The sequence below is a fragment of the Lactobacillus johnsonii genome (assembly GCF_014058685.1).
Classification (GTDB): domain Bacteria; phylum Bacillota; class Bacilli; order Lactobacillales; family Lactobacillaceae; genus Lactobacillus.
In genome coordinates, this window is sequence record NZ_CP059055.1 from 1,903,159 (window position 1) to 1,951,416 (window position 48,258).

The following is a 48,258-nucleotide window of genomic DNA, read 5'->3' on the forward strand; positions in this document are numbered from 1 at the left end:
ACCGACACTTGGTAGTGCAGCCTTTTTCTCATATAACGTTGTTATCGGAATGCATATTAATTGGCAAACTGCCCTAGCTAGTGTGTTAGTAGCTTCAATTTTATTCATTTTGATTACCGTTTTAAAGCTTCGTGAAAAAGTTGTTGATGCAATTCCTCAAGATTTAAAATATGCAATTTCTGCTGGTATTGGTTTGTTCATTGCCTTTATTGGATTGCAAAATGGTAAATTGATTGTCGACAATAAATCATCTCTTGTCGGTCTTGGTTCATTTAACAATCCAGCCGTTTGGATCACATTATTTGGTTTAATCTTAACTGTCATCTTAATGGCAGCTAAAGTACCAGGCTCAATTTTCATCGGAATGATTGTAACTGCTATTTTCGGAATGATTATTGGTCAAATTCCAATGCCACATGGTATTGTTTCAGGTGCTCCAAGTATTGCTCCAACCTTTGGTCAAGCAGTTTTTCATTTAAAAGATATCAATACACCACAACTATTTATGGTTGTTTTAACATTCTTACTTGTTACATTCTTTGATACTGCTGGTACCTTAATTGGTATGACACAACAAGCTGGAATGGTTGATAAAAACGGTAAAATTCCACGAATTGGGAAAGCTTTCTTGTCAGACTCACTAGCTATGGTTGAAGGGTCTGTGTTAGGTACCGCTCCACTTGGTACCTCTGTTGAATCAAGTGCCGGTATCGCAATGGGTGGTAGAACTGGTTTAACTGCTATTTTCGTTGGTATTCTATTCTTAATCTCAATGATCTTCAGTCCACTTTTAGCAGTAATCCCAACCACTGTAACGGCTCCTGCTTTAATCATAGTCGGAGTTCTGATGGCAGGTAATCTTAAATACATCCATTGGAATAACTTTGAAATTGCCTTTCCATCTTTCCTAGTAGTAGTTGGTATGCCGTTAACTTACTCCATCTCTGATGGTTTAGCCTTAGGAATGATCGCTTATCCAATTACCATGATTGCTTCTAAGCGCTATAAAGAAGTATCTCCAATGATGTACATTTTATTTGTAATCTTTGTTATCTTCTTCTTAATTACTAATATGGGCTAATTAATAATCTTTTTTCAAGCTAGTAACGCTATTTCTTAAGATGCAAGCATTACTAGCTTGTTTTTTTGACTCAATTTTCATTAAATTAAACTGCGAGGTGAAACAAAATGGACTTTAACGAACAAATAAAACGCCTTCGAAAAGAAAATAACTTAACTCAGGAAGAGATGGCCAAGAAATTAAATGTAACTAGACAGGCAATTTCTAACTGGGAAAATAATCGTAACCTTCCAGATTTTGAAATGATTATTTTGATTGCAGAAACATTTGGTGTTTCCCTTGATGAATTAATTTTAGGAGATAAAAAGATGAATAAAATTGAGCAAACTTTGATTAATGATGGTAAAAGATCACGTGCAGCAAAATTTAATATGGTCACTACTATCATCGGGAGTGCATTCATTATTTTAGGAATTATTTTCTTCTTAATCAGCGGTGCCTCTGTTTCTTATATTGATAGTAATGGTTTTTTACACGAAAACTTTTTCTTAATTCCATTAGGCTATCTTTCATTATTTGTAGGGATATTGATCATTATTGCCCGGGTAATAAATTCGATTCATCTTGCAATTAAAGAAAGAAAAAATAATTAAACTTAAATTTTACGTGAGTAATATGCGATAATTAGGATAAAAATAACAATGGAGAATTATTTTTATGGCAGTCAAACCTATTATTCATGATGAACTTTCTTTAAAATTTAAGTCTCTACCAGCAACTAAACAAGATTTAGGAGCAGCCACTGATTTAAAGGACACTTTACTGGCTAATAAGGATAGAGCAGCTGGCCTCGCCGCAAATATGATTGGTGTTCAAAAACGAATTATTGCTTTATTTGTTGGACCACTCCCAATTGTGATGCTTAACCCAATCATTGTGACCCAAGATGATAAATATTTAGCTTATGAGGGATGCCTTTCTTTAACTGGCGAACGTCCAACCGAAAGATACAAGAACATCACAGTTAAATATCAAAATGAGAATTTAGAAACTCGGCAGCAAAGTTTCTCTGATTTTACTGCTGAGGTAATTCAACATGAAGTTGATCACTGTAATGGAATTTTGCTTTAATTAAAAAATTTTTACGTATAATATTTTTCACAAAAAAAGGTAGAGTACTCGACCTGAAAATCGAATACTCTACCTTTTTATTTTAGAATTGGCGATTCGTTGGACCACGTTCAACTTTAATTCTAACTATCAAATGGATTAAATTATACAGCAAAGTTAATGCTAATAAAATTATCCAAAAAGCAATAAATGCATAAATAATTAGTAAAATAGCTGGAAAAACACCTAAAAAAGTTGCTACTAAACTATCAGCTAACTTCAATTTCTTATTCAGAATTCCTTCTCTAATCATCTGATAGGTCTTAAATCCTAAATAGCCTGAGCCCGCAATTCCAAATAGTCTTAGTAAAAGATCAACGTTTACAAAAGCCAAAATCATACTAAATACAATGTAAAAAACATCAATTACAACCATAAAAATTCGCACTATTTTCGTAATCACATGCTCTTCTTCTAATTTTTGTTCCATATCAATAAGGTAATAAATAATTGCACATACGCCCACTAATCGATACAACCAACTTAAATTTTTTAAGGCTAAAAAGATTATGATTATACTCAGAATGATCCCAATCACGCCGATTATATGGTTTAACTTTCTATTTTTAATAATTAAGTCTGGGCGCATCTACTCATCCCTTTCTTTTTTCTATAGTTCTCGGTTAGTTCCGTCATGTTCAACCTTAATTCTGACAATTAGGTGAATCAGATTATAGGCTAAAGTAAAAATCAAAAGGAAGAGCCAAAGAATGTCTTTAGGAGTAAGTAATATAAGCAAGATTGCAGCTCCGAGTCCAAGACAAATTGCGACTATACTCTCCCCAAATTTCAGTTTTTTATTCTTCAAATCTTTACGAAATACCGCGTTCGTCTTAAAGCCTAAATATCCTGCACTTATAATGCCAAAAGCTAGTAATAAATAATTTAAATTAATGAAAGCAAAAACAATACTAGTCAGCTCATAAACTATTCCAAGGATAATAAAAATAATCTTCTGCGTCCTATTAATTGCCTTACTGTCTTCAAGCATCTGTTCCACATCAATCCAGTAGTAGAGAATAACTGCTACGACAATGAAAGTAAGTAGCCAACCAATATTTTTCAATGTAAAGAAAACCATCATCAAAGCAATCAATAAGCTGATAATGCCAAAATACTTATCTTGCTTTCGTCTTTTAGCTAGTTCAATCCATCTTTTATCGTCCATCTACTCACCTTCTTAACTTATTTGTCTAGATTTTACTATGAAATGAGTATTTTAACAATAATTTAATTATATTTTTATTAAGTGCATCAATCTTTATTGTTGACAAATGTAAACATAAAATTATATGATTACATTCGTAAACGAAAGGAATATATAAATGAATGAAAAGAATTTATCTTCAATTTCAGACAGTGAATGGGAAGTAATGCGCATTGTCTGGACATTAGGTGAAACAAATACGAAACAAATTTTAAACGAGCTTCAGACTAAAAAAGATTGGACAGATTCTACTATCAAAACTTTAATTAGACGTCTCGTTCAAAAAGGATGGTTAAATGCTAAGCAAGATGGACGCCGGTACATCTACACGGCTACGGTTAATCAAACCGAAATGATGTACAACGAAGCTAAAACCTTACTAAATAGAATGTGTGACATGCACAAGGGAGAGGTAATTTTGAAACTTTTAGAAGACTCTCCCGTTTCTAAAGGTGATTTAATGAAGATGAAAAAAGAGATAAGTCAAAAAGAAAAAACGGCACCTAAGATGGTTCCCTGCAATTGCTTAAAAACAGGTTCTACTATTTGTTAGGAGGAAATAAGAATGAGCGTTAGTCAGATCGTCGCCTTAATCGTAGGAGTAATTTTAATCGGCTTTATTATTTGGTGGTTCTTTGGCAAACATAAGGAAGCTGCCGGTACGAGCACAATTGTTAATGATGAACAAACTGCAACAATTGTTGTAAATGGTGGTTATTCACCTTCAACAGTAATTCTTAAAAAAGGGGTGCCGGCGCAAGTTAACTTTGACATGCGGGACACAACAGCGTGTTTATCCCATGTTGTTTTCGAACAATTAGGAGTTAATGAGGACTTAACCAAACAAAAAATTACTACTGTCAATATTCCGACAGACAAGGCCGGAACTTATAACTTTGCTTGCGGAATGGATATGTTCCACGGAAAAGTCATCGTTAAATAAAGAAAGGATCTATTAAAATGAGCATTTTTTCAAAAAATCAAACCAAAAAAGTTGTTGTCAATGCAGAAAATCATGGCTATAAACCAGATACCATTACTTTTAAGCAAGGTAAACCTGCCCAATTAAAATTTATTCCATCTGACAATATGGGCTGTATGAACGAAGTAGTTTTTAAAGACTTGAATATAGATGACAAACTTGATGGTAAAAAAGAAGTTATTGTCAATATCCCTACAGACAAGCCTGCTACTTATAATTGGAGTTGCGGAATGGACATGTTTCATGGGAAGGTTGTTGTTAAATAATGAAGTTATCAAACATTAAAAGATTTTGGATATCTTTTATCCTCTCTATCCCAATGCTTATTCAAATGTTTGCAATGCCATTTCATTGGATGATGCCAGGATATAATTGGATTGCTCTTATCACAACCACAATCATTATGGCAATCTCTGCACTTCCTTACTGGAAAAGTGCTATTGCCGCTTTCAAAAAGCATAGTGCTAATATGAATACCTTAGTAGCTACTGGTACAGCTGTTGCGTATTTCTATAGTATCTTTGCTATGATTACTAACCGTCCAGTTTACTTTGAAAGTGCAGCATTTGTTACTGTCTTCGTCTTACTAGGTGACGCTATGGAAGAAAAGATGCATGATAACGCGTCAAATGCCTTAGGTAAATTAATGGGTTTACAAGCAAAAGATGCGGAAGTTCAAAGAGATGGTAAATTTGTAAAAATTCCACTTGATCAAGTTCAAGCTGGCGACATTATTCGCGTTAAGCCAGGTGAAAAAATTCCAGTTGATGGTGAGATTCTAGAAGGTGTTACTACACTGGATGAATCAATGGTTACCGGTGAAAGTATGCCGGTAGTTAAAAAAGTTGGTGACACCGTTGTAGGGTCAACTATTAATAGTAACGGTACAATCACTTTCAAGGCTACTAAAGTTGGTTCTGACACCATGCTTGCTCAAATTGTTGATTTAGTTAAAAAAGCTCAGACTAGTCATGCTCCAATTCAAAACTTAACGGATAAAATTTCTAATATTTTTGTCCCTGCTGTTATGATTATTGCCATTTTAACTTTTATCATTTGGTACTCATTCCTTGGAGCAACCGCTGTTGAAGCAATGCTTTTTGCAGTTAGCGTGATCGTTATTGCCTGCCCATGTGCTTTAGGACTTGCTACTCCAACCGCTTTAATGGTTGGTACTGCTCGTAGCGCTAAAATGGGAGTTTTGATCAAGAACGGTGAAGTTCTTCAAGACGTTAGTGACTTAAATACTGTTGTCTTTGATAAAACAGGTACTATCACTGTTGGTAAACCTGAAGTTACTGATATTGTCGGTGACAAAAAACAAGTTTTAAGAATTGCTGCAAGTCTTGAAGAGTCGTCTGAACACCCGCTTGCTACAGCGATAGTTAAAAAAGCAGATTCTGAAAAATTACAAATCGAAAAAGTTAGCGACTTTGAAGCAATTGAAGGTAAAGGCGTTAAAGCTAATTACCATGATCAAACAGCTTTTGTTGGAAGCAATCGATTACTAGCCGACGTCAACATTTCCCAGGAAATGAACCAGCAAGCTACAAAATTACAAGAAGAAGCTAAAACAGTTGTTTATGTCGGCTTAAATGGTGAAATTATTGGCTTAATTGCTATTCAAGATATTCCTAAATCAAGCTCTAAAGAAGCTATCAGTGAACTTAAGAAACGTGGATTAAAGACAGTAATGCTTACCGGTGATAATGAAAAAGTTGCTCAAGCCATTGCTAATGAAGTTGGCATTGACCAAGTTATTGCCGGCGTTTTACCAAATGAAAAAGCTGAACATATTCAAGAGCTTCAACAAAATGGCGATAAGGTAGCCTTTGTTGGGGATGGTATCAATGATGCTCCTGCTCTTTCAACAGCTGATGTAGGAATTGCTATGGGATCTGGTACAGATATTGCTATTGACTCGGGTGGTATCGTCTTAGTTCAAAATGATTTAAGAGGTGTTGTTCGCGCTCTTGATATTTCAAAGAAGACCTTTAATCGTATTAAATTAAACCTCTTCTGGGCTCTTATCTACAATACAATTGGTATCCCAATTGCAGCTGGCTTATTCGTTGGTTTAGGTTTTACGCTAAGTCCTGAACTAGCCGGTTTAGCTATGGCATTTTCATCTGTTTCAGTTGTTGGCAGTTCCCTACTTTTGAATAAAACAAAAATTGCTGGAACTAATTAATGTAATTTATTTTTATAGTGATAACTAGTTTTTCTCAAGTAAAAAATCAGTTCTATCTTAACGATATGAGCTGATTTTTTATTTTCTTAATTTTTGCTCCAATTTGTTATTCATCTCATTTTTTGCAACCCTTTTCATTTTATGAGTGGTTTTATTTAAAGTTTGGATACCCTTCTCCTATAATGAAGCTGGTAGTCAAAATCAATGGATGTTAAAAAGGAGAATAATATGTTGTCAAAAAACAATTTTAAAGAACGTCTCCGTAAAATGGAGGATCGACAAGATAGATTTTCAATTAGAAAATTTTCTATAGGAGCAGTCTCTGTGTTAATTGGCTCATTTATTTTTGGTGTCCAATCCACACAAGTTGCTCATGCGGATACTTTGGCTGAAAAAGATAGCACTGTAGTATCTACTAAAGACAGTTCAAAAGTAGTTGCCAAAAGTAATAGTGACACTTCTAATCCGTCTTCAAATAATCACTTACAATCTGCTAATCAGACAATCGATACTAATACAGCCAGCTACAACCAGTGAACTTAAACCAGTTAGCTCTAATACAATCTCAGCTGTTAAGCAAGCCACTCCAGACATAGAGAGCGGCTCAAATAATCAAACTCTATTAACAAAAAGCAATGCTATAAACCAATCTCAACCTAATACTCAAGAAAGCTCAAATAATCAAGAAAATAGTGTTTCCACAATAAATAACCCTAGTGTTAATGATAAGGAAAATACTGAAAAAGCTGATACTCTTAACACAGATACAACTATTAGTGACGCACCTAATTATCCTGATACTCATGGAGTAGTACCTACAAGCCAATACATATTTGACCAGTTTACTCTAACTAATGGTCAATTAACAAATGATGCATATACTCCTTTAAATATGGTAATTACTTTAACTACTGATAGAAGTAATCCAGGAAGTATATTAAACTATTACATCACTAATAATGATTATTCCAAAGTATATGCTAACGATGCAATTAATGTAGACCAATACGTAAACTATACTGGAGTCGGTCCATATCCATCTTCAAATTTAGTAATCTATAATTTTGGACAGAATGGAATTAGTGTAAATGAAAATAACAATAATTTTGGATTAGCATTTACATTTGGTTATGGAAAATATGATTCAATGATTAAGTCAAATGATCCTAATCCATTTTCATCCTCAAATGTTTCAAATGCCTGGGGAGACACGACACCAACCAATGTTACCCAAACTATCACTTACGTTGATGCTCAAACTGGACAACCTATGCCAAATACGCCAACCATTGAGTCAAATGGATTAACAGGACAAATATATCAAGTTGATCCTGCAGCCGAAAAAATTATAAAAGGCTATTACTTAGTTAATAAAGAAAGAGATCACGGTGTTATTTCTCAATATAAAAATGGTGGAACTTACACTAATGAATGGGTTTCTCAAAGTGGACAACTAATAAAAGAAGTATGGCATCAAATAAATTCTAATGGTGTTATGCAAGTTGATGTTTATATCAATAATGTACAAAAATATGATCCAAATAATTTAAAGGGTATTGTCTACCCTTCCACAATGTCTAAAGATGGCCCTACACAATTAAATATCGACAATGGATCCTATGTCTTTCCTAATCCATATGTAGAACAAACAAGTAATATTGAACTTAAATATGATCCATTAGGTCATATAATTCCTGTAACACCTGATGGTAATCCAATTCCAAACGCACCTACTCCGCAATATACTAATAGTCCTACTAATCCTAGTGCAGTAGAGCCAAATGAACCAGTTCCAAATATCCCAGGATATACGCCGAAAGTTTCAATAGTAACACCAACTGATCCTGGTACAGATACAAAAGTAATCTATGTTCCAATCGAACAAGGTTCAATAACTGTTACCGTTCATGATGTAACAGATAATGTAAACTTACCTCAATATGGTAAGAGCAGTGGTGAGCAAGATGTAGGTACTAGATTCACTTATGATAAGAATACTGTAATTACAGATCTTGAAAACAAAGGTTATAAAGTTCTTAATCCAGATGTAGTAATTCCAACCACTATTAGTAAAGGTGCTCAAAATATTGTTATTAATGTTGAACATGAGCTTGTTCCTGTAACACCAGAAAATCCAGGAACTCCAGGCCAACCTATTAATCCTAATAATCCAGACGGTCCAAAGTGGCCAGACGGAACTGCTAAGAATAATTTAGAAGCAACCGGTACTCAAACAATTCATTATGAAGGTGCTGGCAATAAGACACCAGCTGATAATATTCAACATTTCACTTTCACTAAGAGCGCTACAGTTGATAAGGTAACTGGCAAAGTTGTTAGTGAAACTGGTTGGAATGTTTCTAGTCATACATTTGGTAACGTTGATACACCAGTAGTAGCGGGCTATCATGCAGATAAGTCTGTTGATGGTGGGGCTACAATTACTCCTGATGACTTGAATAAGACAATTGTGGTAACTTATGCACCAAATGGTCATGTAATTCCTGTTGGCCCTAATGGTCAACCAATTCCTGATGCTCCACAGCCTCAGTTCCCAACCAACCCTGATAACCCAACAGGAACAACACCAAGTGAAGTTCCAGTAGTACCAGGATATCACCCTGAAAATGGTAAACCCGGTGATCCTGTAGATCCTGTTCCGGGTAAACCTGGTGAGAATGTTCCTGTGAAATATGTTCCAGACACTCCAACTCCTGAAACTTACACTGGTTCTCAAACCATTAAGTTTGTTGATGGAAATGGAACTGAACTTCATACTCCTGATACTCAGACCGTAACTAACTTAACTGGAGATCACACATTTGGCAAGATCAATACTCCTGTTATTAAGGGCTACACTACTACTGAAACCACTGCCGGTGGAGCAACAGTAACTAAGGAAAATCCTAATGCTGTAATTACTGTTACTTACACTCCAAATGGCCACATTATCCCTGTCGGTCCTGATGGTAAGCCAATTCCTGATGCTCCACAGCCACAATTCCCTACTAATCCTGATAATCCAAGTGAAACTACTCCGGGTCAAGTTCCTGACGTTCCAGGCTATCACCCAGAATCTGGTAAGCCTGGTGAACCAGTAAATCCTGTTCCGGGCAAACCAGGCGAGAACGTTCCTGTGAAGTATGTTCCAGATACTCCAACTCCTGAAACTTACACTGGTTCTCAAACCATTAAGTTCGTTGATGGAACTACTGGCAAAGAGATTGAAAGTCCTAATGTTCAAACAGCCACTAACTTAACTGGAGACCACACATTTGGCAAGATCAACACGCCTGTTATTAAGGGTTACACTACAACTGAAACAACAGCTGGTGGCGCTACTGTAACTAAGAACAATCCTAATGCCACAATTACTGTGACCTACACTCCAAATGGCCACATTATTCCTGTCGGTCCGGATGGCAAGCCAATTCCAGATGCACCACAGCCACAATTCCCAACTAACCCTAATAACCCTAGTGAAACTACTCCGAGTCAAGTCCCAGATGTTCCTGGTTACCATCCTGAAAACGGAAAGCCTGGCGAACCTGTAAACCCTGTTCCAGGTAAACCTGGTGAGAATGTTCCTGTTAAATACGTTCCAAACACCCCAACCCCTGAAACTTATAATGGTTCTCAAACCATTAAGTTCGTTGATGGCACTACTGGCAAGGAGATTGAAAGTCCTAATGTTCAAAAAGCTACTAACTTAACTGGAGATCACACATTTGGCAAGATCAATACTCCTGTTATTAAGGGCTACACTACTACAGAAACTACCGCTGGTGGAGCTACTGTAACTAAGAACAACCCTAACGCCACAATTACTGTTACCTACACACCAAATGGCCACATTATCCCTGTCGGTCCTGATGGTAAGCCAATTCCTGATGCACCACAGCCACAATTCCCAACTAACCCTGATAACCCTAGTGAAACTACTCCTGGGCAAGTTCCTGATGTTCCTGGTTACCACCCTGAAAGCGGAAAGCCTGGCGAACCTGTAAACCCTGTTCCGGGTAAACCTGGTGAGAATGTTCCTGTTAAATACGTTCCAAACACCCCAACTCCTGAAACTTACACTGGTTCTCAAACCATTAAGTTTGTTGATGGAACTACTGGCAAAGAGATTGAAAGTCCTAATGTTCAAAAAGCTACTAACTTAACTGGTGAGCACACATTTGGCAAGATCAATACTCCAGTTATTAAAGGCTACACTACTACAGAAACTACCGCCGGTGGAGCAACAGTAACGAAGGAAAATCCTAACGCTGTAATTACTGTGACCTACACACCAAACGGTCATATCATTCCTGTCGGTCCTGATGGTAAGCCAATTCCTGATGCACCACAGCCACAATTCCCAACTAACCCTGATAACCCTAGTGAAACTACTCCTGGGCAAGTTCCTGATGTTCCTGGTTACCACCCTGAAAGCGGAAAGCCTGGCGAACCTGTAAACCCTGTTCCGGGTAAACCTGGTGAGAATGTTCCTGTTAAATACGTTCCAAACACCCCAACTCCTGAAACTTACACTGGTTCTCAAACCATTAAGTTCGTTGACGGAAATGGAACTGAACTTCATACTCCTGATACCCAGACCGCAACTAACTTAACTGGCGACCACACATTTGGTAAGATCAACACTCCTGTTATTAAGGGCTACACTACTACTGAAACCACTGCCGGTGGAGCAACAGTAACGAAGAACAACCCTAACGCCACAATTACTGTTACCTACACTCCAAATGGTCATATCATTCCAGTAGGCCCAGATGGTAAGCCTATTCCTGATGCTCCACAGCCACAATTTCCAACCAATCCTGATAACCCTAGTGAAACTACTCCTGGGCAAGTTCCTGATGTTCCTGGTTACCACCCTGAATCTGGTAAACCTGGCGAACCTGTAGATCCTGTTCCGGGTAAACCTGGTGAGAATGTTCCTGTGAAATATGTTCCAGACACTCCAACTCCTGAAACTTACACTGGTTCTCAAACCATTAAGTTTGTTGATGGAAATGGAACTGAACTTCATACTCCTGATACTCAGACCGTAACTAACTTAACTGGAGATCACACATTTGGCAAGATCAATACTCCTGTTATTAAGGGCTACACTACTACTGAAACCACTGCTGGTGGAGCAACAGTAACGAAGGAAAATCCTAATGCTGTAATTACTGTTACTTACACTCCAAATGGTCATATCATTCCAGTAGGCCCAGATGGCAAGCCTATTCCTGATGCTCCACAGCCACAATTTCCAACTAACCCTGATAACCCTAGTGAAACTACTCCGGGTCAAGTCCCAGATGTTCCAGGTTATCACCCAGAATCTGGTAAGCCTGGTGAACCGGTAAATTCTGTTCCTGGCAAACCTGGCGAAGACATTCCTGTTAGGTATGTTCCTGATACCCCAGAAACCTACACTGGTAGTCAAACTATTAAATTTGTTGACGGTAAGACTGGGAAGGAGATTGAATCTCCAAATGTTCAAACTGCTACTAACTTAACTGGTAGCCACACATTTGGTAAGATCAACACTCCAGTAATCAAGGGCTACACTACTACGCAAATTACTGCTGGTGGTGCTACAGTAACTAGAGATAATCCAAATGCTGTTGTTACTGTAACTTATATTCCAAATGGTCACATCATCCCTGTTGGACCAAACGGCAAGCCTATTCCTAGTGCTGATCAACCTCAATTCCCTACTAACCCAGAGAACCCTACAGAAACTACTCCTGGTCAACTCCCTGTAGTTCCTGGTTATCATCCTGAAGTAGGTAAGCCAGGTGAAAATGTAAATCCTGTCCCAGGCAAACCTGGCGAAGACGTTCCTGTTAAGTACGTTCCTGACACTCCAGTCAAACCAAGCACACCATTTACACCTACTACTCCTGAAACACCTAGAAATAATCCAACTCGTCCTTCAGAAACTCCAATTGCAAATAACGTTGAAAGTAACAAGAAGAAGGAAGAGCTTCCACAAACTGGAAGAAAAGAAAACCAAGCTCAACTAATCGGATTAGCAGTAGCTGGTATTATCTTCTTACTTGGATTAATCGGTGATCGGAAGAAGAAAGAATAGCTTAACTTTAAGCGAATAAAAAATGCGCTAAGATTAAATATCTTAACGCATTTTTCTTTGCTCATAGAAAATGGATTTTAATTAAAAACATATTCCTTAAATAACTACTTTTTATTCTTTATTCTCAGTACTGTTCCTAAACTAGCAAATAAGGCAGTTATTCCTGTAACTAGTAATCCAAAGAATGTTTCTCTTTCTCCAGTCTTAGGTAATTCTTTATTATTGCTACTCTTAGTACTTCGAGTTGAACTATTTGTAGTATTTTGAGCTTTATTGCTATTTTTATGAGTTGGCACCTTATTATCAGCATTCTTCTTTGAAGATTCTTGAGCACTTCTTGCAACTTGATGCTTTTTCCCTACTAATGTGCTGCTCTCTTTATCAGATACAGATTCAGCATCTTGTTTCTTTTCTTCTGGTTCTTTCACTTCATCTTTAGACGTTGATGCAGAATGAGATTCAGATTTTTTAGCTCTTTGTTCATTCTTAGACAATTCTGCCTGATGTTCCACTTGGGATGGAGCATCTGCAGGCATTTGCCCCTTCTTTTCTACTGAAGTTCCAGTTCCTTTATCAGATACAGAGTGAGCATCTTGTTTCTTTTCTTCCGCTTCTTTCACTTCATCTTTAGATGCCGATACAGAATGAGATTCAGATTTTTTAGCTTCTTCTTGTTCATTCTTAGATAATTCTGCCTGATGTTCTACTTGTGATAGAGCATCTGCAGGCGTTTGCCCCTTCTTCTCTACTGAAGTTCCAGTTCCTTTATCAGATACAGAGTGAGCATCTTGTTTCTTTTCTTCTGGTTCTTTCACTTCATCTTTAGACGTTGATACAGAACTAGATTCAGATTTTTTAGCTTCTTCTTGTTCAGTCTGCTTCTTCTCAGGAGTTACAACTGGTTGTTCAACCTTAGGCAATTCCACTTGATGTTCTACCTGTGTTAAAACACCTGTAGCAGTTTCAAGTACTTTTTCTGCTTTTTCTAAGCTGCTTGCAGATGCATTTTTATCATTTAAAACATCCCGGACACCATTCAATATTTCTTTGAATTTATCTTGCGATTCTGGCGTATATCCGTCTAAGTTTACATTGGCATTCTTATTAACCTCTTGTTCTAATGCCTCTCTAGCTTTATCAACTTCTTGAGCATCAGATTCAGCAGGCTTATTTTCTTCTTTCTTAACTAAGCCTTTTTCTGCTTCAACAAGACTATCTTTTGCTTTATTAACCTCGTCTGCTTGTGCATCTTTTGAATCGAGTACTCCTTCTGCAGTCTTTTCAGCATTATCCTTCACTTTAGCAGAATCATCAGTATACTGAGATTTATCTTCATCTTTATGCTTATTAAGTTCTTCTCTTAATTGTTCTTTAGCTGTTTCAACATCTTTATTTGATTCTGTTTTTTCAACTAAATCTTTCTCAGCTTGAGATAAACTATCAAGTGCTTCTTGAACTTGAGCTTTATTAGCATCTTTATTAGTCAAAACCTGATTTACTTTCTTCAGTGCATTACTCAAGTTTTCTGCACTCTCAGAAGTATACTTCGTGGTATCCAAATGACTAAGTTTGTCTGCCTTTTCTTTTAAAGCATTCTTTGCAGCAAGGACTTCCTGGGTATCTTTATTTTCCTTTGGTGTATCTTCTTGCTGAGTTGTTTTTTCTGGAGATACTTGCTTTTCCTTAAGAGATTTCGTTGCATTAACGATAGAATCTATCGCATCTTGAACATCAGTTGAATTTGCATCTTTATTAGCTAAAACTACTTTAGCTTCATCAAGAGCTTTAGTTACTTTTTCTACTGAATCATCAGTATATTTATCCTTATCGAATTTTTCACCAGCCTTAACTGTCTCTTCCAATTTTTCTTTAAGTGCGTTTACTTGTGAGTCTTTATCTTCTACTTTGTCTTTATCTTTATTTTGATCTACAGGCTTTTCAACCAAATTCTTAATTGCTTCTTCTAGTTGTTCGCTTGCCTGCTTCAATTCTTGGAGAGTAGCATTCTTATCTTTCAACGCTTTACTTGCTTCTTGGCGAGCTTGAGCTAATTTTTTAGCTGATTCATGTGTGTACTTACCTGTATTTCCTAAAGCACGTGCTTGATCAAGCTCCTTTCTTAAATCTTTTCTTGCTTGTGCAACGCTTTTATCTACAGTACTCTCTTCTTTTCCAATAGTTTTGACATCATACTCAACTACTTCGGATTCATTACCGTATTTATCTACAGTCTTAAATAGAAGCTTGCCATTATTTTTGACAGTTACACCATCTTCTGGAAGAACATTGTATTTATTTCCATTATCAGTACTGTATAAAACGTTGCCATCTTTAGCCTTTCCAGTTACAGTTACTGATTTTTTATCTGACGCTGTTGTAGCAGTAATTTGCGGTGAGGCCAATTTCTGAGCTTTCTTATAGTACACAACTAAAGTTTGGACTTCACTGCGGTTATCATTGTTGTCGACTACTACAACATTAAAAGTATTTTTGCCTTCTTTAAGTTTAACAGAATGGCTAAAGCTCTTCTTCAGATTCTTATTACCGTTGTAATCAACATCATCCCAATTTGCATCAACATTATTATCATTTATGAGCAAACTATAATATGGATAATCATCACTAATTGTACCTTGAAGCTTAAATTCTTCTTTATTTGTATAAACAGGTACATAACCTGATTGATCCTTCTCTTGGTTAAGGGTTAATTCTGGATTATTTGAATCTACGTAGAATGTTAAGCGTTCTTGAACAGTATCATTAACAGTAGTATCACCAATTAAAACTGGGAAAACTTTAGCTCCATGCTTACCAAGATCAAGTACTAGTTTAAATGTTCCATCTGCTTTAACTTTAACTGTATGATCACCAATTCTAACAGTAGTAGTTGGGCGATTTACTTTTCCAGTTAAAGTTAACTTACCAGTCTTAGGATCGTAGTTTTCGGTCTCGGTATTAACGCTAGTTGTTCCAAACTTAATTCCATTATCAAAGGTAACATCCTTTGCGGAAACAACAGTCTTACCACGATCACTTGACTTAACAATTTGCTTAACAGATGAACTATTCCCATCTTTGTCAGTAAGAACAATATTCATTGTATTTTCGCCGTAGCTTACTGGAACTTTAACTTTAAAGGTGTGTTCCTTAGTTGGTTTAGCACTATAAGTCTTACCTGCAACTTTTACAGCAACTTTATCAGTATCATCACTAACTTTTCCTGATACTTCTACTGTGTCTTCAGAAGTTTGACTTAGTTTAGCTTCTTCATTTCCAGTATATGTTTCTTGATCATCTACTTTAAGACTTTCAAGTTTTGGTGGAACAAGACTAACATTAATACGTTTTTGAGTAATTAGTGTTTCATGTTCTTCATCAGCATAGAATTTAACATTGGTGTCATAGTCACTTACTGATAATGGCAACTTAGTAACAAACCGTTCACTAGCTTCATCATAACTTATGTTAAGATCGTGTTCTTTTCCATCTTTATCTGTATATGTACCATATACTTTCTCGGGATATGTACCTGAAATAGTATATGAATCATCAGTCATATCATAACCATCGCTTACCGTTGTGATCTTTTGCGGCAAGTTATTATCAATAATTAGTCCAAAGTTAATTTCACCTGGTTTATTTGATGTCCCTGAATTAGTACCAGCGTTAGTAGCATTATCAAATACAGCAATAGCTAAATCATTTTTTCCAGCCCTAAGAGTTTTAACTTGCTCATCGCTAAGTGGAACTTCAATCTTTTGATAACCATCACTAGATGAACCAACAATATCATATGCGACACTTCTATTAAGTTCTCCATTTACATAAGTATTTGCTTGTCCATTTAATCCACTGAAGTTATCTTTCGCTTCTGCTTTAAGAACATACGATACTTTTCCAGTTTGATCCTTATGTGATCCTAATTTCAAGTTTTTAACTTCTGGTTTCACACTATCAACTTTAACTTTAATATCATAATGTTGCTGCTTCTTAGTACCATCAACCGTACCAGTCACGCGATAAGTATAAGTTCCATCTGGTACTTTTTCGGTCTTATTTGTTTGTTGATTGAAATATGTACCATCCCAAGCAGGTGCATAATTAAACTTAGCATATCTTTGACTACTTGCTGCCCAATATGACTTAGTAACATGTGCCAATGAAACTAGCGTATTAATTACTTCACCATCTTGATTTAAGATTTCAGTCTTAACATCATTAGCATTTCTAAACAAGAAGTATTGTGGTCTCACCCACGATACAGATGCTCCATCTGCTGTAGATAAAGCAATTGCATCTGGATCAACTCTATAATTTCCATCTTCATCTTGGTTTAAGCCGGCATAACCAACTGCTCCATTTTTATTTCCTGCAGTCACAATAGTTCCGAGGTTATTATTTCCTGGGTTAAATGCTAATCCGTTTAAACCATCAAAAATAGCAGGTGCAGCCCAATCACCAAAGAATCCCATGTATGGAATCTTTAAATGTGAGTTATCGGACCCAGTAAATGCCATAAATCCTTCTACATATTGATTTTCTTTAAAGTTATCAGGTAATGATAAGTTAATAGTTACTTCTTTAGTAGAGTTTGCTGGAACAACTATCTTTTCACTTGGTGTAAGTGAAGCACCATCAATCTTCTTTTCGAATAAGACACCTGTTTTTGGATCTGTTTCTGAAGTATATACATCAGAAAACTTACCGTTCTCATTTAAACCATATTCAATGTCTTTATTGGTCCGATTTGTAAATTTAATAGTAAATTGATGTTGGCGATCCTGGAAATCTTTCAATTCAACACCAGGATAACCATTACTTCCACTAACAGTTGAAGGATTATGCAAAATAGCATTAATTGCAGCCTCTACATTGACTAAGCCGGCTCCCTGTCTACGAGGTGATTCAATAACTGAGCCATGATCAACGTCAACTTCAATATTAGCAGTATTCATCTGAATATTTTTTATTAAAGCTGCACGTTCACTTCCAGACATCTTTTGGTATGTTTCATAAAACTTACCTGTCTTATCATTCATAGCTTGTACAAGTAAAGCTTGTGATCCAGCAATAAATGGTGAAGCCATTGATGTACCTGACATATTGATATAACCATTATTATTTTGGAGAGACCAAATATTTCCTCCGGGAGCTGTAATATCAGGCTTAAATGATAGATCAGATACTGGTCCATAAGACGTAAAGCTAGACATTAAATCTTCTTCACGAATAACATTGTTTAATGGTTGAACTTCAACGTTTACTCGTAATAATTCATCTGGATGAGCTTCAACATAAGCAACAAGCTTATTACCATCGTCAGTTGATAAACCAGCTGTAGGAAAACCTTCATTGTATAAAACTGACGTTAATGGCGTATTTCCTCCAGCATTATTTACAATAATAAGTCCTGCGGCGCCAGCTGCTTGGGCATATTTTTGTTTATCAGTGAATGTAATTTCACCTCGCGAAACAACTGCAATTTTTCCTTTTACATCAGCTGTATATTGACTAGGAGTTCCCATTCCTAGTTTTCCAGATGCATCTTTTACAATATAGAATTTTTTACTATCGAAAGCATCGTGAGATGTATTTGGAGAAAGTTGCGTTACACTTGGTCCAAATATCTTTTTGCCATCAGCAGTAGAAACAGTCATCCCATCGGTAGTAACCTTAGTATTTTCAGCAGATGCAACAGTTGTAGCACTTCTACTAGTACCAGGGCTTCCGATAGTTTCCATATCAGGATTACCATAAAAGTCTTTATTAACTCCCTCTTGATTAGAGGTTGAAGTTCCAGAGTTTCCGGCTGAAATTACGGCTGCTGTTCCATGCTTAACAGCTTTTTCTACAGCCGCGATTTCTGGATCATCCTCAGTTTGTTCACCAGATACAGATCCTAATGACATATTAAGGACGTCTGCTCCCAATTTAGCTGAGTCATCAACTGCTCCGATTACGCTTGTTGAATCGGTTGTGGAGGAACTATCTGAATTAGAAAAAGCCTTCATCGCAAGTAATTGTGCTTCAGGCGCAACTCCAACTACTGAGCTTGCTGAATTCTTCCCAGTACCATTAGCAGCAACAATTCCCGCAACGTGCATCCCATGTTGTTCCTTTGGATCATCATCCGTAATAATATCGTTATTATCTGAATAATTATGTCCAAATGGAACTTTACTGGTAAAGTAGCGTCCATATCCACTATTTTCAGTAAATCCATCAATATCCTTAGCAGTCAATTTAACCTTAGATTCATCACTTAATCGTAAATCTTTATGGTTTGGATCAATTCCCGTATCAATAATTGAAACAACTGTTCCTTCACCCTTATATTGATAGTTTGACCAAACCGTCGAAACATTAGCCATGTTATTTGCTGAGGTATCGGCTGCAAAATATACCTTAGCTAAAGTAACTGATTTTACACCTTTAATCTCTCTTAATTTTTTAATATCTCCAACTTTTGCTTTTGTTGCAAAACCATTAACTACATACCCATAACTTTTATCAATGGCTTGATTCGTAATTTTTTGAACTTCATCCTTAATTCCAGATTGAGCAGCAATTACTTTATTCGATGCTTGCTCAATTTCGGCTCTACTTGCTGTTTGTGAATCAATTGATCCATTTTCAGAAGCTGGTAGAGCCTCGAGTTGGACAATCACATCTACATAGACCTCTTGCTGTTCCTCGGGTGTTAATCGTTCAAAATTAACACCTTGAGCGGCAAGTTGGGCCTCAACAGCTTGTCTCGAGAGAGCTGTCGTAGAATGTTCTACAGCTGTCTTAGATTTTTTAACGCTGTTAGTTTGGCTTTCTACACTTGCCTTTACAATTTGTTCTCCTCCACCTAGTATTTGACCACTAGTTATAAGAGCTGTACTGAGTAATAACCAAGTATATTTTTCTCTTTTCTTTTTCATTTAAATCCTCCTTAAAGAATTGATTAACTGACCCTTGTAACTAACTTATAATAAAATAAGAATATATTTAATTTGATATATTTTTATTTTAATATTATATCCAATTTATATTAAAGTTCAATGCTTTTTTATACAAAAAATAACTATCAAATGTACAGCATTTACTACTTTCTTCCAAATCGTACTAATAATGTAGCAAAAAATTAACATTGATTTACAAATAAATAACTGTTTAAATTATTAAATAAATATTAGTATAATGAAAGTTTTTCCATTGGAGGTTTATATGAAAAGAATAATTAAAGTTGGTGCTTTAGCAGCAAGTAGCTTTTCTTTATTATTTTTAGCTGGTTGCTCTTCAAATAATAAAGAAGTTGCACAATATGGCGATAAAAAAATATCGCAGGAGCAATTTTATCAGGAACTAAAGAGCTCTCCGACTAGCAAAACAATTCTAGCTAATATGTTGATCTACAGAGCTCTTAAAGAAGCGTACGGCAGTAAGCTTAACAAAGATCAGGTAGAAGCCGACTATAATAGTTACAAAAAAAGATATGGTTCTCAATTTGATTCTTTTTTAAAAGAAAACTCCTATACAAAAAAATCTTTTAAACAAATGATTGAATTAAATCATCTAAGTAAAATCGCTTTAAAAAAACAGATGAAGCCAACGACTTCCCAATTAAAAGAAGAATGGAAAGATTATCAACCAAAGATCACAGTTCAGCATATTTCAACTACTAGCCGCGATACAGCAAATATAGTTATTGAGAAACTTAATAATGGTGAAAGCTTTGCTAGTTTAGCTAGCAAGTATTCTGTCGATAGTCTAACCAGTTCCAATGGTGGAAAATTGCCTGCTTTTGATATGCAAAATAGACGATACGACTCTACTTTCAAAAAGGGCGCCTATAAATTAAAAAATGATGAATATACCAAAGAACCTATCAAAGTTACAAATGGTTATGAAGTCATTAAAATGATTAATCATCCTAAAAAGGGTAATTTTGCTGATAAGCAAAAAGAATTAACTGAAGCAATTTATAATAAATGGGCTAGCAACTCTAGAATTATGAATAATGTTATCAGTCAAGTATTAAAAGAACAGCACGTATCAATTAAAGACAAAGATTTAAAATCAGCTCTTGATATGTATAAAGGTTCCAATAAAGCAAATTTTTAAATACTAAGAATTAATAATATATAGAAAAAACTCTATTAAATTTTGGTGTTAATAAGCCTCGATTTAATAGAGTTTTTAATTTGAATTAAGATTTTTAAAGGATTAGGCGCTAAATTGCTGAAATGCAATTTTAGTAGAACCAGTAAATGAGTTATTCCCGTAATCAACGGAAATTATTGGTAAGCCCTTATAGAAAGTCTTTTCACATTTCGCTCTCAAATTAAGCAAGATTTTGTGTATTTTAAATTCAATCATTAATTAAGGCAAACTCTATATCCTATGAAATGAGTCAACTATAGATCCAATTAAAGGCTTCCCTTTACCAATTGTCTATTAGACTTTTTCTACTTCAATCTTATTAATAGAGTATAGTTTCAAACTCATCGGTACGTTAATTTTAGGAAATTTCATCTTACTGCATTTTTATTTAAGTTATTTTTGTTATATAGGCAGCCTTAGACTATAGTTATTTTAATTACTACTTTGCTGCTTTAAAGTACAAAAAACCGAGACCCATTTCTGAATCTCGGAAGTAATAGTTTATTTTAAATATCTAATTTATTCTTTAATCTCAACCATCATTTCTTCTTCACGTTTTTGTTCAATCTTACGAAGCCATGGTAAAACGAAACCTAAACCAAATAATACGACAACTGTAATAATGTTCATCCATAATTGGTGAGTAAATGCCTTAGTACCAACAGCTACGTTTTGAGGAATAAATCCTAAAGTAGCACAGACAAAGGTAAATAGTAAACACCAAGAACCAACTGTTAACGCACCAGCCTTATTCTTAATGAAGACATAGCTTGAGTGGTATTTTTCTTGGTGCATTCTCATTGCAACAAAGGCAAAGAATACCCAACAAGTCTTGTATGGTGAGATAATTCCGTTTACGTTTAATAGCCAGTTATAAATGGTATTGATATTAGGTAAAGTTCCAGTTAATAAGAGCAAGAACAAACTAAGTCCAACAGTAAAGGTGTAACTGTGAATTGGACGGCCATTCTTGTTCTTCTTGGTCAACCATTTTGGCATGAATTTTTCGCCAACATCTCCGGCAAATACACGACTTGACGCATCTAATAATACGGCAAGTTGAGCCATCATAAAGATTGCTTGTACAACGGCGAAAATATACATCAATACCTTACCCATTCCTAAACTTTCACCTAAAAGTTGGAAAGCATAGTAAGGACCGTTCATCTTAAAGTCGTGTGGAATCTTGTGAGCGTTGAAGAACATTGCTAAAGCTAAGGTTCCAAAAATAGTCAAGAATCCTGTCATAATTGCAAGCATCCACATTGCTTTAGGAAAATCGCGCTTAGAATTCTTCATTTGTTGAACATATGGTGCAGCTAATTCTGCACCTGACATTGCAAAGATTAAAAGACCAGTAGTTGAGAAGTAGTTCAAACTAAATGATGGTTTAAATGCTCCCCAGTTAAATGGTTGAGTTGCAATATGGTGACCATGCATTACTGACCATGCAGCTAAGAGCACGAATAACATGGACATAATAAACATTGCTCCCCCACCAATTAAGGAAAGGATTTCTAACGAGTTACGTAATTTATTTTCTAATAAAATAAAGACCAAAATGATTACAAAAGTCAAAATTCCGAACCAGAAAGTTGACATCTTCTTGTCTAAGCTGTTGTTACCAAAGATTATCCAACTGAAAGAAACGATAACTGAGTTTGACACGTCAACGATATATGGCACACTCTGAACCCAATACATCCATGAAGTCCAATATCCTAAAGTATCATTTGTACTTCTTCTTACCCAGGAAGCAAGTCCTCCATCTTGATTATCAAAAGTCAAACTCATTTGACTACTGATTAATGCGTAAGGAATAACATAAGTAAATAGCAGAAAAATCCAAGAAATTACAACTGAAAGACCTTGGTTTTGAAATGGATAGAAGATATTTTCAAAACTAATAATCGTTACAAAGTCAATCAGCGCAATAACTGGCCAACTCATATAATGTTTTTTATTCGGTTCTAAATCATTAAAGACATCTAGTTTATCCAATTTTTAAATTCCCCCAAAATTAAAATATTTATCTAAATCCTATCTTCTAAGTTTGGAGGTTTCAAAACTATCATTAAAGTATTTGAATTCACTTGTAGAAATCCTTTATAAATCGCTATAATTTATGCCGTAGTAGTCTTGCAAATAAAATTTTGTACAAAAACGTCCGCACAAAATTATAAAGATTTCTAAAATTTTTGCAAGTCTATTTTAGAAAATATAGTAGGAAAACAAGGTGATTAAATGAATTTTCTAAAAATTGCATTAAGCAATCAACTTAAAAATAATGATTTTAATTCATGGCAAACTACTAATTTGAACGATGAAACTCAAGCTAGTGAACTTGCCGCTATTGTTGTAGCAGAGACTGATAAAAGTAGTCTTAAAACTGCTCAAGATTTACAAAAAAAATCAGGGCTTGGAATTCCTATTATTAAAGTTTCACATGAAACAATTTCTAATAATGAAAAAAATCAAATAATTGATGCCGCAAATCAATACACAGCAGAAATGGTTCCTGGCTTTTTAACTGATTTGGTCAATTTTGCAGAAGATCGTCCAGTTAGTTTTACTACACCAGGTCATCATAATGGCTTATATTACGAAAAACATCCGGCTGGAGTAGTATTTAATCGCTTCTTTGGTAAAAACCTCATGTTTGCTGATACCAGTGATACAGTACCAGAATTAGGCGATACCATGACCCACGAAGGAACGCCTTTAACTGCTGAGCAAAAAGCCGCCGAAACTTACCACGCCGACAAAGTTTATTTCTGTACTAATGGAACAACGAGTGCAAATTCAATTTGTGCAAATGCACTATTAACTAAAGATGACTTAGTTCTTTTTGACCGCAATAATCACAAATCCCTCTATAACAGCGCCTTAGTAATGACTGGTGCCAAACCAGTATATATTCCAACTGATCGCAATGCTCTTGGATTAATTGGAGAAATGGATCCTAACTTCCTAAGTGAAGAAAAAATTCGCACTGAAATTGCTAAAGTTGACCCTGAAAAAGCTAAAGCTAAACGTCCATTTAGACTGGCTATCATTCAATCAGAGACATATGATGGACTCTTTTATGACGCAAGGTGGATGATTGATAAAATCGGTAAACTATGCGATTACATTCTTTTTGATTGTGCTTGGGGTGGATTCGAACAGTTTGTTCCAATTATGAATCACCTGTCTCCTCTCAACTTAGACTTTGGGCCAGAAGATCCGGGTATTTTAGTAACTCAATCACTTCATAAACAACAAGCTGGGATGGGCCAAGCCTCACAAATTTTGAAAAAGGATGCTCATATTAAAGGCCAGAAACGTTACGTTGATCATAAGCACTTTAACCATGCTTATCTTAAATTTGTTACCTCAAGTTACTCTTATCCCCTCTATGCCTCACTCACTGTTAACTCATATTTAACTAGTGGTGAAGGTAATAAAAAATGGTGGGATCAAATCTTACGCTTAGGAATTGAATGGCGGAAAGAATTAATTAGAAAATCAAAATTATTTAAGCCACTAGTAATTGATAATTTTGAAAATATTAGTACTGATGAATTAGCTACAAATGAAAAGTACTGTAATTTAGATTCTACTAATCTTTGGCATGGATTTAGCAAAATTGCGTCTGGTCAGGCCATGATTGATCCACTAAAAATTACTGTTGTAACGCCTGGAATTGATGTTAAAAATGCAAAATATGAAGAAACAGGAATTCCTGGACCAGTTGTCGCAGAATTTCTAATGGAGAAGCGGATTATTCGCGCAAAAGATGACCTATATTCTCTTCTTTTCTTATTAACGCCGGGAGATACGAAAGCTGAATTAGCTATCTTACTAAATGCATTCTTAGAATTTGAGCAGTACTATAACGAGGATGCACCTCTAGAAAAAGTGCTCCCTAAGCTAACTAAGGTATATGGTGCTCGCTACAAAGGTTATACCTTAAAACAGCTCTGCCAAGAAATGCATGAATATTACCGGGGAAATAATACCTTTACCCTCCAGCAAGAATTATTTGCGAAACCAGATATGCAAAATTATCAAATGACTCCCGAGCATGCTGACTATCTCTTTATGAAAAATAAAAGTGAACTAGTTAACTTAGAAGATGTTAAAGGTCGCATTGCTGCTGAAGGTGCCTTACCTTACCCACCAGGCGTGTTCATTGTTGCACCCGGCGAAAAATGGAGTGACATTGATCAAAAGTATTTTGAAGTTTTAGTAGGTGCTATCGAGCGTTTTCCAGGCTTTGTACCTGAAATTCAGGGAGTCTACTGGGATCAAAAATCAGATGGTAAAATAAGAGTACAAGCAGAAGTATTAAAGGAGAAATAAGTAATGGTTTTATCTTGGAAAGAAAACTTACCAACCGAATTAAAGGAAAAAGTCGATAAAGTCGATAAAATGATTGAACCTCGTCTAGAAGAAATTGATGAGCAAGTATTCTATAACCAACAACGTGTTTTGGATATATTTAGAAAGCATCGTGTTGGAGAAGAAGATTTAGTGCCTTCTACTGGTTACGGTTATGATGATGTTGGCCGTGATAAACTAGAAGCAATGTATGCCGACTATTTCAAAACCGATGATGCATTAGTACGCCCTCAATTCTCTTCAGCAACTCATGCTATTGCTGTTGGTCTATTTAGTATGCTCCGCCCTGGCGATACGCTCTACTACTTAACTGGTATGCCATATGACACTATTCAAGAAGTTATTGGCTTAGCTGGTGACAAACCAGGCAACATGAAAGAATGGGGTATTGACTTTAAGCACACTGATTTACTTGATAACGGTGAAGTTGACTATGAACAAGCTAGAAAAGACTTGCAAGATCCAAAAATTAAAGTTGTAACTATTCAACGTTCTCTTGGTTACGCTGTTCGTGCAAGCTTTACAATGGAAAAAATCAAGAAGATGCTTAAGTTTATTAAAGAAGTTCGTCCAGACGTAAAAATCTTCGTTGATAATTGTTACGGCGAATTTTCTGAATCAGAAGAACCAACTTTCTATGGTGCTGATATGATGGCGGGTTCTCTATTTAAGAATGCAGGTGCCGGAATCGTTAAAGCGGGTGCCTTCCTTGTTGGTAAAAAAGATCTCATTGAAGGAGCAGGCTCACGCCTTAACGTCCCTGGTGCTGGTAAAGGAGAAGGCGCTACATGGGGCTATTTAAGAGACATGTATCAAGGATTCTTTATGGCAGCTCACACTACTGGGGAAGCCTTAAAGGGTATGATTTATACTGCTGCTCTCTGTGAAGAAATGGGAATGAAAGTTGCACCTAAGTGGAATGATCCAAGAACTGATATCGTTCAAACTGTAACCTTCGGCGAACCAGATCCAATGGTTAAGTTCTGTGCTGCTATTCAACACTATTCACCGATGAACTCATTTGTTGATCCTATTCCATATCACCAAGATGGTTACGAAGATGACGTTGTTATGGCCTCAGGAAGCTTTACTGAAGGTTCTACGATCGAATTATCTTCAGACGGTCCAATGCGTCCGCCATACCGTCTTTACGTGCAAGGTGGTCTTTCTTATGCCCATGACAAGATTGCGATCACTCATGCTGTAGAAGAAACTTTCTATAAAAAAGATTAGTACATATTAGTATCCTTAAAAACGGTCAGTGAACATCATCCACTGACCGTTTTTTGGTCTCTTTATTAAGTTAATGCAAAATCATTTTTTCTTTAGTCTCTTCTACAAATCCACGACTCCGATATAATCTTTTCGCCTTGATATTTGTGGAAAAGACCTCTAAAAAAGCGGGACGTTCTAAGCAAGGAATTACAGTGTCCAGTAATTTACCACCAATTCCTCTTCCTTGAAATCCATTTAACACATAAATATAGCCTAGTTCGTTTTCTCTAAAAGCCACAAAACCTACTATTTTGCTATCAATCACAGCCACATAAATTGTTTCCGAAAACAGTTCCTCTTTATACACTGCCACTTCAAGTGGAGCATACAGATCAACCGCATTACCTACAATTAATTCTTGCATTCTGGCTTGATCATGTACTTTGCATAATTGAACATAGTCTATATTTTTATATTTCGCTGATTGTAAAATTAAATTGAACACTTGATAAAAAATAAAAAGTCCATTCGGACCTGTTTGATAGAATGTTAATAACCACAAAAACTTTCTATTGGAGGTCAAAATGGACTCTTTACATTCTACCATGAACCAGCACGTTAAAGGCAAGCATTTATCATTTGAAGAGCGAGTTATTATTCAATTGCGTTTGAAAGATGGCTATTCTTTGCGTGCAATTGCCCGTGAACTTAACTGTTCTCCTTCTACTATCAGCTATGAGGTTAAGCGTGGCACTGTAAAACTGTATCATGGTAAAGTCAAAAAATATAAGGCTACTCAAGGGCATGATGCATATAAAGCTCATCGTAAAAATTGTGGGCGCAAATCAGACTTTCTCAGGAAAGCTCAATTCATGCGCTATGTCCACAAGCATTTTTTTAAAGATGGCTGGTCGCTTGATGTGTGCAGTAATCGTGCTACTGCTGTTGGCGAATTCGCTAGCAGCGATGTTGTCTGCACCAAAACTCTTTATAATTACGTTGATCAAGGCTTATTAGGAATTTATAATTACGACTTGCCAGAGAAGCTTAAACGCAATACTAAGCTTCATCGTATTCGCAAAAATAAGAAAAAACTTGGCAGAAGCATTGAAGAACGTCCTAAAGAGATCAATAAACGTAATGAATTCGGTCATTGGGAATGCGATTTAGTTCTCGGACATAAGAGCAAAGATGATGAGGTACTGCTAACCTTATCTGAGCGTATGAGTCGTGAGTTTTTAATTCTTCGTATTCCTGACAAGACTTCTGTCAGTGTCATGCAGGCCTTTAAAGAACTCCAAAGGCAATACAGCGAACATTGGAATGATATTTTTAAAACCATTACCACTGATAATGGCTCAGAGTTTGCAGATCTTTCCAACCTAGAAAAAGTATCCAATACACTGGTTTACTATGCCCATCCTTACACTTCTTGTGATAAGGGAACAGTTGAAAGACACAATGGTCTTATTCGCAGATTCATTCCTAAGGGAGAAGCAATAGCTAACTATTCTTTACAAGACATCATTAATATTGAAACCTGGTGCAATTCTTTGCCAAGAAAGATACTGGCCTATCATACACCAGATGAAATCTTTGAAAGAGAATTAGATCTAATCTATCAAGCAGCTTAACTAAAAGTGTTCAATTTATTATTGCAATTTGCGTATTTTTATATTTTCTAATAATTACTTCTTCTGACATAACTAACCTAATTTCTATTTAAAACATCAGGAGAAATAAACTCCTGATTAATGGCCAAATTGGCTAGCTTTTCTACGTAATCTCATTATCTTACCTGCTTTCTTATTTTTAACAATATTAATATATTATTAATATCATTGTCAATATTTAATTTAAAATTAATATATTTTTGCATCCATTAAAGTTTTTTGTTAGGGTGGAAGATATACTTATATTTTTTAAGGAGGACTTTTTCGAGTTAATCTAAGTGCTTTAACTCATATTATGCAAAAAGAAAATTTGAACAATACAAATACTATCAAAGAAAAAAAGAACTATAAAAAGGCTCCGCTGATGCCCATTCATCTACGGGTATTTACTGCTGTATTATTAGGGCAAATTGCCTGTGGTTTTTCCCTAGGTATTTCTGGGACTGCTCTTTCTAGCGCAAGTAAATATATTACAATCAGTGATCTATGGACTGGATTAATTGGTGCCGGATCTTTAATAGGTTTAGCGGGAAGCATCTTAATTGGACGCCTATCTGATAAAATTGGCAGACGAAAATTATTAATGCTAAATATGTATATCCTAGGATTTCTATCATTAACCCAATTGTTAACTAATAACTTAATACTTATTTTTATTATTAGAATTCTGATTGGTTTAATGATTGCTGTCGACTATACAGTGGGAAATGCTCTCTTAACAGAATGGCTGCCTAAAGGCGAAGATAGTAAAAGACAAAGCCATCTTCTTATTTATTGGACCATTGGATTCATTGCTTCATATTTAACAGGAACCTTTATTACTGGCTTTGGTTCTTATAATTGGCAAATCGTTTTATTTACCGGTACAATTCCAGCGTTTATTGCCGCTATATTTAGATCCATTTTCCCCTTACCTGCTTCACCAAGTTGGCTTGCTAGTCGTGGTAAAGTGAAAAAAGCTAACAAAGTTATCAAAAAACATATGGGACATAAATGGGGCCTTCCTCAAAAATTAAAAAAGGCTAAACCCGTCAAGGAAGTCTCTTGGACAATATTATTTTCCAGGAAATATTTGCGACAAACTTTAGTCGGTGGCCTTTTCTATGCTTGCCAAGCCTTTGCATTCTTTGGTATCAGTATTTTTCTTCCGATTCTCTTACAAAGTATGCATGTTACTGATCAAAAAATTTCTGGCATTATCTATAATGGCGGTATGTTCATTGGGGTACTTTTTGGAATTTTAATTTTTAACAAAATTAGTCGACGTGCATTTTTAATTAGTAACTTTTTACTCTCAAGTCTCTTGATTGGTTTCCTAGCAATCAATAAAAATATTAATTCCAATATTCAATTGATTATCTTTTGTATATTTGCAATTGTTTTATCGTCTGGATTAGTACTTGACTACCCTTATCCAACTGAGCTATTTGATATTAAAGTTCGAGGAACAGGAGTTGGAACTTGTATCACGATTAGTCGTTTTGGGGCAGCAGCTGGTACTTTCCTATTGCCTATTTTAACTAATCTAGGTGGAGCACATCTGGCAATGATCACTTGTGCTTTTGTTCTCTTTGCTGCCTTTATCATCTGCTTAATCTGGGCTCCTGAAACTTCACCCCAATTCAAACAAAATAATTGATTTGATACTACTTTTTTCTAAAATTAAGTATTAGAAAGGATTAGGGTGATTTCTATGGTAAAAATGACAATTAGCCAAGATGCAATCGATTTTCTTAAAAACCGTGGTTATAACAAACATGAAATACTTTTAATTGTTGATGGCGGTGGTGGCGACTACTCAATTGAAGGCGGATCATGTAATATCGGAATGGATTATTCATTAATCTCACTTGATACAATGAAGCACGATCCACGCTACTCAGTAAAAATTGAAAATAATGCTAATTTTGAAATTTATACTTCGGATTACGATTTAGCGTTTCTCGGTGATAACTTGATTCTTGATATTCACGATACTACCTTACGTTTACGTAATGATTCGGGCATCTTAACTGGCGCCGTAAAAATAGCAAAGGCAAGTTTTTTAGCAGAAAGAGCTAAAGAAGGAATTATTGATCAAAAAAATTGTTAATAAATAACTTTTACTCTCAAATATAATTTTGAGAGTTTTTATTTACTTTAAGTAGGTAGTAAACAAAAAAGTTCTGCATTTATTTTCTAAAACACTCTCTAAAAACAAGAATCCTATCTTGCTTGATCAATTTAGACATAATAACGCCAAAAAAATTCATGGCCTAATTTTGAGTGACACTACACTATCGCATATTATTAAATAGCTTTTTCTACGTAAAGCAAATCGCTATACAGACTTTTATATATTTGATTTTTAGAGCTTAATATTTTTTACAAAGTGGGTTTATTTTTCTTCTAATTTTAAAATCGGATCAAAGTATGCCAATTTGGTGTAATCAACTGCTCCTCCATCAGTAATAGCCAAATCTGGAATTGCTGTAATAGGTAAAAATGATAAATAGAAAATTGGATCAGGCAAATCACTACCAATTGCTTTAGCAGCTTCTTCTAGTTCCCTTTCTTGCTCGGCTAATTTCTCCGGTTCTAAATCAGAAACAATGCCTGCTACTGGTAATGGTAAAAATGATACAACTTGACCATCAACTACAACAACTTGGCCACCTTGTTTTTCAATTAAGGCATTCACCGCTAATGCCATATCCTCATAGTTGACACCAGCTACTACAATATTGTTATCATCTGGTGAAGCAGTAGTAGCAATTGCACCTTTTTTAAAGGACCATCCTGAAATAAATCCCTTAGATTGATTTTGATTAATTCCATATCTTTCAATCACAGAGACAACAGCCACATCTTTTTCAACACTAGGTTCAATTACTCCATCTTTAATATCTAGAGTAACATCTTTTCTCTTCCTTACAAATGGTCCAATACTATTGATTGTTTCTACTTTAGCCGTACCTTCATTCACAGGAACACAATACTTAAAGTCATCAGCTTTCATAAGCGGATGTTTAACTGTCTTACTTAATTCTGCATTTCTAGTGGGAACTTGATAATTAAATTCATTTTTATGATTTAAAGTAATAATTTCTCCTTTACTGATAACTGTTTCAACATTGAAAGTACCAGGTTGATCAATTAATAGAATGTCAGCATCTTTGCCAGGAGTAATTGAACCAACATAATCATCAATCTTATAAGCTTCAGCCGCATTAATAGTAGCCATTTGAATTGCAGCCATTGGACTAACACCTGCATTAATTGCAATGCGAACCATATGATCAATATGCCCATGTTCTAAAATTCCACGTGCATTTACATCATCGGAGCAGAAACTAGTATGACGCCTTACTCCAGATGCACCTTCAGTAATCGCACGAATATTTTCTTTTAAGAATTTAGTAACTGCGGATTCTCGAATTACTACATGAACTCCTTTACGTGCTTTTTCTAAAAATTCTTGATGATCATAACTCTCATGATCAACTCTTACCCCACTCATTAGGAATTCATTTAATTCTTTCCCACGAGCCATTGGTGAACAACCAAATATTGCTTGATGATTATTTCTAGCCAACGTCAAAGCATCTAGTGTAGTTGAGTCTTTAGTTTGAACAGCTTCGCGAACAGTTTCCCAGACACCCCAGCATCTAGGATCTCTCTGATATTTCTCATGATCTTCACTAGTTACATCGTAAGCAATAGTAGACTTAGGAATAGTGTAAGGTGTGCGATATGGCAAGCCCCAAAATACCTTTAAAGGCGATTGATCTACCTCTTTAAAAATATCCTTTAATCCGTCTACTCCAATAACAGAAATATATTCATCAAATCCTGTAACAATACTAGTGGTTCCATGTGGTACCACAGCTTGTGCAAAACGAGTCATACTCATCTTGCTACATTCCACATGAATATGACAATCAATTAACCCAGGAACCAAATATTTATCAGTTGCGTCAATAATTCGAGTATTTTCACCAATATAGTCTTTAATATCAGAATCAACTGCAATAATACGTTTTTTATAAATGGCTACATTAGCTGGATAATATTCTTCAGTATTTACGTTAACCAACGTCCCACCAATTATCACCATATCTGCTTTAATTTTTGCAGCCCCTGCATCAATATATTCACTTAGTAATTCTTTTGTTAGCATCATTAGCTCCTAGGCAAAATATTCAAAACATATAATAAGATAATAAAAATGACCAGCATCAACCACATTAAAGGACTAACTTTCTTACGCTTGCCAGCGGCTGTCATAAACAAAGGATAGGTCAAAAATCCAAAAGCAATACCGTAACAAATATTGTAGGTTAATGGCATCCCTAAAATCACAAGAAACGACGGTAAAGCCACTTCCAATTTATCCCACTGAATTTCTTTTAAAGAAGAAGCCATTAAAACCCCAACTATGATTAAAGCAGGTGCAGTAACATTTGAAGTTACAACAGTTAAAAATGGCGAAAAGATCATACTTAACATGAAAAGCAATCCAGTAACAACCGCTGTTAAACCTGTCTTTCCTCCAATAGCAATCCCAGCAGAAGATTCAACATAAGCTGCTGTAGGAGTAGTCCCCATAACTGAACCACCTAACATAGAAAGTGAGTCAGCCATCAATGCACGACCAATTCTAGGCATCTTGCCATTTTTCATAATACCTGCTTGCTGAGCCAAGCCGATCAATGTACCTGCAGTATCAAAAAATGCAACCAAGAAGAAAATTAGGACAACAGCCCACATCTGTGGACTAGTCATTGCTGAAAGATTCATAATTCCTATGCCAAGAGTTGGTTTTAAACTTGGCGCAAGAGAAATAAATTGACTAGGCATTTTAATTAAGCCAGTTCCTAAGCCAAGAAGAGTCGTAGCAACTAATCCATAAAAAATTGAGCCAGGAATTTTTTTAGCCATTAAAATCCCAGTGAAAAAAAGACCAAAAATAGTTAACCAAGTTGTAGGAACAGTAAATGAACCAATTCCTACTAAAGAAGATTTATTGGCGACAACCAATCCACCTCCTTGTAAACCAACAAAAGCAATAAATAACCCAATTCCAGCTGCCATGGCATATTTCAGATCTTGAGGGATTGCATCAATGATTTTCTCACGTATCTTAAGAAATGAGATCATTGTAAACAAAACTGAAGCTACAAAAACACCTGCCATCGCTTTTTGCCATGGAATACCCATAGCTAAAACTACCGAATAAGTGAAAAAAGCATTGTCCCCTAAACCTGGCGCAATTGCAATAGGATAGTTAGCTAAAAATCCCATCAAAAAACATCCCAGAATTGCAAATAAGGCAGTTGCTGTAAATACTGCCCCCTTATCCATACCAGCTGCACCTAAAATACTTGGGTTAACAAATAAAATATATGCCATAGCCATAAACGTTGTTAAACCAGCCATGCTTTCCTGCCTAACTGTAGTCTTATTCTCTGAAAGATGAAACACTCGATCCAGGACTCCAGTCAAACCATTTGCGTTAACTCTTTCTTCCAAATTTTTTACCTCCGAAACAGTAAATAAACAAACTTAACTCGATTCGAATTATCACATACATTTTTAAGCGATGCAAGTTTAATAATTCGTGTTTTAAGCTTGACTAAATAAAATTTAATAGATACTATGTTTGTAAATCGTCAAAAAAAGAACATTTATTTTGGAGGTTATTGTAAATGTCTGTAAAGGTTAGTAAAGAATTTGTACAAGGTTTACCTAAGGCGGAGCTTCACGTTCACATTGAGGGTACTTTAGAACCCGAATTAAAATTAAAACTTGCTCAAAGAAATCATGTTGATATTGGTCAATCTACTATTCAAGAAGTTAAGGATTCATACAAATTTACTGATTTAGCATCATTTTTAGCAGTTTATTATCCTGCAATGAATGTCTTAGAAACAGAACAGGATTTCTACGACTTAGCAATGGACTATTTACATCGTGCTGCCAAAAATAATGTTCGTCATGTTGAAATATTCTTCGATCCACAGGCACACACTAGTCGTAACATACCTTTTGAAACCGTAATCAATGGTTTATACAAAGCAACCGTTGATGCACGTGCTCTTAATATTGATGCGCGCTTAATTATGTGTTTCTTACGTGATTATTCACGTGAATCTGCTCGTAAAACATTAGAAGAATCTCTAAAATATCAGGATAAATTTATTGGAATAGGACTTGATTCTGACGAACACAATAATCCACCAATGAAATTTTTTAATCAATTCACTGATGCTACTACTCATAATCTTCACATTACAGCACATGCAGATATTGACCAAAAAAATTCTATTGAACATATCAGAGAGCTTCTTGAAGTAATCGGTACTGAAAGAATAGATCATGGAACTAATATTGTAGAAGATCCAGACTTAGTTGAATACGCTGCTAAAAATGAAATTGGTTTTACCGCTTGCCCTCTTTCTAATTCTTTTGTTTCTCCTGAAATGAAAGGTAAAGAAATACTTGAACTATTAAATAAAGGTGTAAAAGTCTCTATTCACTCTGATGACCCAGCTTATTTTGGTGGTTATATTTCTGATAATTACTATGCCCTTGCTAAAAACTTTGATTTAAATAAAGATCAAATCGTCCAATTAGCTAAGAACTCTTTTGAAACTTCATGGATTAGTAATGAACAGAAAGCTCTATACCTAAAGCAAATCGATGATTATGTAAGAGTAAATGAATGATAAAAATATTTTTACCATCAAACATATAAAGTCTCGACAAACACAAAAAGAGAATCCTTTGATATCAATGTCATTAAGTTACGACATCGTTTAATATCAGGATTCTCTTTTTTACATATTGATTAAAGTACACGTGGTGCTAATTAAATCGTTTTAGTTAGCAAAAAAGGAGTCGCGTAACCTTGACTCCAAAATAAAAAGTACATAAGACTTATTTCTATAAAGTTTTATTATCTACATAAATTAGAATGGGTACTCATCCCAATTAAATATATTTACCCCTATGCCGATTTTTAAATCAACTAGTCGAAAAACTTTACTCATCTAGCCGTTTCTCTAATTCAGGATAAGACATTGTTCCCTCTAATTTATTAGTTTTTAAATCATCTATTGCTTCTTCAATAGAGTTCATTGTTTTCACATTAGGAATGTCCCGATATTTTGGAAGAGCAGGATCTGCTAACGCTTTGCTAGCCTTTTGTTTTATACCGGCTGAGATTCTATTATCAACTCTTGTGTCCACCTTGATCACCTCTATAATAGATGACTCATAAAGACCTTATTTAACAAAAAAGACGGTCACTAAGACCGCCCACGCTCTGCATGACTAAACTCATGTTTCGCAATATCTTTATTCCTAATTTTATTATACCACTGGCAATTGTAAAGTCGGTGATTTTTATTTGCCGAAAACTCATTAGAATCAACTCGACTTCTTATCTTTTTTATTCGTTCATCAAATTATTTTATACTCTACTGCAAAGATATTGATATACGCTTAATTCTTTTCTTCCCCCCCCAGTGCTTTTTTCGAAAAAATGTTATATCATTAGAATCAATAATTTAGAAAAGGACATATTGCTATATGATGCTAATTGTATTTTAGTCTCAAGGGACTAATTTACCTTCCCTTGAGAAAACCAAATTTAAAATCTATTTTCTTAAGGAGAAAAATAAAAATTGAATAATACTGACGAAATCGAATTTTCACGTGTACGTAAACTTGTAGCTCACTATGCTGTTTCACCAGAGGCTAAGGAGAAAATTTTAGCTCAACCACTTGCAAATAAGTTAGTCAAAGCAAATGCGTTATTAGATGAAACGGAAGAAATGGTCTGGATTTTAGATCACGGCCTACACATCCCTTTTATTAATTCAGATGCTTTTACCCCAATTATCAATAAAGTGAAAAAGGGATATATCTTAAAGCCTCGAGAACTAGAACAAGTTGCCGACTTTATACGGGTTACCCGCTTATTAGTACGCTTTTTTGATAAACAAAGAAGTAACGTTCCGATTATGGCAAGCTATTGTGATAGTCTAACTATTCTCGATAAATTAGAAGAAGTAATTTATCGAGATATTGAACGCGGAGAGGTTTCAGATCGAGCCGATAAAGATCTGACTAAACTACGCCAAAGAAGTAGTAAATTAAATACAACTATCAAGGAAACTCTACAGAAATACTTGCAGACAAAAAAGTACCAATCAATGTTGCAAGATTTTCAGATTATTCAAAAAGATAATCACTATACTCTTCCTGTTAAGACAAGTTTTAAGCATACTTTTGGTGGAAATATTATTGATCAATCTAATAATGGGACCACTGTTTTCATTGAGCCAACCAAGATAATTCATCTTACCCAAGAAAAAACTACAGTCGAAAATCAGATTTACTTAATTGAATCTCAAATTTTGGGAAATTTAACAGCAAAAATCTATAATGAGCTAACTCATTTTGAAGCCAATCTTACTGTTATTGTTGATCTAGATTGTATCTTAGCACGCGCAAAATATTCGCATGCTATTGGTGGCAAACGACCAATTTTAAATGAACAAAATGAGCTTCAATTGAACGGAATGAAGCATCCCTTGTTAAGTAATCCCGTTCCTCTATCCCTTAAGTTAGATCCAACTAAACATGGCTTAATTATTACTGGACCGAACGCAGGTGGGAAAACTGTCACACTCAAAACTGTTGGCTTAGCCACTGCAATGACTGAATTTGGTCTCTTCTTACCTAGTGCAGCACCGTGTTCCATTCCGCTTATAACAGAAATTTATACTTCAATTGGTGATCATCAAGACTTAGATAACTCTCTCTCAACATTTTCTGCTGAAATGAAAAAGATGGCAGAGATTGTTCAAAAGGTCACCCCAAGCAGTCTGATTTTGTTAGATGAATTAGGTAGTGGAACGGATCCCAATGAAGGTGCAGCTCTTGCCATTGCTATTTTACAAACCCTGCAACTAAAAGGTTGCCTCATCTTAGCAACCACTCACTATAGCGCTATAAAAGATTATTCAACTACAAATCCTGCTTTTATTACGGCAGCAATGGATTTTGACTTACAAACTCTACATCCCACCTATAAACTACTTTTAAATCAAGTAGGCGCCAGTCGTGCTCTCTGGATTGCAGAAAAAAGTGGTATGTCAGAAGCCGTACTGTTAGAAGCTAAAAATTTTTTAAACACGGGAATCTTTCCTCTAAAACAAGCTAATCTTAAATTTAAGAATAAGCCGAAAAAAGTTAAATCCCTACCTTCTTTTAAAAAGGGTGATCGAATTAAAGTACCAAAATATCACCAAGAAGTACTCTTTTATGAGAATGCTGATATAGCGAATCAGATTGTGGTTTTCGTTAATAGAACTTTTGAGACTGTACCCTTAAAAGGAGCAAAATTAGTTCGAAAAGCTGAAGAACTTTATCCTGCAGGTTATAACCTTGATTTATTATTTGTTCAAGATTGGCAAGAATATAAACTAAACAAGGATTTAGATCGCGGTTCTAAAAAGGCCTGGAAGAAGTTGAAAAAGTAATAACACAACTATTTAAATAATTATAAAAATAAGCTCTCCAGCTTACTTTAAGCTAGAGGGCTTATTTGTGTTTATTCAGATATTTTTATCCATCAAATTCTACGCCTTGCAGTTCTTTCATTGCATCATAAGCAGCTGATCGTTTATTATGATCGACTCCCAGAATTAATAAATCTCCTGCTACAATTACGGTATCTCCGTGAGGAATTATTTCTCGACTTCCTCTTCTAATAGTTCTAACAAGTACATTATCTGGCCATTTAATATTCTTAATTTCCTGATCTACTAACTTACTATTTTCATATACTGGGATATCTAATTCATCTTCTTCACCTGATATCGGCTGTAAACGTGTTTCTGGCAGCATGGCAGCTGCTAAACTATCATAAATTGGCTTTCCACCAAGAATTTGATCAATTAAAAGTGCAATAAATGCCACAACAGCTAGTGGCATTAAGTGAAGAAGAGACCCCACCATTTCAGTAATCAAAATTATTGCTGTAAATGGAGCGCGAATTATCGCTGCAAAATAACCTGCCATTGAAAAAATTATTAAGTTAATAACTAAGTGTGCAGGCATTAAGCCAAGTTGTACCATTAATGTGCCATAGGTTGCTCCAATTAGAGCCCCCATAGTTAAAATTGGTAAAAATATACCACTAGGTAACCCGGAATCATAAGAAATAATGGAAAAGGCGATTCGCATTACATAGTAAAACGCTAAAATTCCAACTAGTGCCCATCCACTTTGAGTGAGCATTTTTTGTAAAGATAAAATCAAACGATTACCTGGTCCAGTAATTAATGGCCAATAATACATAATTGGAATTAAAAGTGCTAATGGAATTAAACCATGTAGCCAACGTGGTAACCAGGTAATTTTTAAATAGACTTTTTTTAATCCAAATAAACCTTTTTTATATAAATGGCCCAATAATCCAAGAATAATTCCTAAAATTACCAAATGCCAGTACAAATAAATTGGAAATGAATGATCATATGGCATCCCTAAAGCATGGTGTAAGCCAAAAAAGTAGGACACCATAAAATTAGCGGCAATTGCTCCTACCAAGGAATTCATCCAAACTCGCGGAGAAAAATTATGAAAAATTTCTTCTAAAACAAATAGTGCTCCGCTCAATGGTGCTCCAAATGCAGCTGACAAACCACTGGCAGCTCCCGTTGCAAGTAACACCCTTTGATTGTATTTACTTTGTTTTAGCTTCTCACCCACTCCTTGGCCAATGGATGAACCAAGTTGAAGGGATGGTCCCTCAGGTCCTAGAAACAAGCCTGTTCCAATTACTAAGATTCCCCCGATGAGCTTTCTCCACAAAATCTGCCACCATTTAAGTTGGAGCTTACCTTGAAGCTGTAATTTAACTTCCGGAATACCGGATCCTCCAACGTGTGGATACTGTTTAACAAAATATCCCGCTATGATCCCTACTGCGGCTAACCCAAGAACAATTGCAACAAACCAAACTGGATTATTATGGGCCTCTTTAAAAAGATAGAGCCAAAAAGCAGACGTCTTTTCAATTCCAAATCTAAATAGTCCAACTACGGCACCTGCAATTAGTCCTACAATTAATGCCTGCAGCATCAATTTTAGATTATCTTTTTCTTCTTTCCTCATTCTTACTTACCTACATCCCTATTTATTAGATACTGCTTTATTTTAACGCAAAAAGTCACTACATCTGTAGTGACTTTTTTAGTTTCATGTGAAACATTGTTATTTTTCTTCGTACCATTCAGTATGGAAAGTACCTGGACGATCATTTCTTTGGTAAGTGTGAGCACCAAAGTAATCACGTTGACCTTGAATAATGTTTTGAGGTAAGCGTGGATTAAAAATAGATTCCAAGTAATTCAAAGCTGCACTAAGAGTTGGAGTTGGTACGCCAGCATCAGCCGCAATTTTAACCACATCTCTAAGAGCGCCAATATTTTCTTTCTTTACCTTATCAAAAAATGGAGCCTTGAATAAGTTAGGCAAGTCTTTATCAGCATTATACGCAAACTTAATATCATGAAGCATTTGTGAGCGGATGATACATCCAGCTTCCCAGTTTTGGGCAATAGTTGAATAGTGCAAGCGCCAGTTATAAGCTTTTGCAGCCATCGTTAATTGCTCAAATCCTTGACCATATGAAACAGCCATAGCTAAGTATAAGGCTTTTGCAAGTTGATCAACTAAGTCCTTTGGAGCTTTCTCTGGGTCAATCTTTGGTTCAGGATCATTTCTCAAAGTTGCTTTTGACATAAAACGAGCAAGAACGGCTTCTGCAATTACAGTAATTGGAGCACCTAAACGAATTGCATCTTCAAGCATCCAGTTACCAGTTCCCTTATAAGAAGCTTCATTTAAGATATGATCAATAATATGATCATCAGTTAAGTTATCCTTTTGTTTTAAGACCTTAGAAGTGATTTCAATTAAATAAGCTTGTAAACCACCCTTATCCCAATTCTTAAAGATTTCACTCATTTCATCGTTTGAATAATGACCAACGGTGCGGAGAACATCGTATACTTCAGAAATAATCTGCATAATACCATATTCAATACCATTGTGAACCATCTTCACATAGTGACCACTACCTGCTGGTCCAATGTATCCGACACATGGTTGACCAGTTGGAGTCTTGGCAGCCATAGCTTCAAGGATTGGCGCTACTTCTTCATAAGCTTTTTCATCACCACCTGGCATTAAGGCAGGACCGTTCAAAGCTCCTTCTTCACCGCCAGAAACACCCATACCAATGAAGTGAATACCATGCTTTTCCATTTCCTTATAGCGACGATTAGTATCATGGAAATTAGAATTACCACCGTCAATTAAAATATCGCCCTTATCTAAAAGAGGCAATAGTTTTTGTAAAGTTTCATCAACTGGTTTACCAGCCATGATTTGAATCAAGATTTTTCGTGGCTTTTCTAGTGAATTAACAAATTCTTCCCAAGTATAAGTTGGCTTTAAATTCTTATCTTCATATTTTGCTAAAGCATCAACCTCTGGCTTATCAATTGAAAATCCAGAGACAGAGTAGCCATGATTTTTAACGTTTAAGGCAAGGTTTTTCCCCATAACGGACAAGCCAATAACCCCAAATTGTTGCATATTTTTGCCTCCACATATTTAATAAAATTCGTTCATCTACTAGTATACTTTTTTATTATGAATTTCGCACAATTTTGCTTACTTTTTATTAAAAAAATAAAGAGTCCAGCTATGTGAACTCTTTATTTAATTATTTCCTAGGAAATTAATGGCGTGATGCACCTGATGAAGCATCTTCTTTAGCTTCAACTGGCTCTGCTTCAGTATGTTCAGATGCACCAGAAGCAGCATCTGCCTCAACTCCATACTTACCAGCAAAGTAACTAAATGGCTTCAAAGCTTGAGCATCATATTTAGCAACGAAAGCTGGATCGTCTAAAGTATTTAATTCAGTTGAATATGGCATGTCATGAGTAATCTTACAGTCGATCAAAACTGGTCCTTCCATTTGTTGAGCAGCAGCTACTGCGTCTTCAAATTCTCTCTTAGTACGAACAGTAAAGCCTTTTACATTCATACCTTCAGCAGACATAGCCCAATCATTATCAGGAAGTTTTACACCAGATAATGGTTGATGAGACTCATCGACTTGTTCCGCTTCAATATAACCCAAAGTTTCATTTGTGAAGACCACATTAATAATATGCATATTGTAGCGTGCTTGGGTTAAAAGCTCTTGGTTCATCATGGCAAAGCCACCATCACCAGCTAAGTTCCAAACCTCACGCTTTGGATAAATAGTAGCAGCGGCTAAAGCAGCTGGAGCACCATACCCCATAGTTGCATATAAGCCGGAGGTAGTCCATTTCTGATCATCATGTAGGTGCATCAAGCGATCAAAGTTAATATTTACATTACCTACATCTACTGCAAATACGGCATCATTAGCAGCCTTTTTATTGATTACATCAAAAATTGGTTCTACTCTCATTGGGATTTCGTCTGAATCATTAAAGCTCTCAAGCCAAGCTTCCCAGTTTTCACGATCAGCAAGAGCAGCCTTGTATAATGGAGATTCTGCACGCCCTTCACCTGCTTCAATTAAGGCACGTAAAGTTTTCTTGGAGTCAGCTAACATTGGAACAGTTACAGCATGACGCTTACCCAATCTTTCTGAATTAATATCAATTTGAATTACTTTTGCCTTAGGATTGAAGAAGAAGATAGAGAATGGTGAATTGTTACCAACCCAAACTACTAAATCGGCATGAGTTTGAATGTCATTACTTGGCTTAGCACCCACACGACCAATTGAACCCATATATGCTGGGAACTCATCCTCAACAATTCCTTTTCCTAAAACTGATGAGACTAATGGCATCTTAAATTTATCAGAAAATTCCTTTAACTCTGCACTAGCATCTTGGGCACCATGACCAAAGTAAATAATTGGATTTTTAGCTTCTTTAATTAATTCAAGTGCTTTATCAATTTGTTCCTTGCGTGGTGCTGGGAAATTAGGAACAATCTTGTGTGCTGCAGCATTATTACGGAAGTTATCTTCAATCTTATCCCAACCAAAATCTTTCGGTAAGATTAAAACAGCTGGACCCTTCTTTTGATAAGCTTGACGAATTGCTTCATCCATTAAAACTGGAATAGCTTCCGCTGTCTTTGCTTGGTGATTCCAAACAGCGACTGGATCAAACCATGGCTTTTCATCAAAAGCTTGGAAGAAATCAATATCTTGACGACTTGTTGGAACATTAGCAACAATTGCAACCATTGGTGTCTTGTCATATTTTGCATCATAAAGTCCATTCATTAAGTGAACGGCACCAGGACCTGCAGAACCAAAACAAACTCCTACTTTTCCACTAATTTTGTATTCAGCAGAAGCTGCTAAGGCACCAGCTTCTTCATGTCTTACTTCAATAAACTTTATCTTATCTCGCCAATTATGAATTGCATTCATTGTTGAGTCAAATGAGCCGCCTGGAAAACCGTATATATGGTCAATACCCCAGTCATATAAGACTTGGAACATTGCATCTGAGCCACTAATCTTTGTCATAGTCTATAAGCATCTCCTTAATGTTTTTTCTTACACCTTGATTAAAGCACATTTGTAACACAATTGAAAGCGGTTGCTGTGACTACTAGTCCTGTATTTACTCATTATCAAAAATAATTAATTCACAAACTATTTACTCTTCTTTCACAACTTATCATTAGGTAGCAACTTTAAACTGTGATTAAGTGATCATACTCAACAAAAAAAGCAAAAAAATTTTTTATTTTTTTTGCTTTAAAACTAATTATTTATTTTTCACTTTTGCAATTCGGCCTTGTTGAATATATGCCGTTAATATTGCCAAATCAGCTGGATTTACACCAGAAATTCTTTCAGCTTGAGCAATTGACTCAGGACGAATCTTTTCAAATTTTTGACGTGCCTCAGTTGCCAAACTTGGAATTGCGTTGTAGTCAATATCTACTGGAATTTTCTTTGATTCAAGTCGATGCAAACGATCAACCAAGGTCTTTTCCTTCTTGATATAACCTTCATATTTCAATGCAATTTCAACTTGTTCTTTCACATAACGATCAGTAGCTAAAGTTTCACCACTTAATTTTTCAACTGCGTCAAAAGTTACACGTGGTCGCTTCAAAAAGTCTGCGCCGCTAACTCCTGCATTCAAACGATCTTGCTTAACACTAGCTAAATATTCTTGAACCTCATCAGTAGGGTGAATGGTAACTTTCTTAATAGCTTCCATTGCCTGGGAAATAGCTTGCTTTTTATCTTGGAATTCCTTATAACGATCTTCTGAAATCAAGCCTAATTCATGACCTTTTTCAGTCAAACGCAAATCTGCATTATCGTGACGAAGAAGAAGACGATATTCTGCCCGGCTAGTTAGCAAACGATATGGTTCATTTGTTCCTTTAGTTACTAAGTCATCAATTAAGACCCCAATATATGCTTCATCACGTTGTAAAGTAAATCCAGGCTTATTTTGAGCACTTAAGGCTGCATTGATACCAGCAATTAATCCTTGACCGGCTGCTTCTTCATAACCCGATGTTCCGTTCATTTGACCAGCAGTGAAGAGGTGCTTAATATTTTTTGTCTCTAATGTATGCTTTAATTGCCAAGGTTCAATTACGTCATATTCAATTGCATATCCTGGGCGCATTAATTCTGCTTTTTCTAGACCAGCAACACTATGAAGCATCTTCAATTGTACTTCTTCAGGCATTGAAGTAGAAAAGTCACCTACGTATATTTCCTTAGTATGGCGTCCTTCTGGTTCCAAGAAAATTTGGTGACGATCTTTATCTGCAAAACGAACTACCTTATCTTCAATTGAAGGACAGTAACGTGGGCCTACACCCTTGATAACCCCAGAAAACATTGGAGCACGATCAAGATTTGCACGAATAATATCATGCGTTACGGTATTAGTGTAAGTCATATAACAAGACATTTGATCTTCTAGGTAATCACTATCTTTGCTAGTGTAAGAAAAATGTCTTGGTTCTTTGTCTCCAGGCTCTTCTTGAGTTTTTGAATAATCAATAGTATTTCCATCCACTCGAGGAGGAGTACCAGTCTTAAAACGACGTAATTTAAAGCCTAACTTTTCAAGATTTTCAGGTAATTTAATAGATGGAAGTGAGTTATTAGGACCTGAAGAATAAGCCAATTCTCCAATAATAATTTTTCCTCTAGCAGCTGTTCCTGTGGTCAAGACAACGCTTTTAGCATAGTACTTTGCACCAGTATTAGTAATCAACCCTTTACATACTCCATCTTCAACGATCAACTCATCTGCAACAGCTTGACGTAAAGTTAAATTAGGCTCGTTTTCAATTGTATCTTTCATACGCTCATGATATTGCCATTTATCAGCTTGTGCCCTCAACGCTCTAACAGCCGGGCCCTTACCTGTATTGAGCATTCTCATTTGAATATAAGTGGCATCAATGTTTTTACCCATTTCTCCGCCAAGAGCATCGATTTCACGCACAACAGTGCCCTTTGCTGGTCCACCAACTGATGGATTACATGGCATGAAAGCTACCATGTCTAAATTGATCGTTAAAAGAAGCGTCTTTTCTCCCATTCGTGCTGATGCTAAGGCTGCTTCTACTCCCGCATGGCCTGCTCCAACAACAATTACATCATATTCATTTGATTCGTAAGTCTTCATTTTCATCCTACTTTCCAAGACAGAATTGACTAAATAATTGGGTAATTAATTCATCAGGTGCACTTTCACCAGTAATTTCACCCAAAGTATCCCAAGCATTTTTGAGATCAATTTGAACCAAATCTAAAGGCATTGCATCATCAATTCCATTGACAACGTCTTCTAAAGATTGCTTTGCTTTGGCTAATAAACCAGCTTGTCTTTGATTTGTTACCAAGATTTGATTTTGTGAATTTTCTATTCCGCTAAAGAATAATTGCTCAATTGCATTCTCAAGCGCATCCATATTTTCTTGCTTTAAGATTGAAGTTACAATAATTGGATTATCAGTAATTTCTCTTATCATTTCCTGGGAAATTTTTGTGCCTAGATCTTGTTTGTTTAAAATGATAATTCGTTTTTTATTAGCAGTTAAATTTAATAAATTTTTATCTTCGTCTGTTAAATCTTGACTTGCATCCAGAAGTAAAAGCACCAAATCAGCTTCAGCGATAGCTTTCTTTGAACGTTCAACTCCAATTTTTTCGACCTTGCTTTCTGTATGGTGAATCCCAGCAGTATCAATCAGCTTCAGCGGTACGCCTTTAACAGAAACATATTCTTCAAGTGTATCTCTTGTTGTTCCCGCAATATCAGTAACAATTGCCTTATCGTCCTGCGTTAAATAATTTAAAAGAGAGGATTTACCAACATTTGGTCTTCCCACGATAGCCGTTGCTAGACCATTACGGATAATTTTCCCTTCCTGAGCTGTTTTTAGCAATTGATCAATTTGCTTTGAAACTTCTTCGGCCTTCTTCTTCATTTCTTGAGAAGTTAAATCGTCCATATCATATTCTGGATAATCAATATTCACTTCTTCATGAGCCATTGTATCTAAAAGTTCTTGACGCATTGTTCTGATTTTATCTAACAATCCACCAGCTAATTGTGTCATAGCAACTTGACGAGACTTATCCGTCTTAGCCCGAACAATATCCATTACAGATTCAGCTTGTGTCAAGTCAATACGACCATTCATAAAGGCGCGCTTAGTAAATTCACCCGGATCAGCCATTCGAGCACCGTTTGCCAAAAGTAGCTGCAAAATATCATTAGTTACAATCATTCCACCATGACAATTGATTTCAACCATATCTTCTCGAGTGAAAGTTTTTGGTGCGCGTAATACACTAACCATTGTCTCGTCTACAACATCCTTAGTTTTAGGATCAACGATATGTCCATAATGAATTGTATGTGAGGGAACCTGAGTTAAATCTGCTCCTTTAAAAAGTTTATTAGCAATCGCTACTGCATCTTCACCAGATAGACGAACAATTGATATACCTCCTTCGCCAATAGGAGTAGAAATTGCAGCGATTGTATCAAATTGTGTTAATACTTGTGCCATTTTTTCACCTACATAAAATAATCTCAATAAAAAAAGTGCCCACTCCACCACTACAAAAAATAATGATGGATAAAGCACTTTGACTACTTTATCTTCAAATTAAAGATAATTTATTTTTGTTGTTTACGTCCTAAACGTTTGTATGCGCGACGAACTTTGCGCTGACGTTCACGTTCTTCCTTCTTTTGTTCCTCAAGTTCACGTTGATACTTGAATGGATTTTGCAAAATAAAGGTTTGAACTACTTGGAATAAGTTGGAAATCACCCAGTAAAGTGAAATCGCAGATTGGATACCAATTGCTGAAACCCCAATAATAAGGGGCATCAAGTATGTCATTCCCTTAGTCATTCCATTTTGTGAGGATTGGGGCGTTGACATCTGACTGATGTATGTACTCATAAAAGTGAATACAGCCGCCAAGATAGGCATGATGTAATATGGATCGGGACGTCCCAAATCCATCCACAAAAACCGACCATTTTGCAACTGTGGAGTCCGCCAAATTGCTTGATACAAGGCATACATAACTGGCAGTTGAATTAACATTGGTAAACACCCAGTATATGGATTAATACCAGCTTCTTTATATAACTTGCTAGTTTCTTCTTGTAACTTTTGACGTGACTCAACATCCTTACCAGGATACTTTTTACGCAATGCATCCATCTGTGGTTGCACTTTTTGTTGCTTAGCCATGCTTCTAATAGAAATGGCATTCAATGGTAATAAAATTATTCTTACTATAATAGTAAAGATAATGATTGCCCAACCATAGGAATCATGAACTAAACTTGCAATCCAAAGAATAAATTGGGAAATATAGTAAACAATATACCGATCCCACCAATTGCCACTAGTATGAGAAATAGGAGCAACACTTGTTCCATTAGTTGATGCACAACCTGTAACTACTAACGTTAAGGCAAGCATTCCTAAAGCTAATAGAATCAGTTTCCAATTTTTCTTAGACAAATGATTTCTCACTCTACTTTTCCTCAATTTCCGTCTCTTCGCTTGATAAGACCTTAGCCAGCCTTAAAACATGAATAAGATTCTTCTTGGTTCGTCCCATATCAAAATCTCGTGCATAAGGTCGAGCTATTACTAAAAAGTCTAAATCAGGCTTTATCTCTGGCTTAAGTTCTGTCAGTGTAGCACGAATGAACCGTTTGAGGCGATTACGTGCTACCGCCGTATGACCTACTTTTTTCCCAACAGAAATTCCAACGCGAAAATGCTTTTGATTTTCTTTGGGTAAGGTATAGACAACAAAGCCGCGATTAGCCATTGACTGTCCTTCTTTAAAAACTTTTTGAAAGTCTCTCTCAGTTTTTACACGGTAGCTTTTTCTCAATCTGGTTCATCCTTACTTAAATTAAAAAAACCACTGAGCTTCAGTGGCTTAAGCAGATAAGACTTTTCTACCCTTTTTACGGCGTCTTGCTAAAACCTTGCGGCCGTTTGCTGTAGCCATACGTTTCATAAAACCATGAACGCGTGAACGGTGACGCTTCTTAGGTTGGTAAGTTCTCTTAGTTGACATTTAATGTTGCACCTCCGTTTTTCAATGCTTAATAAGCACAATTTCTAAGATAGAATAGCATATTTACGCGAAAAAACCAAGGCCTTATCAAAATTTTCCTAAAAAGAAAAGTTATTTTTAAAGCATTTTTCAAATTATTTTTTGTGGATATCTTTTTTTAAATTTTTTATTTATTTTTTATCAACAAGATCATTCTCAGAGTTATGCACAATTCACACCCTGTTTAGAACAAAATAAACACCCTGTGGAAAATATAACTTATTTAGCATGCAATGTTGATTTATGGCGTATAATAAACTCACACGTTGTTGTGGAAAACTTAAGCCTGAAATTTTATTTCACACTTCGGTGGATTTTTATTTTTATATTATCCACATACCTGTGAATTTGTTAATCCTTTTTATCACTTGTGGAAAACTTATTTAATTCATGCTAAACTTATTTTGACTTATTCTGTGGATAATACGGTATTTGGAGGAATTTTT

Annotated in this window: 33 protein-coding genes (1 of these 33 only partly in view); 17 read left to right on the forward strand and 16 right to left on the reverse strand. The window is 35.7% G+C overall.

Annotated features, from left to right (window positions below; all coding sequences use genetic code 11):
- The 3 genes from H0I41_RS09165 to H0I41_RS09175 all read left to right on the forward strand — a co-directional run.
- Positions 1 to 1,081: the 3' portion of an NCS2 family permease gene (locus H0I41_RS09165; protein WP_127795799.1), read on the forward strand. Its footprint begins 233 nt before the window's first position; the window shows 1,081 of its 1,314 coding nt (coding positions 234–1,314); its start codon lies beyond the left edge, outside the window; it ends in the stop codon at positions 1,079 to 1,081.
- Between the two features lie 107 nt (positions 1,082 to 1,188).
- Positions 1,189 to 1,674, forward strand: coding sequence for a helix-turn-helix domain-containing protein (locus H0I41_RS09170; protein WP_094497977.1), 486 nt, complete (start codon positions 1,189 to 1,191; stop codon positions 1,672 to 1,674).
- A 64-nt stretch (positions 1,675 to 1,738) separates the two neighbouring features.
- Positions 1,739 to 2,152, forward strand: coding sequence for a peptide deformylase (locus H0I41_RS09175; RefSeq protein WP_182094546.1), 414 nt, complete (start codon positions 1,739 to 1,741; stop codon positions 2,150 to 2,152).
- A gap of 82 nt (positions 2,153 to 2,234) precedes the next feature.
- Here H0I41_RS09175 and H0I41_RS09180 read toward each other — a convergent pair whose 3' ends face one another.
- Both H0I41_RS09180 and H0I41_RS09185 read right to left on the reverse strand, forming a co-directional pair.
- A complete protein-coding gene (locus H0I41_RS09180; RefSeq protein ID WP_259345878.1) occupies positions 2,235 to 2,594 on the reverse strand; it encodes a hypothetical protein in 360 nt (119 codons plus the stop codon).
- Between the two features lie 207 nt (positions 2,595 to 2,801).
- A complete protein-coding gene (locus tag H0I41_RS09185) occupies positions 2,802 to 3,359 on the reverse strand; it encodes a beta-carotene 15,15'-monooxygenase (protein WP_127795748.1) in 558 nt (185 codons plus the stop codon).
- Positions 3,360 to 3,516: 157 nt separating this feature from the next.
- Between H0I41_RS09185 and H0I41_RS09190 the strand changes: the two genes are divergently transcribed.
- From H0I41_RS09190 to H0I41_RS09215, 6 genes are all read left to right on the forward strand, one after another.
- Entirely contained in the window at positions 3,517 to 3,951 is a 435-nt protein-coding gene (locus H0I41_RS09190; RefSeq protein ID WP_023600084.1) for a CopY/TcrY family copper transport repressor, read from the forward strand.
- A gap of 12 nt (positions 3,952 to 3,963) precedes the next feature.
- Complete coding sequence (locus tag H0I41_RS09195) at positions 3,964 to 4,341, forward strand: cupredoxin domain-containing protein (RefSeq protein ID WP_023600085.1); 378 nt, start codon at positions 3,964 to 3,966, stop codon at positions 4,339 to 4,341.
- 17 nt (positions 4,342 to 4,358) lie between these two features.
- Positions 4,359 to 4,646: a cupredoxin domain-containing protein gene (locus H0I41_RS09200; RefSeq protein WP_004898239.1), complete on the forward strand. Its 288-nt coding sequence runs from the start codon at positions 4,359 to 4,361 to the stop codon at positions 4,644 to 4,646.
- Entirely contained in the window at positions 4,646 to 6,571 is a 1,926-nt protein-coding gene (locus H0I41_RS09205) for a copper-translocating P-type ATPase (protein WP_127795746.1), read from the forward strand. Before H0I41_RS09200 ends, H0I41_RS09205 begins: the two co-directional genes overlap by 1 nt.
- A gap of 228 nt (positions 6,572 to 6,799) precedes the next feature.
- On the forward strand, positions 6,800 to 7,108 hold the full coding sequence (locus H0I41_RS09210; RefSeq protein ID WP_182094548.1) for a YSIRK-type signal peptide-containing protein: 309 nt from the start codon (positions 6,800 to 6,802) through the stop codon (positions 7,106 to 7,108).
- Positions 7,023 to 12,662: a mucin-binding protein gene (locus H0I41_RS09215; RefSeq protein WP_182094550.1), complete on the forward strand. Its 5,640-nt coding sequence runs from the start codon at positions 7,023 to 7,025 to the stop codon at positions 12,660 to 12,662. The genes H0I41_RS09210 and H0I41_RS09215 overlap by 86 nt, the downstream gene beginning before the upstream one ends.
- Before the next feature lie 104 nt (positions 12,663 to 12,766).
- Here H0I41_RS09215 and H0I41_RS09220 read toward each other — a convergent pair whose 3' ends face one another.
- On the reverse strand, positions 12,767 to 19,588 hold the full coding sequence (locus H0I41_RS09220; protein WP_228099732.1) for a S8 family serine peptidase: 6,822 nt from the start codon (positions 19,586 to 19,588) through the stop codon (positions 12,767 to 12,769).
- 286 nt (positions 19,589 to 19,874) lie between these two features.
- On the opposite strand from H0I41_RS09220, the gene H0I41_RS09225 reads away from it, so the two are divergent.
- Positions 19,875 to 20,771 carry a peptidylprolyl isomerase PrsA gene (locus H0I41_RS09225; RefSeq protein WP_127795745.1) on the forward strand — a complete coding sequence of 299 codons (897 nt, stop codon included), beginning with the start codon at positions 19,875 to 19,877 and terminating at the stop codon, positions 20,769 to 20,771.
- 558 nt (positions 20,772 to 21,329) lie between these two features.
- Here the strand turns inward: H0I41_RS09225 and H0I41_RS09230 are convergent.
- Positions 21,330 to 22,811 carry an APC family permease gene (locus H0I41_RS09230; protein ID WP_135014375.1) on the reverse strand — a complete coding sequence of 494 codons (1,482 nt, stop codon included), beginning with the start codon at positions 22,809 to 22,811 and terminating at the stop codon, positions 21,330 to 21,332.
- A gap of 243 nt (positions 22,812 to 23,054) precedes the next feature.
- Between H0I41_RS09230 and H0I41_RS09235 the strand changes: the two genes are divergently transcribed.
- Entirely contained in the window at positions 23,055 to 25,154 is a 2,100-nt protein-coding gene (locus H0I41_RS09235) for a putative ornithine decarboxylase (RefSeq protein WP_127795743.1), read from the forward strand.
- Between the two features lie 3 nt (positions 25,155 to 25,157).
- The gene (locus tag H0I41_RS09240) at positions 25,158 to 26,426 is read left to right on the forward strand and encodes a methionine gamma-lyase family protein (RefSeq protein WP_053106777.1); all 1,269 of its coding nucleotides are present in this window, start codon (positions 25,158 to 25,160) and stop codon (positions 26,424 to 26,426) included.
- A 70-nt stretch (positions 26,427 to 26,496) separates the two neighbouring features.
- Here the strand turns inward: H0I41_RS09240 and H0I41_RS09245 are convergent, their stop codons facing one another.
- Positions 26,497 to 26,925 (reverse strand): GNAT family N-acetyltransferase, encoded by a 429-nt coding sequence (locus H0I41_RS09245; protein WP_428844860.1) that lies wholly within the window; start codon positions 26,923 to 26,925, stop codon positions 26,497 to 26,499.
- Positions 26,926 to 26,992: 67 nt separating this feature from the next.
- Between H0I41_RS09245 and H0I41_RS09250 the strand changes: the two genes are divergently transcribed.
- The 3 genes from H0I41_RS09250 to H0I41_RS09260 all read left to right on the forward strand — a co-directional run bounded on the left by H0I41_RS09250 (position 26,993) and on the right by H0I41_RS09260 (position 30,173).
- Positions 26,993 to 28,042, forward strand: a complete 1,050-nt coding sequence (locus H0I41_RS09250) for an IS30-like element ISLjo1 family transposase (RefSeq protein WP_011161461.1) — start codon at positions 26,993 to 26,995, stop codon at positions 28,040 to 28,042.
- A 334-nt stretch (positions 28,043 to 28,376) separates the two neighbouring features.
- Complete coding sequence (locus H0I41_RS09255) at positions 28,377 to 29,720, forward strand: MFS transporter (RefSeq protein WP_127795741.1); 1,344 nt, start codon at positions 28,377 to 28,379, stop codon at positions 29,718 to 29,720.
- A 54-nt stretch (positions 29,721 to 29,774) separates the two neighbouring features.
- Positions 29,775 to 30,173 carry an iron-sulfur cluster biosynthesis family protein gene (locus H0I41_RS09260; RefSeq protein WP_014567957.1) on the forward strand — a complete coding sequence of 133 codons (399 nt, stop codon included), beginning with the start codon at positions 29,775 to 29,777 and terminating at the stop codon, positions 30,171 to 30,173.
- A gap of 285 nt (positions 30,174 to 30,458) precedes the next feature.
- On the opposite strand, the gene H0I41_RS09265 is transcribed toward H0I41_RS09260, so the two are convergent.
- Both H0I41_RS09265 and H0I41_RS09270 read right to left on the reverse strand, forming a co-directional pair.
- Positions 30,459 to 32,240, reverse strand: a complete 1,782-nt coding sequence (locus H0I41_RS09265) for an adenine deaminase C-terminal domain-containing protein (protein WP_086874528.1) — start codon at positions 32,238 to 32,240, stop codon at positions 30,459 to 30,461.
- 2 nt (positions 32,241 to 32,242) lie between these two features.
- The gene (locus tag H0I41_RS09270) at positions 32,243 to 33,592 is read right to left on the reverse strand and encodes an NCS2 family permease (RefSeq protein ID WP_135014622.1); all 1,350 of its coding nucleotides are present in this window, start codon (positions 33,590 to 33,592) and stop codon (positions 32,243 to 32,245) included.
- Between the two features lie 176 nt (positions 33,593 to 33,768).
- Between H0I41_RS09270 and add the strand changes: the two genes are divergently transcribed.
- Positions 33,769 to 34,788 carry an adenosine deaminase gene (gene add, locus H0I41_RS09275; RefSeq protein ID WP_086874530.1) on the forward strand — a complete coding sequence of 340 codons (1,020 nt, stop codon included), beginning with the start codon at positions 33,769 to 33,771 and terminating at the stop codon, positions 34,786 to 34,788.
- Positions 34,789 to 35,104: 316 nt separating this feature from the next.
- On the opposite strand, the gene H0I41_RS09280 is transcribed toward add, so the two are convergent.
- On the reverse strand, positions 35,105 to 35,311 hold the full coding sequence (locus H0I41_RS09280; RefSeq protein ID WP_086874531.1) for a damage-inducible protein J: 207 nt from the start codon (positions 35,309 to 35,311) through the stop codon (positions 35,105 to 35,107).
- Positions 35,312 to 35,748: 437 nt separating this feature from the next.
- On the opposite strand from H0I41_RS09280, the gene H0I41_RS09285 reads away from it, so the two are divergent.
- Positions 35,749 to 37,611, forward strand: a complete 1,863-nt coding sequence (locus H0I41_RS09285) for an endonuclease MutS2 (RefSeq protein WP_135014618.1) — start codon at positions 35,749 to 35,751, stop codon at positions 37,609 to 37,611.
- 85 nt (positions 37,612 to 37,696) lie between these two features.
- Here H0I41_RS09285 and H0I41_RS09290 read toward each other — a convergent pair whose 3' ends face one another.
- The 8 genes from H0I41_RS09290 to rpmH form a co-directional block, all read right to left on the reverse strand.
- On the reverse strand, positions 37,697 to 39,250 hold the full coding sequence (locus H0I41_RS09290) for a ClC family H(+)/Cl(-) exchange transporter (RefSeq protein ID WP_135014616.1): 1,554 nt from the start codon (positions 39,248 to 39,250) through the stop codon (positions 37,697 to 37,699).
- Between the two features lie 99 nt (positions 39,251 to 39,349).
- Positions 39,350 to 40,738 (reverse strand): NADP-dependent phosphogluconate dehydrogenase, encoded by a 1,389-nt coding sequence (gene gndA / locus H0I41_RS09295; protein WP_061400312.1) that lies wholly within the window; start codon positions 40,736 to 40,738, stop codon positions 39,350 to 39,352.
- 145 nt (positions 40,739 to 40,883) lie between these two features.
- The gene (gene spxB, locus H0I41_RS09300) at positions 40,884 to 42,692 is read right to left on the reverse strand and encodes a pyruvate oxidase (RefSeq protein WP_135014614.1); all 1,809 of its coding nucleotides are present in this window, start codon (positions 42,690 to 42,692) and stop codon (positions 40,884 to 40,886) included.
- A gap of 244 nt (positions 42,693 to 42,936) precedes the next feature.
- Positions 42,937 to 44,835, reverse strand: a complete 1,899-nt coding sequence (mnmG, locus tag H0I41_RS09305) for a tRNA uridine-5-carboxymethylaminomethyl(34) synthesis enzyme MnmG (RefSeq protein WP_135014612.1) — start codon at positions 44,833 to 44,835, stop codon at positions 42,937 to 42,939.
- A 7-nt stretch (positions 44,836 to 44,842) separates the two neighbouring features.
- Positions 44,843 to 46,228: a tRNA uridine-5-carboxymethylaminomethyl(34) synthesis GTPase MnmE gene (mnmE, locus tag H0I41_RS09310; protein WP_135014610.1), complete on the reverse strand. Its 1,386-nt coding sequence runs from the start codon at positions 46,226 to 46,228 to the stop codon at positions 44,843 to 44,845.
- Positions 46,229 to 46,338: 110 nt separating this feature from the next.
- Complete coding sequence (locus tag H0I41_RS09315) at positions 46,339 to 47,214, reverse strand: YidC/Oxa1 family membrane protein insertase (RefSeq protein WP_004896344.1); 876 nt, start codon at positions 47,212 to 47,214, stop codon at positions 46,339 to 46,341.
- A gap of 1 nt (position 47,215) precedes the next feature.
- A complete protein-coding gene (gene rnpA, locus H0I41_RS09320; RefSeq protein WP_023600099.1) occupies positions 47,216 to 47,584 on the reverse strand; it encodes a ribonuclease P protein component in 369 nt (122 codons plus the stop codon).
- Between the two features lie 48 nt (positions 47,585 to 47,632).
- Positions 47,633 to 47,773, reverse strand: coding sequence for a 50S ribosomal protein L34 (rpmH, locus tag H0I41_RS09325; protein ID WP_003648141.1), 141 nt, complete (start codon positions 47,771 to 47,773; stop codon positions 47,633 to 47,635).
- Positions 47,774 to 48,258 lie beyond the last annotated feature (485 nt).

Excerpts from the sequence above, each read along its gene's own strand:
- H0I41_RS09170 (WP_094497977.1), top strand. The coding sequence starts at position 1,189 with ATGGACTTTAACGAACAAATAAAACGCCTTCGAAAAGAAAATAACTTA.
- H0I41_RS09175 (WP_182094546.1), top strand. The coding sequence starts at position 1,739 with ATGGCAGTCAAACCTATTATTCATGATGAACTTTCTTTAAAATTTAAG.
- H0I41_RS09185 (WP_127795748.1), bottom strand. The coding sequence starts at position 3,359 with ATGGACGATAAAAGATGGATTGAACTAGCTAAAAGACGAAAGCAAGAT.
- H0I41_RS09190 (WP_023600084.1), top strand. The coding sequence starts at position 3,517 with ATGAATGAAAAGAATTTATCTTCAATTTCAGACAGTGAATGGGAAGTA.
- H0I41_RS09195 (WP_023600085.1), top strand. The coding sequence starts at position 3,964 with ATGAGCGTTAGTCAGATCGTCGCCTTAATCGTAGGAGTAATTTTAATC.
- H0I41_RS09200 (WP_004898239.1), top strand. The coding sequence starts at position 4,359 with ATGAGCATTTTTTCAAAAAATCAAACCAAAAAAGTTGTTGTCAATGCA.
- H0I41_RS09205 (WP_127795746.1), top strand. The coding sequence starts at position 4,646 with ATGAAGTTATCAAACATTAAAAGATTTTGGATATCTTTTATCCTCTCT.
- H0I41_RS09210 (WP_182094548.1), top strand. The coding sequence starts at position 6,800 with ATGTTGTCAAAAAACAATTTTAAAGAACGTCTCCGTAAAATGGAGGAT.
- H0I41_RS09220 (WP_228099732.1), bottom strand. The coding sequence starts at position 19,588 with ATGAAAAAGAAAAGAGAAAAATATACTTGGTTATTACTCAGTACAGCT.
- H0I41_RS09225 (WP_127795745.1), top strand. The coding sequence starts at position 19,875 with ATGAAAAGAATAATTAAAGTTGGTGCTTTAGCAGCAAGTAGCTTTTCT.
- H0I41_RS09235 (WP_127795743.1), top strand. The coding sequence starts at position 23,055 with ATGAATTTTCTAAAAATTGCATTAAGCAATCAACTTAAAAATAATGAT.
- H0I41_RS09240 (WP_053106777.1), top strand. The coding sequence starts at position 25,158 with ATGGTTTTATCTTGGAAAGAAAACTTACCAACCGAATTAAAGGAAAAA.
- H0I41_RS09250 (WP_011161461.1), top strand. The coding sequence starts at position 26,993 with ATGGACTCTTTACATTCTACCATGAACCAGCACGTTAAAGGCAAGCAT.
- H0I41_RS09255 (WP_127795741.1), top strand. The coding sequence starts at position 28,377 with ATGCAAAAAGAAAATTTGAACAATACAAATACTATCAAAGAAAAAAAG.
- H0I41_RS09260 (WP_014567957.1), top strand. The coding sequence starts at position 29,775 with ATGGTAAAAATGACAATTAGCCAAGATGCAATCGATTTTCTTAAAAAC.
- H0I41_RS09265 (WP_086874528.1), bottom strand. The coding sequence starts at position 32,240 with ATGCTAACAAAAGAATTACTAAGTGAATATATTGATGCAGGGGCTGCA.
- add (WP_086874530.1), top strand. The coding sequence starts at position 33,769 with ATGTCTGTAAAGGTTAGTAAAGAATTTGTACAAGGTTTACCTAAGGCG.
- H0I41_RS09290 (WP_135014616.1), bottom strand. The coding sequence starts at position 39,250 with ATGAGGAAAGAAGAAAAAGATAATCTAAAATTGATGCTGCAGGCATTA.
- gndA (WP_061400312.1), bottom strand. The coding sequence starts at position 40,738 with ATGCAACAATTTGGGGTTATTGGCTTGTCCGTTATGGGGAAAAACCTT.
- spxB (WP_135014614.1), bottom strand. The coding sequence starts at position 42,692 with ATGACAAAGATTAGTGGCTCAGATGCAATGTTCCAAGTCTTATATGAC.
- mnmG (WP_135014612.1), bottom strand. The coding sequence starts at position 44,835 with ATGAAGACTTACGAATCAAATGAATATGATGTAATTGTTGTTGGAGCA.
- mnmE (WP_135014610.1), bottom strand. The coding sequence starts at position 46,228 with ATGGCACAAGTATTAACACAATTTGATACAATCGCTGCAATTTCTACT.
- rpmH (WP_003648141.1), bottom strand. The coding sequence starts at position 47,773 with ATGTCAACTAAGAGAACTTACCAACCTAAGAAGCGTCACCGTTCACGC.